This is a genomic window from Lutibaculum baratangense AMV1, assembly GCF_000496075.1.
In the GTDB taxonomy this organism is placed as follows: Bacteria; Pseudomonadota; Alphaproteobacteria; order Rhizobiales; family Tepidamorphaceae; genus Lutibaculum; species Lutibaculum baratangense.
This window is the reverse complement of record NZ_AWXZ01000035.1, coordinates 110,695-164,560: the sequence shown is the minus strand read 5'-3', so window position 1 is coordinate 164,560 and position 53,866 is coordinate 110,695. Positions and strand designations below refer to the sequence as shown.

The 53,866-nt window shown below is 69.3% G+C and carries 60 protein-coding genes, 1 tRNA gene and 2 pseudogenes (1 of these 63 cut by a window edge); 35 read left to right on the top strand and 28 right to left on the bottom strand.

Going from position 1 to position 53,866, the window contains the following annotated elements; all coding sequences use genetic code 11:
- Nucleotides 1–93 precede the first annotated feature (93 nt).
- Together N177_RS12760 and ilvC are read right to left on the bottom strand one after the other, a co-directional pair.
- Nucleotides 94–609: a GNAT family N-acetyltransferase gene (locus tag N177_RS12760; RefSeq protein ID WP_051402365.1), complete on the bottom strand. Its 516-nt coding sequence runs from the start codon at nt 607–609 to the stop codon at nt 94–96.
- Nucleotides 610–805: 196 nt separating this feature from the next.
- Nucleotides 806–1,825, bottom strand: coding sequence for a ketol-acid reductoisomerase (gene ilvC, locus N177_RS12755; RefSeq protein WP_023432766.1), 1,020 nt, complete (start codon nt 1,823–1,825; stop codon nt 806–808).
- A 141-nt stretch (nt 1,826–1,966) separates the two neighbouring features.
- On the opposite strand from ilvC, the gene folP reads away from it, so the two are divergent.
- The 3 genes from folP to folK are packed head-to-tail and all read left to right on the top strand — an operon-like array spanning nt 1,967 to nt 3,649.
- Nucleotides 1,967–2,776 (top strand): dihydropteroate synthase, encoded by an 810-nt coding sequence (folP, locus tag N177_RS12750; protein WP_023432765.1) that lies wholly within the window; start codon nt 1,967–1,969, stop codon nt 2,774–2,776.
- The gene (gene folB / locus N177_RS12745; RefSeq protein WP_023432764.1) at nt 2,769–3,155 is read left to right on the top strand and encodes a dihydroneopterin aldolase; all 387 of its coding nucleotides are present in this window, start codon (nt 2,769–2,771) and stop codon (nt 3,153–3,155) included. Before folP ends, folB begins: the two co-directional genes overlap by 8 nt.
- Nucleotides 3,152–3,649, top strand: a complete 498-nt coding sequence (gene folK, locus N177_RS12740; RefSeq protein ID WP_023432763.1) for a 2-amino-4-hydroxy-6-hydroxymethyldihydropteridine diphosphokinase — start codon at nt 3,152–3,154, stop codon at nt 3,647–3,649. Before folB ends, folK begins: the two co-directional genes overlap by 4 nt.
- Nucleotides 3,650–3,653: 4 nt before the next feature.
- Here the strand turns inward: folK and N177_RS12735 are convergent, their stop codons facing one another.
- The 3 genes from N177_RS12735 to N177_RS12725 all read right to left on the bottom strand — a co-directional run bounded on the left by N177_RS12735 (nt 3,654) and on the right by N177_RS12725 (nt 5,555).
- Complete coding sequence (locus N177_RS12735; RefSeq protein ID WP_040485713.1) at nt 3,654–4,130, bottom strand: CYTH domain-containing protein; 477 nt, start codon at nt 4,128–4,130, stop codon at nt 3,654–3,656.
- 43 nt (nt 4,131–4,173) lie between these two features.
- Nucleotides 4,174–4,725: a hypothetical protein gene (locus N177_RS12730; protein ID WP_023432761.1), complete on the bottom strand. Its 552-nt coding sequence runs from the start codon at nt 4,723–4,725 to the stop codon at nt 4,174–4,176.
- 83 nt (nt 4,726–4,808) lie between these two features.
- On the bottom strand, nt 4,809–5,555 hold the full coding sequence (locus N177_RS12725) for an SDR family oxidoreductase (RefSeq protein WP_023432760.1): 747 nt from the start codon (nt 5,553–5,555) through the stop codon (nt 4,809–4,811).
- Between the two features lie 216 nt (nt 5,556–5,771).
- Between N177_RS12725 and N177_RS12720 the strand changes: the two genes are divergently transcribed.
- Nucleotides 5,772–6,323, top strand: coding sequence for an NADPH-dependent FMN reductase (locus N177_RS12720; protein ID WP_023432759.1), 552 nt, complete (start codon nt 5,772–5,774; stop codon nt 6,321–6,323).
- Nucleotides 6,324–6,342: 19 nt separating this feature from the next.
- On the opposite strand, the gene argH is transcribed toward N177_RS12720, so the two are convergent.
- Nucleotides 6,343–7,722 (bottom strand): argininosuccinate lyase, encoded by a 1,380-nt coding sequence (argH, locus tag N177_RS12715; RefSeq protein ID WP_023432758.1) that lies wholly within the window; start codon nt 7,720–7,722, stop codon nt 6,343–6,345.
- A gap of 39 nt (nt 7,723–7,761) precedes the next feature.
- Between argH and tlpA the strand changes: the two genes are divergently transcribed.
- A complete protein-coding gene (gene tlpA, locus N177_RS12710) occupies nt 7,762–8,442 on the top strand; it encodes a thiol:disulfide interchange protein TlpA (protein WP_023432757.1) in 681 nt (226 codons plus the stop codon).
- Between the two features lie 9 nt (nt 8,443–8,451).
- Here tlpA and N177_RS12705 read toward each other — a convergent pair whose 3' ends face one another.
- From N177_RS12705 to N177_RS12655, 11 genes are all read right to left on the bottom strand, one after another.
- Nucleotides 8,452–8,739, bottom strand: a complete 288-nt coding sequence (locus N177_RS12705; protein WP_023432756.1) for a hypothetical protein — start codon at nt 8,737–8,739, stop codon at nt 8,452–8,454.
- A gap of 97 nt (nt 8,740–8,836) precedes the next feature.
- Nucleotides 8,837–9,673 carry a 3-hydroxybutyryl-CoA dehydrogenase gene (locus N177_RS12700; protein ID WP_051402380.1) on the bottom strand — a complete coding sequence of 279 codons (837 nt, stop codon included), beginning with the start codon at nt 9,671–9,673 and terminating at the stop codon, nt 8,837–8,839.
- A 135-nt stretch (nt 9,674–9,808) separates the two neighbouring features.
- A complete protein-coding gene (locus tag N177_RS12695; protein ID WP_023432754.1) occupies nt 9,809–10,759 on the bottom strand; it encodes an electron transfer flavoprotein subunit alpha/FixB family protein in 951 nt (316 codons plus the stop codon).
- Entirely contained in the window at nt 10,760–11,512 is a 753-nt protein-coding gene (locus N177_RS12690; RefSeq protein WP_023432753.1) for an electron transfer flavoprotein subunit beta/FixA family protein, read from the bottom strand.
- Between the two features lie 171 nt (nt 11,513–11,683).
- A complete protein-coding gene (locus N177_RS12685) occupies nt 11,684–12,397 on the bottom strand; it encodes a rhomboid family intramembrane serine protease (RefSeq protein ID WP_023432752.1) in 714 nt (237 codons plus the stop codon).
- Nucleotides 12,398–12,498: 101 nt separating this feature from the next.
- Nucleotides 12,499–12,831, bottom strand: a complete 333-nt coding sequence (locus N177_RS12680) for a type II toxin-antitoxin system HicB family antitoxin (RefSeq protein ID WP_040485712.1) — start codon at nt 12,829–12,831, stop codon at nt 12,499–12,501.
- Entirely contained in the window at nt 12,828–13,088 is a 261-nt protein-coding gene (locus N177_RS12675; protein ID WP_023432750.1) for a type II toxin-antitoxin system HicA family toxin, read from the bottom strand. Before N177_RS12675 ends, N177_RS12680 begins: the two co-directional genes overlap by 4 nt.
- An 87-nt stretch (nt 13,089–13,175) precedes the next feature.
- Nucleotides 13,176–13,763, bottom strand: coding sequence for a cob(I)yrinic acid a,c-diamide adenosyltransferase (locus N177_RS12670; RefSeq protein ID WP_023432749.1), 588 nt, complete (start codon nt 13,761–13,763; stop codon nt 13,176–13,178).
- Nucleotides 13,764–13,780: 17 nt separating this feature from the next.
- Nucleotides 13,781–13,978: a twin transmembrane helix small protein gene (locus N177_RS12665; RefSeq protein WP_023432748.1), complete on the bottom strand. Its 198-nt coding sequence runs from the start codon at nt 13,976–13,978 to the stop codon at nt 13,781–13,783.
- A 17-nt stretch (nt 13,979–13,995) separates the two neighbouring features.
- A complete protein-coding gene (locus N177_RS12660; protein WP_040485711.1) occupies nt 13,996–14,508 on the bottom strand; it encodes a TspO/MBR family protein in 513 nt (170 codons plus the stop codon).
- Nucleotides 14,509–14,624: 116 nt separating this feature from the next.
- On the bottom strand, nt 14,625–15,074 hold the full coding sequence (locus tag N177_RS12655) for a host attachment family protein (RefSeq protein ID WP_023432746.1): 450 nt from the start codon (nt 15,072–15,074) through the stop codon (nt 14,625–14,627).
- 209 nt (nt 15,075–15,283) lie between these two features.
- On the opposite strand from N177_RS12655, the gene N177_RS12650 reads away from it, so the two are divergent.
- The 4 genes from N177_RS12650 (at nt 15,284) to N177_RS12635 (ending at nt 18,603) form a co-directional block, all read left to right on the top strand.
- Nucleotides 15,284–16,324 (top strand): YihY/virulence factor BrkB family protein, encoded by a 1,041-nt coding sequence (locus N177_RS12650; RefSeq protein WP_023432744.1) that lies wholly within the window; start codon nt 15,284–15,286, stop codon nt 16,322–16,324.
- Between the two features lie 165 nt (nt 16,325–16,489).
- Nucleotides 16,490–17,101, top strand: coding sequence for a sensor histidine kinase (locus N177_RS12645; RefSeq protein WP_023432743.1), 612 nt, complete (start codon nt 16,490–16,492; stop codon nt 17,099–17,101).
- Between the two features lie 32 nt (nt 17,102–17,133).
- A complete protein-coding gene (locus N177_RS12640; protein WP_040485760.1) occupies nt 17,134–17,859 on the top strand; it encodes a Crp/Fnr family transcriptional regulator in 726 nt (241 codons plus the stop codon).
- Between the two features lie 27 nt (nt 17,860–17,886).
- On the top strand, nt 17,887–18,603 hold the full coding sequence (locus N177_RS12635) for a Crp/Fnr family transcriptional regulator (RefSeq protein ID WP_023432741.1): 717 nt from the start codon (nt 17,887–17,889) through the stop codon (nt 18,601–18,603).
- Nucleotides 18,604–18,607: 4 nt separating this feature from the next.
- On the opposite strand, the gene N177_RS12630 is transcribed toward N177_RS12635, so the two are convergent.
- Nucleotides 18,608–18,952, bottom strand: coding sequence for a response regulator (locus N177_RS12630; RefSeq protein ID WP_023432740.1), 345 nt, complete (start codon nt 18,950–18,952; stop codon nt 18,608–18,610).
- 323 nt (nt 18,953–19,275) lie between these two features.
- On the opposite strand from N177_RS12630, the gene N177_RS12625 reads away from it, so the two are divergent.
- Complete coding sequence (locus N177_RS12625) at nt 19,276–20,241, top strand: AEC family transporter (RefSeq protein WP_023432739.1); 966 nt, start codon at nt 19,276–19,278, stop codon at nt 20,239–20,241.
- Here the strand turns inward: N177_RS12625 and gluQRS are convergent.
- Entirely contained in the window at nt 20,231–21,124 is an 894-nt protein-coding gene (gene gluQRS, locus N177_RS12620; protein WP_023432738.1) for a tRNA glutamyl-Q(34) synthetase GluQRS, read from the bottom strand. The genes N177_RS12625 and gluQRS overlap by 11 nt on opposite strands.
- Nucleotides 21,125–21,198: 74 nt before the next feature.
- Between gluQRS and N177_RS12615 the strand changes: the two genes are divergently transcribed.
- Both N177_RS12615 and N177_RS12610 read left to right on the top strand, forming a co-directional pair.
- Nucleotides 21,199–21,843 (top strand): DNA-3-methyladenine glycosylase family protein, encoded by a 645-nt coding sequence (locus N177_RS12615; protein ID WP_040485758.1) that lies wholly within the window; start codon nt 21,199–21,201, stop codon nt 21,841–21,843.
- Nucleotides 21,844–21,967: 124 nt separating this feature from the next.
- On the top strand, nt 21,968–22,525 hold the full coding sequence (locus N177_RS12610; protein WP_040485710.1) for an HNH endonuclease: 558 nt from the start codon (nt 21,968–21,970) through the stop codon (nt 22,523–22,525).
- Between the two features lie 19 nt (nt 22,526–22,544).
- Here the strand turns inward: N177_RS12610 and N177_RS12605 are convergent, their stop codons facing one another.
- Nucleotides 22,545–23,027, bottom strand: a complete 483-nt coding sequence (locus N177_RS12605; RefSeq protein ID WP_023432735.1) for a disulfide bond formation protein B — start codon at nt 23,025–23,027, stop codon at nt 22,545–22,547.
- Nucleotides 23,028–23,062: 35 nt separating this feature from the next.
- Nucleotides 23,063–23,641: a YqaA family protein gene (locus tag N177_RS12600; protein WP_023432734.1), complete on the bottom strand. Its 579-nt coding sequence runs from the start codon at nt 23,639–23,641 to the stop codon at nt 23,063–23,065.
- Between the two features lie 107 nt (nt 23,642–23,748).
- On the opposite strand from N177_RS12600, the gene N177_RS12595 reads away from it, so the two are divergent.
- The 6 genes from N177_RS12595 (at nt 23,749) to N177_RS12570 (ending at nt 29,803) form a co-directional block, all read left to right on the top strand.
- Nucleotides 23,749–23,834 (top strand) — tRNA-Leu (locus N177_RS12595).
- Nucleotides 23,835–24,086: 252 nt separating this feature from the next.
- A complete protein-coding gene (locus N177_RS12590) occupies nt 24,087–25,682 on the top strand; it encodes an ABC transporter substrate-binding protein (protein WP_023432733.1) in 1,596 nt (531 codons plus the stop codon).
- Between the two features lie 54 nt (nt 25,683–25,736).
- Nucleotides 25,737–26,747: an ABC transporter permease subunit gene (locus N177_RS12585; RefSeq protein WP_023432732.1), complete on the top strand. Its 1,011-nt coding sequence runs from the start codon at nt 25,737–25,739 to the stop codon at nt 26,745–26,747.
- Between the two features lie 13 nt (nt 26,748–26,760).
- Complete coding sequence (locus tag N177_RS12580) at nt 26,761–27,672, top strand: ABC transporter permease subunit (RefSeq protein ID WP_023432731.1); 912 nt, start codon at nt 26,761–26,763, stop codon at nt 27,670–27,672.
- 128 nt (nt 27,673–27,800) lie between these two features.
- Nucleotides 27,801–28,802: an ABC transporter ATP-binding protein gene (locus N177_RS12575; RefSeq protein WP_040485757.1), complete on the top strand. Its 1,002-nt coding sequence runs from the start codon at nt 27,801–27,803 to the stop codon at nt 28,800–28,802.
- Nucleotides 28,799–29,803 (top strand): dipeptide ABC transporter ATP-binding protein, encoded by a 1,005-nt coding sequence (locus N177_RS12570; RefSeq protein ID WP_023432729.1) that lies wholly within the window; start codon nt 28,799–28,801, stop codon nt 29,801–29,803. Before N177_RS12575 ends, N177_RS12570 begins: the two co-directional genes overlap by 4 nt.
- A gap of 26 nt (nt 29,804–29,829) precedes the next feature.
- Here the strand turns inward: N177_RS12570 and gntR are convergent, their stop codons facing one another.
- The gene (gene gntR / locus N177_RS12565) at nt 29,830–30,852 is read right to left on the bottom strand and encodes an HTH-type transcriptional regulator GntR (RefSeq protein ID WP_023432728.1); all 1,023 of its coding nucleotides are present in this window, start codon (nt 30,850–30,852) and stop codon (nt 29,830–29,832) included.
- Between the two features lie 264 nt (nt 30,853–31,116).
- Between gntR and N177_RS12560 the strand changes: the two genes are divergently transcribed.
- From N177_RS12560 to N177_RS21395, 9 genes and pseudogenes are all read left to right on the top strand, one after another.
- Nucleotides 31,117–32,136, top strand: coding sequence for a TRAP transporter substrate-binding protein (locus tag N177_RS12560; protein ID WP_023432726.1), 1,020 nt, complete (start codon nt 31,117–31,119; stop codon nt 32,134–32,136).
- Nucleotides 32,137–32,194: 58 nt separating this feature from the next.
- A complete protein-coding gene (locus tag N177_RS12555; RefSeq protein ID WP_023432725.1) occupies nt 32,195–32,749 on the top strand; it encodes a TRAP transporter small permease subunit in 555 nt (184 codons plus the stop codon).
- Between the two features lies 1 nt (nt 32,750).
- On the top strand, nt 32,751–34,067 hold the full coding sequence (locus N177_RS12550) for a TRAP transporter large permease (protein ID WP_023432724.1): 1,317 nt from the start codon (nt 32,751–32,753) through the stop codon (nt 34,065–34,067).
- A 15-nt stretch (nt 34,068–34,082) separates the two neighbouring features.
- Nucleotides 34,083–35,870 carry an IlvD/Edd family dehydratase gene (locus N177_RS12545; protein ID WP_023432723.1) on the top strand — a complete coding sequence of 596 codons (1,788 nt, stop codon included), beginning with the start codon at nt 34,083–34,085 and terminating at the stop codon, nt 35,868–35,870.
- A 12-nt stretch (nt 35,871–35,882) separates the two neighbouring features.
- Complete coding sequence (locus N177_RS12540; RefSeq protein ID WP_023432722.1) at nt 35,883–36,791, top strand: 2-dehydro-3-deoxygalactonokinase; 909 nt, start codon at nt 35,883–35,885, stop codon at nt 36,789–36,791.
- Nucleotides 36,788–37,426, top strand: a complete 639-nt coding sequence (locus tag N177_RS12535; RefSeq protein ID WP_023432721.1) for a 2-dehydro-3-deoxy-6-phosphogalactonate aldolase — start codon at nt 36,788–36,790, stop codon at nt 37,424–37,426. The genes N177_RS12540 and N177_RS12535 overlap by 4 nt, the downstream gene beginning before the upstream one ends.
- A pseudogene (locus N177_RS21090) lies at nt 37,423–38,295 on the top strand (sugar kinase); the annotation flags it as partial. The gene N177_RS12535 and the pseudogene N177_RS21090, both read left to right, overlap by 4 nt.
- A 99-nt stretch (nt 38,296–38,394) precedes the next feature.
- Nucleotides 38,395–38,787 (top strand): methylglyoxal synthase, encoded by a 393-nt coding sequence (locus N177_RS21890; protein WP_280113387.1) that lies wholly within the window; start codon nt 38,395–38,397, stop codon nt 38,785–38,787.
- Between the two features lie 116 nt (nt 38,788–38,903).
- The gene (locus N177_RS21395; RefSeq protein WP_152527914.1) at nt 38,904–39,170 is read left to right on the top strand and encodes a hypothetical protein; all 267 of its coding nucleotides are present in this window, start codon (nt 38,904–38,906) and stop codon (nt 39,168–39,170) included.
- Here N177_RS21395 and N177_RS12525 read toward each other — a convergent pair.
- From N177_RS12525 to N177_RS20650, 3 genes and pseudogenes are all read right to left on the bottom strand, one after another.
- Nucleotides 39,136–39,994: pseudogene (locus N177_RS12525) on the bottom strand (TrmH family RNA methyltransferase). The gene N177_RS21395 and the pseudogene N177_RS12525 overlap by 35 nt on opposite strands.
- A gap of 37 nt (nt 39,995–40,031) precedes the next feature.
- Complete coding sequence (locus N177_RS21690) at nt 40,032–40,172, bottom strand: hypothetical protein (RefSeq protein WP_023432715.1); 141 nt, start codon at nt 40,170–40,172, stop codon at nt 40,032–40,034.
- A 113-nt stretch (nt 40,173–40,285) separates the two neighbouring features.
- Nucleotides 40,286–41,020, bottom strand: coding sequence for an EF-hand domain-containing protein (locus N177_RS20650; protein ID WP_023432714.1), 735 nt, complete (start codon nt 41,018–41,020; stop codon nt 40,286–40,288).
- A 172-nt stretch (nt 41,021–41,192) separates the two neighbouring features.
- Between N177_RS20650 and N177_RS12515 the strand changes: the two genes are divergently transcribed.
- From N177_RS12515 to N177_RS12500, 4 genes are all read left to right on the top strand, one after another.
- Nucleotides 41,193–41,912: a response regulator gene (locus tag N177_RS12515; RefSeq protein WP_023432713.1), complete on the top strand. Its 720-nt coding sequence runs from the start codon at nt 41,193–41,195 to the stop codon at nt 41,910–41,912.
- The gene (locus N177_RS12510) at nt 41,909–43,339 is read left to right on the top strand and encodes an ATP-binding protein (RefSeq protein ID WP_023432712.1); all 1,431 of its coding nucleotides are present in this window, start codon (nt 41,909–41,911) and stop codon (nt 43,337–43,339) included. The genes N177_RS12515 and N177_RS12510 overlap by 4 nt, the downstream gene beginning before the upstream one ends.
- A gap of 164 nt (nt 43,340–43,503) precedes the next feature.
- Entirely contained in the window at nt 43,504–45,039 is a 1,536-nt protein-coding gene (locus N177_RS12505; protein WP_023432711.1) for a hypothetical protein, read from the top strand.
- Nucleotides 45,040–45,088: 49 nt separating this feature from the next.
- Nucleotides 45,089–46,294 carry a D-alanyl-D-alanine carboxypeptidase family protein gene (locus tag N177_RS12500; protein WP_023432710.1) on the top strand — a complete coding sequence of 402 codons (1,206 nt, stop codon included), beginning with the start codon at nt 45,089–45,091 and terminating at the stop codon, nt 46,292–46,294.
- 11 nt (nt 46,295–46,305) lie between these two features.
- On the opposite strand, the gene N177_RS12495 is transcribed toward N177_RS12500, so the two are convergent.
- Nucleotides 46,306–46,533 (bottom strand): sulfurtransferase TusA family protein, encoded by a 228-nt coding sequence (locus N177_RS12495; protein WP_040485708.1) that lies wholly within the window; start codon nt 46,531–46,533, stop codon nt 46,306–46,308.
- Nucleotides 46,534–46,702: 169 nt separating this feature from the next.
- Between N177_RS12495 and N177_RS12490 the strand changes: the two genes are divergently transcribed.
- From N177_RS12490 to N177_RS12475, 4 genes are all read left to right on the top strand, one after another.
- A complete protein-coding gene (locus N177_RS12490; protein WP_023432708.1) occupies nt 46,703–48,502 on the top strand; it encodes a long-chain-acyl-CoA synthetase in 1,800 nt (599 codons plus the stop codon).
- 2 nt (nt 48,503–48,504) lie between these two features.
- Nucleotides 48,505–49,059 carry a DUF924 family protein gene (locus N177_RS12485; protein ID WP_040485752.1) on the top strand — a complete coding sequence of 185 codons (555 nt, stop codon included), beginning with the start codon at nt 48,505–48,507 and terminating at the stop codon, nt 49,057–49,059.
- A 106-nt stretch (nt 49,060–49,165) separates the two neighbouring features.
- Entirely contained in the window at nt 49,166–50,581 is a 1,416-nt protein-coding gene (locus tag N177_RS12480) for an oligosaccharide flippase family protein (protein ID WP_023432706.1), read from the top strand.
- 4 nt (nt 50,582–50,585) lie between these two features.
- Complete coding sequence (locus N177_RS12475; RefSeq protein ID WP_023432705.1) at nt 50,586–51,791, top strand: GNAT family N-acetyltransferase; 1,206 nt, start codon at nt 50,586–50,588, stop codon at nt 51,789–51,791.
- Here the strand turns inward: N177_RS12475 and N177_RS12470 are convergent.
- On the bottom strand, nt 51,757–53,388 hold the full coding sequence (locus N177_RS12470) for an AMP-binding protein (protein ID WP_023432704.1): 1,632 nt from the start codon (nt 53,386–53,388) through the stop codon (nt 51,757–51,759). The genes N177_RS12475 and N177_RS12470 overlap by 35 nt on opposite strands.
- Before the next feature lie 81 nt (nt 53,389–53,469).
- On the bottom strand, nt 53,470–53,866 hold the final stretch of the coding sequence (locus tag N177_RS12465; RefSeq protein WP_023432703.1) for a DUF3772 domain-containing protein. Its footprint extends 2,153 nt past the window's final position; the window shows 397 of its 2,550 coding nt (coding positions 2,154–2,550); its start codon lies beyond the right edge, outside the window; it ends in the stop codon at nt 53,470–53,472.

Genomic DNA, 53,866 nt, shown 5'->3' with positions numbered 1-53,866 from the left:
GATCGGCGCAACCCGCGCGCCGCCCCCTTGATATGGTGCGGCTTTTTCCGGGTCCAACGGCTGAAGCCGGCGGATCGTCGAGGGCAGCGGGATTCAGCTCAGCCGCTTCACCATCCGCGGCAGCCACCGGCCCGGGACGGAGCCCGAAGGCGCCTCGCCGTGCTCCACCATGCCCATCCGGCGATAGAAGCCGACGGCGTATGGGTCGGAATCGAGGCCGATCCCGGCACAGCCGAGCGCGCGGGCCCGTCTTTCGACGATCTGCCAGAGATCGGTGCCGTACCCCTTGCCGATATGCTCCGGGGCGATGAACAGCGCGAGCACCTCGAAGACGCCGTCGGCGCAGACACAATGGGCGAAGCCGCCGAGCCCGCCCTCCGGCGTCTGCACCACCCAGACGTCGTCATGGGCGATGTCGTCCTCGGAGATCCGGAGCTCGGGCCGGCAGGCGCTCATGAAGTCCCTGCCGTAGCCCCAGAACGCCTTGGAGCGCAGCGCGATGTCGGAGAGGCTTCCGGCCTCGCCCGCCACCGCCGGGCGGATGGCCCTCCGCCCGATGCGGGCTGCCCGCTCCCTGGCCTCGATCCGCGGCGTCAAGTGATCGATCATGATGATACCGCCCCCGCAGCAGTCGCCGGCCCTCCCCGAAGTCATCAGCGACTGCGGATGCGGCCGCCACGTCCAGCCCCCACTAGACCTCTTCGAAAAACACCCTTCCCGGCCTGAAATCAACCCCGTTTCCCGGCCATCGGACGCATGCTCGACGGTTTTGTACGGCATGCGCCCGATACTGGAAGATGTTTGCTCAGTTTTTCGCCTTGTCGACGAGGGCATTCGCCTTGATCCAAGGCATCATGCCGCGCAGGCGCTCGCCCACCTCTTCGATCGGATGCTGGTCGTTCATGCGCCGCGTGGCCTTGAACTTTGCCTGACCTGCGCGGCACTCGCGCATCCACTCCGTCGTGAAGGCGCCGGACTGGATGTCGTAGAGCACCCGGCGCATCTCTTCGCGCGTCTCCTCGGTGATGATGCGCGGGCCGGTCACGTACTCGCCGAATTCGGCGGTGTTCGAGATCGAGTAGTTCATGTTCGCGATGCCGCCCTCGTAGATGAGGTCGACGATCAGCTTCACCTCGTGCAGGCACTCGAAATAGGCCATCTCGGGCGCGTAGCCCGCCTCGACCAGGGTCTCGAAGCCGGCGCGGATCAGCTCGACAAGGCCGCCGCAGAGCACGACCTGCTCGCCGAAGAGGTCGGTCTCGCACTCTTCCTGGAAGGTCGTCTCGATGATGCCCGAGCGCCCGCCGCCGACGGCGGAGGCGTAGGACAGGCACAGATCGTGCGCGTTGCCGGAGGCGTCCTGGTGGATCGCCATGAGGCAGGGCACGCCGCCGCCCTTCTGGTACTCGCCGCGCACCGTGTGGCCAGGGCCCTTCGGCGCGATCATGATCACGTCGATCGTCGACTTCGGCTCGATCAGCGAGAAGTGGACGTTGAGGCCGTGCGCGAAGGCGATCGCCGCACCGTCGCGGATGTTCGGCGCGATGTGGTCGTTGTAGGTGTCGGCCTGGAGCTCGTCGGGGATGCACATCATGATGAGGTCGGCCCAGCCCGCAGCCTCCGCCACGCCCATGACCTTGAGGCCGGCGTCCTCGGCCTTCTTCGCGGAGGACGAGCCGGGCCGCAGGCCGACCGCCACCTCGGTCACGCCGGAATCGCGCAGGTTGAGGGCATGGGCGTGACCCTGGCTGCCGTAGCCGATCACGGCCACCTTCTTGCCCTTGATGAGATTGAGGTCGGCGTCGCGATCGTAATAGACGCGCATGGGTTTGCCTCTCCTTTTGGTGTTATGGCTGACGGATGCGACGGGCCTGGCGGCGCCGAAGGGATGGGCGGCTGTTTACCGCTCAACGGGCGGGCTTGAAAAGGCGCAACGTTGCGTCCGGGCCGGAATGAGGGAAAGAAAATGACCGACGAAGACCACCCGCGGACAGGCAGGGGCGCAGCGCGGGTGATGGGCATCCTCAACGTGACCCCGAACTCCTTCTCCGACGGCGGCCGTTTCGACGATTTCGACCGGGCGCTCGCCCAGGCGCGGCAGATGGTCGAGGAGGGCGCCGACATCATCGACATCGGCGGGGAATCGACCCGCCCGGGCACGCCGAAGACGGACGCGGAGACCGAGATCGCCCGCGTCAGGCCGGTGCTCGAGGCGGTCGTCGCGCAGCTCGACGTGCCGGTCTCGATCGACACGATGAAGGCACGCGTCGCGGAGATGGCGATCGAGGCCGGCGCGCGGATCGTCAACGACGTGTGGGCGCTGCGCCACGATCCCGACATGGCGGCCGTCGTCGCGCATCACGAGGTCGACCTCGTCATGATGCACAACCGCGACGGCTTCGACCCGGCCCTCGACGTGCTCGACGACCTCCGGCGCTATTTCGAGCACTCGCTGGGGCTTGCCCGGAAGGCCGGCATAGCGGACGACCGCATCTGGCTCGACCCCGGCATCGGCTTCGGCAAGACGCCGGCCCAGAGCCTCCTCCTCGTGAAGCGCCTCGACGCGCTGCGGGACTTCGGCTTCCCGATCCTGCTCGGCGTGTCGCGCAAGTCGTCGATCGGCCACGTGACGGGCCGGGCTGTCGACGACCGGCTGGCCGGCACGATCGCGATGAATGTGTGGGGATTGATCGACGGCGTGGACATCATCCGCGTCCACGACGTCAAGGAGCACGTCGACGCCGTCAAGATCGTGGAGGCCATCCGGAATGCGTGACACAGACACACTTCTCCTGCGCGGCATCGTCGTCTTCGCGCGCCACGGCGTCTATCGCGAGGAGGAGAGCCTCGGCCAGCGCTTCGAGATCGACCTCGAAGCCCGGCTCGACACGAGGCCCTTCGCCACCGCCGACGAGCCGACGGGCACGGCCGACTATGCCGCGCTCTACGAGACCGTCGTCGAGACGGCGACGGCCAGGCGCTTCAAGCTGATGGAGGCGCTCGGCGACCAGATCGCCCGGGCCGTGCTCGCCAGGTTCGAGGGCGTCACGGCGGCCCGGGTCGAGATCCGCAAGCCCTCGGTGCCGATCCCCGGCGTCCTGAGCCATGCGGGCTGCGTCATCTGCCGCGACCGCCGGGACGTGCCGGGCCCATGATCGAGGTCGGCTTCGGGCTCGGCAGCAATGTCGGCGACAAGCAGGGCAACATCTCCCGGGCGCTCGGCGTGCTCTTCGGCGCGGGCGCCATCGGATTTCTCGCGGCCTCGTCGTTCTACCGCACCCCGCCCTGGGGCTACGAGGACCAGGACTGGTTCGTGAACGCCTGCGCCGTGGGGAGGACCGCGCTCCTCCCGGATGCCCTCCTCGCCCGCGCCAAGCAGGTGGAGGAGGCTCTGGGCCGCGAGAAAACCTTCCGCTGGGGCCCGCGGCTGATCGACGTCGACATCCTCTATTACGGCGACCGGGAGGTCGCGGAGCCCGAGCTCGCGATCCCGCACCGCGAGCTCTTCAACCGCGCCTTCGTGCTGAAGCCGCTCGCCGAGATCAGGCCGGAGCTCGTGCTGTCGGGCCGGTCCGTGGCGGCGGAGGCCGACCGGAAGGACGAAGCCCTCGAGATCGTCGCGCCGCCATGGCGGCCGGCCGCGGGCTGAGCGGTCACCTCGCCGGCGTCATCGCTCCCGGCCAGCGGGCGAGGAGGTTCGCCTTCCGGTATTCGGGCTCGCCCGTGACCTCCCGGCCAACCCAGTCGGGAAGCTCGATTTCCTGGTCCTCGCGCTCGAGCTCGACCTCGGCCAGCACGAGCCCGCCGAGCAGGCCGGCATAGACGTCGACCTGCCAGGTCGTCCCCGAATACCGGACCACGTGCCGCGTCTTCTCGAGGACCGGCACGATGGAGAGGCTCAGAAGCTCCTCCGCGTCGGAGACGGGAATGCGGTACTCGTATTCGGCACGTCGAAGGCCGTCCCGCGGCCCCTTCACCGTCAGGGTCGCCTCCTCGCCGCAGACGCGCACCCTGACCTTCCCTTCACCGAAGCGGCCGATCAGGCCGTCGCGCAGGGTGCGACTCTCCGTCACCATGCCGCGCCAACCCTCGCTCGAAACGAGGAACTTCCGCTCGATCTCGATACCCATCACCACACCACCCGATCGAGCCCGCCCGGAGACGACGCACAGGTCAGCGATCCGCCTGTCCGTCGTCGCCGCGGCGCTCGTCGTCTTCCTCGCTTCGGGGAGCTTCGCCCGGATCCTCCTCGCCGCCATCGTCCCGACGCGCGTCGCCCGGCCGCTCGGCGCCTTCCTCCGCCCGGGAAGACTCCTGTTGCCGGGCCTCCTCCCCGCTGCGCTCGGAAGAACGGTCACGGGTCGTCCCGTCGGTCTCCCGGCCTTCGCGGAGAGTGTCGAGGAAGTGCTGTACCGCTTCGCCGAGCGCATGGTTGAGGCTCGCCGCGCCGGCCGCCACGAGATCCCTCAGCCAGTCCGAGGAGCCGAGCCCGCGGATCGTGGCTGCGGGATGGAGCGCCGCCTCGCGGGCCGCGGCGCTCGCCCGCTTCGGATCCCTGGCGAAGGAGGCGGCGGCCCGGAAGAGCAAGCCTGCGATGATCTCCTGTCCGGCGGGCGAGAGGAGGAAGTCGGCGAACGGGCCGCGCCGAAGCGGCTTCGGCACCTTCACGCCCAATATCTTCTTGGGAAGCTTGCGCTTGCGCTTGCTCTTGCCCTTCTTCGCCATCGGCGCCTTCCGTTCGCGACAGGTTGATGACAACGCTAGCCCCGAGGCGCCGTTCCGCGGGGCGCCCGGGGCGCCGCTTGCTCCTAGCGGCCGCCGCCGACGTCGACGAACGCGCCCGTCACGTAGGACGCGCGGTCCGACGCCAGCCAGAGGATCGTCTCCGCCACCTCCTCCGCCTTGCCGCCGCGCTGCATCGGCACGAAGCCCTTCAGGCGCTCGACCCTGTCCGGCTGCCCGCCGGAGGCATGGATGTCGGTCTCGATCAGCCCGGGGCGCACCGCGTTCACGCGGATGCCCTCGGCCGCCACCTCCTGCGACAGGCCCGTCGTGAGCGTGTCGATCGCGCCCTTCGAGGCGGCATAGTCGACATACTGCTTCGCGCCGCCGAGGCGGGCGGCGATCGACGAGACGTTGACGATCGCCCCGCCCCGTCCCCCGCGCTCCGTGGACATGCGCCTGACGGCCTCGCGGGCGCAGACGAACGCGCCCACGACGTTCACGCGCATCATCCGCTCGAGACGTTCGAGCCCCATATCCACGACCGGCATCGCCGGCGCGACGATGCCCGCGTTGTTGACGAGCACGTCGAGCCGGCCGAGCTCGCGGTCGACCTTCTGAAAGAGCGAGAGGATCTCCGCCTCCTCCGCCATGTCGGCCTTCACGATGATCGCGCGGCTGCCCGCGGCCCGCACGGCGTCCGCCACCTCCTCGGCCGCGTCCACCCGCGTGGCGTAGTTGATCGCCACGTCGTAGCCCGCCTCGGCCGCCAGCCGCGCGGTCGCCGCCCCGATGCCGCGGCTTCCCCCGGTGACGAGCATGATCCTGGGCATCGCTTTCTCTCCTCCCCAACCGTTCCCTGACCGGCATCGTGCCGCATCGGGCGACCGGGAACATCCCGCGGACGACGCAAGGCTCGCCGGACGAGAGGGCATGGCTGGTGCCATGCGAACGAAGCGTCGGAGAGGGACGAGCGCCTTGTTCCGAAGCCTGGCCAGGCTGCATGATCGGAAGCGCGTCAGTCTGACGCCCGACAGGAAGGAAGCCCCATGACCACGATACTCGGCATTTCCGGCAGCCTGCGGAAGGGCTCGCTGAACACCGCGCTCCTGCGGGCGGCGGAGCAGCTCATGCCGGAGGGCTCGACGCTTGACGCGGCGGGCGTCGAGGGCGTCCCGCTCTACAATGCCGACGACGAGGCGGCGGACGGTGTTCCGCCCGCCGTGGAGGAGCTGAAGCGCCGGCTGCGGGCCGCCGACGGCCTCATCCTCGTGACGCCCGAGTACAACAACTCGATCCCCGGCGTCTTCAAGAACGCGATCGACTGGATGAGCCGGCCCTCGAGCGAGATCGCGCAGCATTTCGGCGGCAAGCCGGTCGCGCTGATCGGCGCCTCGCCCGGCGGCTTCGGCACGATCCTGTCGCAGGAGGCCTGGCTGCCGGTGCTGCGCACGCTCCGCACGAGGCCCTGGTTCGGCGGCCGGCTCCTGGTCTCGCGCGCGAACACCCTCACCGAGGACGGCGAGATCACCGACGAGGCGACCCGCCAGAAGCTGGCGGAGTTCCTCGCGGGCTTCGTCGCCTTCGCGAAGGCCGGCTGAGGCCTGACAGGGGGTCTTCCTACCCCAGCCGCTCGCGCCATGCCCTCACTGCCGCGCGCACGTTCTCCGGCGAGGTGCCGCCCTCGCTCGTGCGGCTCTTCACGGAGTTCTCGACGCTCAGCACGCCGAAGACGGCCTCGGTGATGCGCGGCTCGATGCCCTGCATCTCCTGAAGCGACAGCTCCGCCAGCTCGCAGCCCTTGCCGTCGGCGAGGCCGACGATGCGGCCCGTCACGTGGTGCGCCTCGCGGAACGGCATCTTCAATTCGCGCACCAGCCAGTCGGCGAGGTCCGTCGCGGTGGAGAAGCCGGCGCCGGCCGCTGCGGCCAGCCGCTCGCGGACGGGCTCCATGTCCTTCACCATGCCGGTCATCGCGGCGACGGCGAGCTCGGCGGCGTCGATCGCGTCGAAGGCCGGCTCCTTGTCCTCCTGCATGTCCTTCGAATAGGCGAGCGGCAGGCCCTTCAGCACGATCGTCAGGCTCGTGAGCGCGCCCATGATGCGGCCGGTCTTCGCGCGGATCAGCTCGGCGGCGTCCGGGTTCCTCTTCTGCGGCATGATCGAGGAGCCGGTCGTCCAGGCGTCCGAGAGCTTCACGAAGCGGAACTGCGCCGACGACCAGATGACGATCTCCTCGGCGAAGCGCGAGAGATGGACGGCGAGGATCGAGAAGGCGGACAGCGTCTCCAGCACGAAGTCGCGGTCGGACACCGCGTCGAGCGAATTGGCCATCGGCCCGTCGAAGCCGAGCGCCTCCGCCGTCATCCGCCGGTCGATCGGGAACGAGGTCCCGGCGAGCGCGGCGGCACCGAGCGGGCTCTCGTTCATCCGCTTCCGCGCGTCCTGCACGCGGCCCCGGTCGCGGCCGATCATCTCGACATAGGCCATCAGATGGTGCCCGAACGTGACGGGCTGCGCCGACTGGAGATGCGTGAAGCCCGGCATCACGGCGTCGGCATGGGCCTCCGCCTTGTCGAGAAGCGCCAACTGCAGCCCCTTCAGGGCCTCGTCCATCCGGTCGAGCGTGTCGCGGACGTAGAGACGGAAGTCCGTCGCCACCTGGTCGTTGCGCGAGCGCGCCGTGTGGAGCCGGCCCGCGGCGGGGCCGATCATCTCCGTCAGGCGCGATTCCACGTTCATGTGGATGTCCTCGAGCGCCGTCGAAAACGTGAACGTCCCGGCCTCGATCTCGCCCCGGATCGCCTGTAGACCTTCCACGATCCGGTCGACGTCGTCGGGCGGCAGGATGCCGGTCGCCGCCAGCATGCGCGCATGCGCCTGCGAGGCGGTGATGTCCTGGGCATAGAGCCGCTTGTCGAAGTCGATCGAGGCGTTGATCGCCTCCATCACCTGATCGGGTGCGCTCTGGAAGCGCCCGCCCCACATCTTGTTGCTCATGACGGTCCTTGACGACGGGAAGGTAAGAGGTTTCGCGCGATGAGTTCGGACGGCACCCCCACCGAGACGAAGGCGGCGCCGCGCCGGCGCACGACGATGCTCGCCGGAGGCGCGCTCGCCGTCGTGCTGGGTGCTGCTGCGGTATACGGGATCGGCTTCGCCACTGGCAACGGCGAGGCTGCGGCCTGCGCCGCCGATCCGGCGACGCTGGCTGCGCTCGGCGAGAGGGCACGCGGCGAGGTGGCGGCCGTGATCGTGCCCGACGCGCCCGACCCGTTGCCCGAGATGCGCTTCTCCGACGAAGACGGTTCCGAGCGCGCCCTGTCGGAATGGAAGGGCAAGGTCGTGCTCCTGAACCTCTGGGCGACGTGGTGCGTGCCCTGCCGCGAGGAGATGCCGGCGCTCGACACGCTGCAGGCGGAGCTGGGGGGGCAGGATTTCGAGGTCGTCGCCGTGAACCTCGACCGCGGCGACGCGGAGAAGCCGCGCAAATTCCTCGCCGAGACCGGCATCGAGCACCTCGCCCTCTACCGCGACCCCGGGAACGAGATCTTCAGCACGCTGAAGAGCCGCGGCCGCGCCTTCGGGCTGCCGACGACGCTGCTGGTCGACGCGGAAGGCTGCGAGATCGGCCACCTTCCGGGCCCGGCCGACTGGGCTTCCGGAGACGCGCTGGACCTCGTGCGGGCAGCGCTTGGGCGCCCGGATCAGGGCGGCTGACGCGGGGCCTCAGGCCAGGAGGTCGATCTCGTTGCCGAGGCCGGTCTCGGTGAGGCGCTTGTTGATCTCCTCGGCCTTCGCCTTGTACTGCTCCTGCATCCGCTCGGCCGCCATCTGGAAGCTGAGCTGGACCTGGAGGGCGCCGGAGTTGACCTTCGTCGCGAAGAGCTTGTTGCCGAGCGCGGCCACGGTGGCCTCGCGCTGCTTGACGAAGTTCTTCCGCATCTGCTGGCCGTAGCCGTAGCGCTGCACCTTGGCGGCCTGGGCCTTCTTCCACATCGCTCCGCCGACCGCCATGCCGCGCTCCCCCTGTCCGTGCCCATGGTGCGGGCAGCTCGCGAGCGTAGGTTCGGCAGGCTTAAGGAGGTGTTAAGCGCTCGCGGCGCGCGCGGGATCAGCGGGTCGGAACCGGCTTCTCGCCGCGATAGTCGTAGAAGCCCCGCTGCGCCTTGCGGCCGAGCCAGCCCGCCTCGACATACTTCACGAGAAGCGGGCACGGCCGGTATTTCGAATCCGCAAGCCCCTCGTACAGCATCTGCATGATGGACAGGCAGGTGTCGAGGCCGATGAAATCCGCGAGCTCGAGCGGCCCCATCGGGTGGCGGGCACCGAGCCGCATGGCGGTGTCGATCGCCTCCACCGTGCCGACGCCCTCGTAGAGCGTGTAGATCGCCTCGTTGATCATCGGCAGGAGGATGCGGTTGACCATGAAGGCCGGGAAGTCCTCCGACACCGCGATCGTCTTGCCGAGCGAGGTGACGAAGGCCCGCGCCGTCTCGAAGGTCACGTCCTCCGTCGCGATGCCTCGGACGAGCTCGACGAGCTCCATCACCGGCACCGGGTTCATGAAGTGGATGCCGATGAAGCGCTCCGGCCGGTCGGACACCGAGGCGAGGCGCGTGATGGAGATCGACGAGGTGTTCGTCGCGACGATGGCGTCGGGCGACAGGTGAGGACAGAGCTCCCGTAGGATCTTCCGCTTCACCTCCTCGTTCTCGATGGCCGACTCGATCACGAGATCGACGTCGGACATCTCCTCGAGGCTGGCGGCGGCGGAGATCAGCCGCAGCGCGCTCTGGCGCGCCTCCTCGCCGATCTTGCCCGAGGAGACCTGGCGGGCGAGGTTGCCGTTGATCGTGGCGAGCCCCGCCTCGCAGCGCTCCACGCTCACGTCGTTGAGCTTCACCTCGTAGCCGGCCAGGGCGCAGACATGGGCGATGCCGCTGCCCATCTGTCCCGCGCCGATGACGCCCACGCGCCGGATCCGGTCTCCGCCCTCTGCGCTCACGCCGTCATACTCCGTGGCTTCCGTACGATCTCGGCTATCATGACAAGGCTGCGGCGTGAAGCCGTTTCGCACGGAACATCAATCTCCGAAGCCGGCCTTCTTCAGCTCCTCGTCGAGCGCGGGCAGCGCCTCGAAGAGGTCCGCGACGAGCGCGTAGTCGGCGACCTGGAAGATCGGAGCTTCCTCGTCCTTGTTGATCGCTGCGATCACCTTGGAGTCCTTCATACCGGCCAGATGCTGAATGGCACCTGAAATTCCGATCGCCAGGTAGAGCTCCGGCGCGACGACCTTGCCGGTCTGTCCCACCTGGTAGTCGTTCGGCATGTAGCCCGCGTCGACGGCCGCGCGGCTCGCCCCGATCGCCGCGCCGAGCCGGTCGGCGATCGGCGCGATGTACTTCTCGAAGTTCTCGCCCGACTGCATGCCGCGACCGCCGGACACGACGATCTTCGCGGAGGTCAGCTCCGGCCGCGCCGAGCGCGTCAGCTCCTCGCCCTCGAAGCTCGAGATCGACGGAAGCTCGGGCGCGGAGACGCTCTCCACCGCCGCCGAGCCCGAGAGCTCCGCCGGCGGGAAGGCGGTCGTGCGGACGGTCACGACCTTCTTGGGGTCCTCCGACGTCACGGTCTGGATCGCGTTGCCGGCGTAGATCGTCCGCACGAAGGTGTCGCTGCCCTCGATGCCGATGACGTCGGAGACCTGCATCACGTCGAGGAGCGCCGCCACGCGCGGCATCATGTTCTTGCCGTCGGTCGAAGCCGGCGCGACGATCGCGTCGTAGTCGCCGGCGAGCGAGACGATCAGCGCCGCCATCGGCTCGGCGAGGTGATGCTCGAGCGCGTCCGCCTCGACGAGCAGCACCTTGCGCGCTCCGTCGATCTTCGCCGCCGCCTCCGCGGCGGCGCCGCATCCCTTGCCGGCGATCAGCACGTCGAGATCGCCACCCAGCGCCTTAGCGGCGCTCGCGGCCTTCAGGCTGCCGTCGTTGATCGTGGTGTTGTCGTGCTCTGCGATCAGGAGGACGGCCATCTAGAGGACTCCCGCTTCGTTCTTCAGCTTCTCGACGAGTTCCGCGACGCTGCCGACCCTGACGCCGGCCTGGCGGCCCGCTGGCTCCGCGACCTTCGTCACCTTCAGCCTCGGCGTCACGTCGACGCCGAAATCGTCGGGCGTCTTCTCGTCGATCGGCTTCTTCTTCGCCTTCATGATGTTCGGCAGCGACGCATAGCGCGGCTCGTTGAGGCGCAGGTCGGTCGTCACGATCGCCGGCATCGCGAGCTTGACCTTCTGCAGGCCGCCGTCGACCTCGCGGGTGACCATGAGACTGCCGTCCGCCGGCTCGAGCCTCGAGGCGAAGGTGCCCTGGGGCCAGCCGAGCAGCGCCGCGAGCATCTGGCCGGTCTGGTTGCAGTCGTCGTCGATCGCCTGCTTGCCGAGAATGACGAGGTCCGGGCTCTCGGCCTCGACGACGCCCTTCAGGATCTTCGCCACCGCGAGGGGCTCGAGACCCGGCTGGTCGGTCTTCACGAGGATCCCGCGATCCGCGCCCATGGCGAGCGCGGTGCGGATCGTCTCCTGGCACTGCTGCGGCCCGGCGGACACGGCGACGATCTCGGTCGCGACCCCCTTCTCCTTCAGGCGAATCGCCTCTTCCACGGCGATCTCGTCGAACGGGTTCATCGACATCTTGACGTTGGCCAGTTCAACGCCTGAGCCATCGGCTTTCACGCGGATCTTGACGTTGTAGTCGACGACCCGCTTGACGGCCACGAGCACCTTCATGAGCGGCGACACTCCTCGATGACGGAAACGCATCCGGTCCCGGATGGAGCGGGAACGCTTCCGACCGGCCGGCAGGTTGGCGCCGGCTCCGGAAAGCCCGTTGCTTTCGAAGTCGGCTGAGGTGCGGCGGACGGTAATGACCGGGTCTGGGCAAGTCAACGCCGACCGGCGTCACCGCACATCGGGCGGCTGGGTGGCGACGAGACCGCGGTCGAACAGGGGCACGCCGCGCCTGCGAAAGAAGGGAACGAGCGCCGCTCCCGTCAGCATCCCGCCGACATGCGCCCACCAGGCGACACCCTCGTCCACCGCGCCGGCCGCCATGACGAGCTGCCACGCCACCCAGAAGCCCAGCACGTACATGGCGCTGAGCCGCAGCGGCACGCGCCAGAGGACGAGGATCCAGACCTTCACCCGCGGATGCAGCATGAGGTAGGCGGCGATAACTCCCGCCGCCGCGCCGCTCGCGCCGATCAGCGGCGCCACCGAGTCCGGGAAGAGCACGGCGTGGGCGAGGCCCGCCCCGATGCCGCAGAGGAGGTAGAACGCGAGGAAGCGCAGGTGCCCCATCGCGTCCTCGACATTGTCGCCGAACACCCAGAGGAAGAGCATGTTGCCGAGGAGATGCAACCAGTCTCCGTGAAAGAACTGGTATGTCAGGAGCGTCAGGTTCTCCGGCACGACGACGTACTCGGCCGGCAGCATCTGATAGTCGTTGAAGACGGCCGGGATCACTCCGAACGACACGGCAGCCACCTCCACCGAGCCGGGCGCGCCCAGCGCCACGAAGGCGTGGATCGCCGTCATCACCGCGATCAGCGACACCGTCACGTACTGGAACGGCAGGTGGCGCAGCGGATTGTCGTCGCTGATCGGAATGAACATGGGCCTTGGCCGCCTCCGAACGGAACACGCTGCCTGTTTACAGCAGGGCCGGATCGAGGAATAGCGGGCCCTCCGGGGCAGCTCCACTGCGGCGAGAGGCCCTAATTCGCCAAAGAACGCTCGAGCACGGTCGTTACGAACTTGTTGAGGCTCATGCCGGCCCGTCTGGCCGCAGTTGACAGGGCCCGATGAAGCCGGGGCTCGGCTCGCACGACGAATTGGCCCGAGAAGGGCTTCTCCGGCTCCTCGCCCCGCTCCTTACAAAATGTCAGATAGTCCTCCACGGACTCCGCCAGAGCCTCCTTCAGCTCACCCACCGAACGTCCCTGGAAGGTGATCACGTCGCGCAGGTTGATAACCTCCCCGTGGAAGATCTCAGCCTCCTCGTCGAACTCGACCACCGCCTCGTAGCCGTTGTAGTGCATCATGCTCATCGCGTTACGCCCGCCTCCACCAGGAACCGCCGGACCGACTTCACAGCTCCCTTGTCGGTCTCCTTGCGCGGGTGCGGCCTGTGAAACACCGCCCGGACACCGTTGAGTGCCACTCGCACACGCGAACCTTGCCCTTCGCTGAGGTCTGCACCGAGCGCCTCGAACAGCGCTTCGATGTCCCGCCAAGCGATGGCGCCGGAGACCGGATCGGCGAAGACCGACTTCAGCGTCTCCCGATGCTTCGTGCCGAGCTTCATGAAGTATCACTTCATAGTATCATTTCAAGAGGGGACGCGGCTGCGCCTGCCTGCACGATGGCGCCGATCAAGAGGTGACACCCCCTCCTACCGGTTCTGCCCGGCCACCCAGAGCACGTCGCCGCTTCCCTTGCCGTTCGCGTAGCGGGCGGCCACGAAGAGCAGGTCGGAAAGCCGGTTCACGTAGCGCAGCGCCATCTCGCTGACGATCTCGCCCTCGCGCCGCGACAGCTCGACCATCTCGCGCTCGGCCCGGCGCACCACGGTCCGGGCGAGGTGCAGGTGGGCAGAGGCCGGCGTCCCACCCGGCAGCACGAAGGACATGAGCGGCTGAAGCTCCGCGTTCAGCCGGTCGATCTCGGCCTCGAGGCGCGCGACCTGCGACTCCACGACGCGGAGCGGCTCGAAGCCCGACGCCTCCCCCGTCTCGGGCGTGCAGAGGTCGGCCCCGAGATCGAAGAGATCGTTCTGCACGCGCATCAGCATCGCGTCGAGCTCGGCGAGAGCCGGCTCGGCCGAGATGTGCAGCCGCGCCATGCCGATCGTCGCGTTCGCCTCGTCCACCGTGCCGTAGGAGGCCACCCGCAGGTCGAACTTCGCCCGGCGCGGGCCGGTCGCGAGGCCGGTCGAGCCGTCGTCGCCGGTGCGGGTGTAGATCTTGTTCAGCCTGACCACGGGTTCTCCTGCTCCTGTCAGCCGCCGCGCGCGACGAGCACGAAGAGGACGATCAGCACGACCGCCCCGAACTGCAGGATCACGCGCCACCGCATCAGCGTCTGCGACCGGTTCGGGCTGCCGCCGCGCATCATGTTCACGAGGCCGAGGATAAGGACGACGGCGACCGCGACCAGCGCCAGCTGGACGCCGTAGAATGTGAGGATTTCGGCCATGGGCGGAGCCTTCGGCTTCAGTTCAGCGCGAGGATCGCGCCGTTCAGCGCGCAAGCATAGAGCACCCAGGCGAGGTAGGGCACCATCAGCGCCGTCGCGAGCGGCGAGAGGAGCCAGAACAGCCGCATCGTCCAGACGATGGCCGCGATGAGCGCCAGGATGACGATCAGGCCGAGGAGCGGGCTGTGCAGCCCGAAGAAGGCCCACGACCAGGCCGCGTTGAGGACGAGCTGGACGAAGAAGGCGGTGAGTGCCGCGCGCACCTCGGGCGCCCCCGGATCGGCGCGCCAGACGAGCCAGGCCGCGACCGCCATGGCGATGTAGAGTGCCGTCCAGACCGGCGTGAACACCCAGTTCGGCGGCGTGAAGCCCGGCTTCGCCAGCCCCTCGTACCACGTCCCGACATTCGGGATCGTCGCCCAGGAGCCGAGCGCGCCGGCTGCGAGGCACGCCAGGAGCAGCCCCGCCAGCACGGCGGCGCTCTTGACGGGCTGCGGCTTCATCAGTTCGCGATCGCGCACCAGGGACATTCGGCCTCGGACCCCTCTTTCCAGATGTCGGCCCCGACTTCTAGAGGAAACGGCGCCGCAACGCGACGCCGTTTCCACGGAATGCGGACCTCTCGGGGCCCTACGGCGGCCGCGCCTCAGTGGTTCAGGAGAACGTCCTCGATCTTGTCGACGGGATGGCCGGTGAGATCCTTGTTGACCTCCTCGACGATCCGGTCGGCGACCTCCTTGTGGTACTCCTTGCGCAGCACGCCGAGCGTCCTGGGCGGTGCGACGACCACGAGCTTGTCGAACCGTCCCTTGTGGGCGGCCTTGTAAAGCGCCTGCGCGATCTCACCGGCGAAGCGGTCCTCCTCGATCTGGTGCCAGTCGGTGTAGCCGACCCCGCTCTTGTGGCCCGGCCCCGCGTCGTAGAGGCGGCCCGGCCGGTCGGTGCTCTGCTCGCGGGTGGAGGGGTTCTCGTGCTCGAGAACGTTCTCGACCTCGAGGTTGGGCGCATCCGCGGTGCCCTTGTTCCTGAGGAAGATCGCCTTCCTGCCGTCGCCGACGAAGACCAGTGCGTCAGCCGGGATCTTGGTGGCCGTCATCGGGCCTCTCCTTCTGTTGTGACCGTCTCGGACCTTGCCGTGAACGCGCCCGGCCGGCCCCAGGTTCGGGGGCCCCGGAGGCGTCGCGGGCGGCGTGCGCCTGCCGGACCTCGCGAGCGGGATCTTTCCGCGACAGGTGACTGTGGTGCAACGGGCATCGTAAGTGGAGCGTTGCAGTATCGATTCCCGCGACCCAGCTCGAGACAGGCATGAACGCCACGAGCCCTTCGGACGGAGACGATGGCGAGGCGGACAAGCGGCTGAGGCGCCAAGCCACGAAGACGCGCGACCGCACGACGGCGCCACGCCTGCGCAAGGCGCTGCGCACCCGCGCGGCGAAGGGCGCGTGGTGGTTCAGCAAGGCCGTCTACAAGGCGGGCGAGCGCTTCATCTACGACGACGGGCTCTACATGGCGAGCGCCCTCGCCTTCTCGATCATCCTGGCGATCTTCCCCTTCATCATCTTCATGACCGCCACCGTCGGCTTCCTCGGCGGCGAGGCGCTGGCGCAGCTCCTGACGGTCCACGTGTTCGACGTGTTCCCCGAGGAGGTCGCCTCGACGCTCGAGCCCGAGATCGACAACGTGCTGCGCGACGCGACCACCGGCCTCGTCACCTTCGGCCTCGCGGTGATGCTCGTCTCCGTCTCGAGCGCCATCGAGACGGTGCGTGGCGGCCTCAACCGCGCCTACGGGATCCTCGAAGACCGCTCCGTCGTCCGGACGCGGCTCGAATCGCTGCTGTTCATCTTCGTCACGACCTTCGCCCTGATGCTCGTCGCGCTCGCCGCCGTCGTCGTGCCGATCGTCTACAACATCGCCCTGCCGATCCTGCCGACCCACCTCGCCTACAGCGACGCGGTGGGGCGGATGCGCCTCGCCGTGACCGCGGCCGTTCTGACGCTGCTCCTGTGGGCGCTGCACCGCTATCTGCCGGACTGGAAGGGCCCGCGCCCCTCGGTCTGGCCGGGCATCCTCGCCACGCTCGTCCTCTGGTACCTCGCGGCGAAGGGCTTCTCCCTCTACCTGCGCTTCTTCGGCGGGTACACGCGGACCTATGCCGGGCTCGCCGGCATCGTGGCGGCCATGATCTTCTTCTACGTGGCCTCCGTGATCCTGCTCTTCGCGGGCTCGCTCAACAGGGCGTTCGCCGAGGCCTGGGCGAAGCGGCGGGCGGAGCTCGCGATGCGGCGCTTCGAGGAGGGGCACGCCCGTCGGCCGCCGCAGGGCGACGCCTCCGACAGCGGCTGACGCCCGCGCGCCAAGTACGTCTCCGCTCCTTCTACAACCGCTTTCGCGACTGTCGGGTATCCAACAGACCTTTTCTGCTCCTCCCACTAATAGATCGACAACCGATAGGTGCAGCGCGAGGCCGCGCTGGTCGTTTCCGGATTTGGGGTGGGGAGGACAGGTCTGGTGGAGAACCGCTCGCACGAGCTGGCGCTGCGCGAGATCCGCCACCGCCTGTCGAACAGCTTCCAGCTGATCAACAGCTACATACAGCTTCGGGCGCGGCGTGTGGCGGGCGAGGAGACGCGGCGGGAGCTCATGGAGCTCGCGAACCTCGTCCAGTCGATCGGCACGCTGCAGGAGCAGCTGGCGGCGCCGGGAGGCGACTTCGCAGGCTTTCTCGACCAGGCCGCGCAGAACTGGAGGCGCCTCGGCGCCAGCGACGGCCACGATGCGCTCCGTGTCGAGGTCGAGGCCGAGCCGATCGCGCTGCCCGACCAGACGGTGTGCACACTGGCCCTGATCGCGCACGAGCTCGTCACGAACGCGATCGAGCATGGCTTTCCGGCTGGGAGCTCGCGCCGTCTGCGGATCCTCTTTCGCCGGGACGGGCAGGAGGTCGAGCTCGCCGTCGTCGACAACGGCCGCGGCGCCGCCGAGGACGCTGCCGACGGCCAGGGATCGATGGGCCTGCATCTCGTGGAGATCCTGTCGAGGCAGCTCGGCGGCCGCTTCGAACTCAGCTCCGGCCAGGGGACGGTGGCCTCGGTCCGCCTGCCCTCCGCCGAACGAAGGTGATCGCATGTCCCGCCAACAACAAAAAGGTCACGATGCGGCAGCCGTCCTCTAGCCTTGGGCCCAGCACCAACACGCTCCTCTCAGCGCTGCCGAACGCCGAATTCGCCCTGATAGAGCCTCACCTCCAGGTCGTGGAGCTCGAGCGCGGTCGCCAGCTCTTCGGCGACGGCGACGGCATGGCGCATGCCTATTTCCCCCATGACTGCGTCGTCTCCCTCGTCTCGGTCATGCATGACGGGCGCAGCGTCGAGATGAACGGCATCGGCCGCGAGGGCTTCATCGACCCGGCCCTCGCGCTCAGGGCGGTGCAGCCGCTCGGCCGCTACCTCGTCCAGCTTCCGGGCACGGCCTGGCGCATCGAGGTGGAGCGGCTGAACGAGACGATGGCGATCAGCCCCGCGCTCCGCGCCCACCTGATGTGCTACACGGAGGTCTTCCTGCGGCAGTCGCTGCAGCTCGTGGCCTGCAGCGCGCTCCATCCGGTCGAGGCGCGGATCTGCCGCTGGATCCTGACGACGCGGGACAGGCTCGCGCGGCCCGAATGCCCGGTGACGCAGGACGTCATCGGCGAAGTGCTGGGCGTCCAGCGCTCGACTGTCTCGCTGGCGGTGCGGAACCTTCAGGCGGCCGGGCTGATCGGCACGCGCCGCGGGGCGATCGAGATCCTCGAGCCCGACGGACTTTTCGATAGCGCCTGCGAATGCTATTCGATCATCCGCCGGCATTTCGAGGAACGGCTGCCCGGAACCTACGGATAGAAGAGAACACGTGACTGCGCGAGGCCGATGAACGACACGTCACAGCACTTGCGCAACCGTCTCCTGGCGGCGATGCGGCCGGAAGACCTCGAACGCCTGGTGCCGCATCTTCAGCCCATGGAGATGACCGCCGGCGTCATTCTTTACGAACCCGAGGACCTGCTCGACACGGCGTACTTCCCGTACGACGCGGTGATCTCGATCGTCTCGGTGATGCGCGACGGCGGCGTCGCCGAGATGGCCACCGTGGGCCGCGAAGGGGTCGCGGGCTTCGCGTGGCCCACGAGCAGCGGCCGCGCGCCGGGCCGCCACCTCGTGCAGCTCCCCGGCAGCGGCGCGAGGATGCCCCTGCAACGGCTGCATGCCGTCGCCGCGGAGAGCGTCGATCTCCAGCACCTCCTGCTGCGCTACATGGAGGTGTTCCTGCGCGAGACGATGCAGCTTGCCGCGTGCAATGCCCTGCACCCGGTCGAGGCGCGCTGCGCCAGATGGATCCTGATGACGCAGGACCGCGTCGGTTCGCCGGAGCTGCGCCTCACCCAGGAATTCCTGAGCGAGATGCTCGGCGTCCAGCGCACGACCGTCTCGCTCGTCACCCGCACGCTCGAGCGGCAGGGCCTCATCCGCAACCGCCGCGGCCTGATCGAGGTGATCGACCGGAGCGGGCTCGAGGGCGCGAGCTGCGAGTGCTACCGCGTGATCGAGGACAATCTGGGCCGCCTCCTGCCCCTCGCCCCCGAGTGATCAATCAGTGAAGCGTCGCGCCGGCCCGCGCGGGCGACATCGCCGCGTAGAGGGCGTTCGCGATCTGGGTGCCGTCGCGGGGGGTCTCGAGGACCGCGGAAAAGCCTGCGTGCTGGAGGACCCGGTTCAGTTCGCCCGTGCCGAGCGCGATGATCGGCAGCACGGGCGCGCAGCGGTCACGGATCGCCCGCGCCGTCGCGAGCCCCGCCGTGCCGTCCATCGCCACGTCGATCATCACGCAATCGAAGTGCTCGCGGCAGAAGCGCAGCAGCGCCTCCTCGGCACAACCGACGGCGACCATCTGCAGCCCCGTCCGCTCGATCAGTGATCCGACGAGCAGACGCGTCACGGGGTCCGGGACGGCCAGCAGAACCCGTGCGGGCGACCTCGAGTCTCGCGCGCCATCTTGGTCTGCGGATACGGTCATCAACTGGTCCTTCTGTGGCTGAAGCCCTCCGCCGGCTCGCCGTTCGGCTCACCGGCGAAGGGCCACGCCTCCCTGTTGTTGCGACGACGCTAGCCCCCCGGGGCTTAATCAACCCTCAAGCGGAATGCTTGATGTCGATTAACCTAAACGCGGCCTGTCCGCGCAGCCCGGCCATGCATCCCCGCGGGTGGCGCGAATGGATTGCGGCGTCTAACCTCGCCTCTCCCGCCGCCGGCCCAGCCTCAATGCTCGACTCCATCGTCGCCATCGCCGCCATCGTCATTCCGGTCTTCGGCCTCATCGGGATCGGCTTCGCCTCGGTGAAGACGAAGCTCCTCAAGATGTCCGTCGGCGACGGTCTGGCCGATTTCGTCTTCATCGTCGCGCTGCCGGTCCTCTTGTTCAAGACGCTCGCGACGGCCGAGCTCGGCGACGTCTCCCCCTGGCCTTTCCTGATCAGCTACTTCGCGGGCGTCGCGGTGGTCTGGACCGCGAGCGACTTCACGGTGCGCCGCATCTTCGGCCGCGACGCGCGCTCGGGCGTCACCGCCGGCGTGTCCGGCGGATTCTCGAACATCGCCCTCGTCGGCCTGCCCTTCTCCATCTCGGCCTTCGGCGAGGCCGGCTCCGTCCCGGCCGCCACCCTCCTCGCGGTCCACCTGCCGATCATGATGACGGTGAGCACGCTCCTCGTGCAGCGCGCGGAGCGGATCGACGGCACCTCGGAGGCCGGCGTGTCGCTCGGCCAGACCCTCCTGCGGGTCGGCGGCAACCTGATCCGGAACCCGCTGATCGTCGGCATTCTCGCGGGCGTGGCTTGGTGGCTCACCGGCCTGCCGATCACCGGCATTCCGCGCCGGCTGATCGACATGCTGACGGCGCCCGCCGTGCCCTGCGCGCTCTTCGCCCTCGGCATCAGCCTCGCGCGCTACGGCATCAGCGGCAACATCCGGCCCGCGCTCGTCATCGCCGGCCTGAAGCTCGTCCTGCTGCCGGCCTGCGTCTATCTCCTCGTCTCGAACCTGACCGACCTGCCGCAGATCTGGATCAACGTCGCGACGATGGCCGCCGCCTGCCCCACCGGAGTCAACGCCTGGCTGATCGCGAGCCGCTTCGGCACCGGCCTCGCGCTGTCGGCGAACGTCATCACCATGTCGACCGCCATGGCCGTGGTCTCGATGACGGTCTGGCTCGCGATCCTCACCCACTGATCCCCGAGCTTCCCAAGCCGATCATCTGCCGGATCTCTCCCGGCGAGCGGCCCGCCTCGCGGAGCGCGCGCAGCGCCGTGTCCTGCCGGCTCTTGGAGAGCTTGCGCCCGTCGTCGCCGAGGATCAGCCGGTGGTGGCGGTAGAGCGGCTCCGGCAGCCCGAGGAGACGCTGCAGCAGGCGGTGGACCGAGGTCGCCTGGAAGAGGTCGCGGCCGCGCGTCACGTGCGTCACGCCCTGCAGCGCGTCGTCCAGCGTCACCGCCAGGTGATAGCTCGCCGGCACGTCCTTCCTGAGGATCACGACGTCGCCCCAGGCGAGCGGATCCGCCCGCACCTCCGAGACGGACCCGTCCTCGTCGAGTTCGCGCCAGGAAAGCCCCTCGCCGGCCACGGCGACCGCCCGGCCCATGTCGAGCCGCCAGGCCGGGCGAAGGCCCTCCGCCTCGAGCCGGTCCCGCTCATCCCCGCCGGGGCCGCGATGGACGCCGGGATAGACCGGCGCCCCGTCCGGATCCCGCGGCCAGGGCCGCCCGCTCTCCGCCTCCCGCGCCGCCACCGCGTCCGCGATCTCCCGCCGGCTCGCGTAGCAGGGATAGAGGAGACCCGCGTCCTTCAGGCGTTCCGCCGCTGCCTCGTAGGCCGGAAAATGCTGCGACTGCCGGCGCACGGGCGCCTCCCAGGAGAGGCCGAGCCAGGCGAGATCTTCGTAGATCGCGCTCTCGAACTCCGGCCGGCAGCGCACGACGTCGATGTCCTCGATTCGCAACAGGAACCGGCCACCGAGCGCTCTCGCGGTGTCGTGGGTGACGAGGGCCGAGAAGGCGTGGCCCAGATGGAGGAACCCGTTCGGGCTCGGCGCGAAGCGGAGGACGGGCTGGCTCAATGTCGCGGATCCGGTCGGTCTGTGCGGTTTCGGGTATCACAGGCGGTCGTCCGGCGCCTATGGTCGCGGCCATCATGAGCGAGAGACTGAACACTCAGGAAGACCTCGCGCGGGCGCTTTCCGCCCTCGGGAGACGCGACGCGCGGCTCACGAGCCTCGTCGAGCGGGAAGCGGGGACGCCTGTGCGGCGGCGGACGCCGGGCCTGGAGGGGCTCGTCCACTGCATCATGGGGCAGCAGGTCTCGGTCGCGAGCGCCGCCGCCATCTGGGGGCGCCTCAAGGCAGCCACCCATCCCTTCGATGCCGAGACGCTCGCCTCCCATTCCGACGAGACGCTCCGCTCGGCCGGCCTCTCCGGCGCGAAGGTCCGCACGGTGCGGGCGCTGGCCGCCGCGGTGCTGGACGGGCGCCTCGACCTCGACGCGCTCTTTCGCATGCCCGACGACGAGGCGAGGGCCGCCCTCGTGGCGCTTCCCGGCATCGGGCCGTGGACGGCAGAGCTCTACCTCCTCTTCTGCGAGGGCCGGGGCGACATTTGGCCGGCGGGCGACCTCGCGCTCCAGGTCGCGCTGATGGACGCGCTCGAACTCCCCGAGCGTCCGAATGCCTTGTCCGCACAGGAGATCGCGGCCGACTGGCGCCCCCACCGCGGCGCCGCCGCCCATCTCTTCTGGGCGCATTACCGCCGGATCAAGGGCAGGTCGGGCGTGCCGCTCTGACGCGTTCCGCGAGGGCATCGTGTCAGCATGTTGTGGCGCTTCACATGCCTGACACAACGGCTATACTATACCTCGTCCCAGTCGCCGTCCCGCGGCGGCCGGTGATTCCGGTGAGGAGCGGTCCTTGACGATTCACGTCTCACCCCAGGCCTGCCCGGCCCTGGTGTTGAATGCGGACTTTCGTCCACTGAGTTACTTCCCGCTGTCCCTGTGGTCGTGGCAGGACGCGGTGAAGGCGGTCTTTCTCGACCGGGTGAACATCGTCTCCGAATACGAGAACGCGGTCCGAAGTCCGAGCTTCGAGATGAGGCTGCCAAGCGTCGTCTCGCTCAAGGAATATGTCAGACCCTCCCGACACCCCGCCTTCACCCGCTTCAACGTCTTTCTCCGCGACCGCTTCTCCTGCCAGTACTGCGGCTCCCGCGAAGACCTCACCTTCGACCACGTCATTCCCCGCTCCCGCGGCGGGCAGACCACCTGGGACAACGTCGTCGCGGCCTGCTCGCCGTGCAATCTCAGGAAGGGCAACAAGATGCCCAAGGATGCCGACATGCATCCCTTCCAGCGCCCCTTCGCTCCGTCGGTGAACGACCTGCAGCGCAACGGCCGGGCCTTCCCGCCGAACTACCTGCACGAGAGCTGGATGGACTATCTCTACTGGGACACCGAGCTCGAGCCCTGATCGGGCTGCGTCGGGCGCCTCACGCCCTCGCCTTCGACGCGGCGCCAAGCGCCGCGAGCCCGAGGCCGGCGGAGATCAGCGCGTTGTAGCCCGCGAGCGACAGGCCGAAGAGCCGCCATGCGGCGGCGTCGCAGCGGATGACCTGGGCCTTGCCGAGCTGGCCGAGGAGGCTCGAGGCGTCCTTTACGTCGGCGACGGCGCCGGAGCAGTCGGTCGGCCCCGTCCACCAGCCCCACTCGATGCCCGCGTGGTAGGCCGCGATGCCGGCCGTGACGAACATCGCGAGCCCGAACAGGCCGAGGAGCAAGCGCGCCGGCAGCGGCGCCCGCGCGGCGAGGAGCCCCGCCAGCACGGCCAGCGGCACGCCGACATAGTAGGGCACGCGCTGCTCCAGGCATAAGGGGCACGGCGGCAGCCCCCCGATCAGCTCGAAGCCCCAGGCGCCGAGGATCGTGGCGGCGGCGACGGCGGCGAGGAGGAACGCCCAGCGGCTGAGAGTCATGGCAAGAGGCTCCGGGGCGGAGGCACGAGTGCCGTTCAAAGGAACTTCACGAGCGCGAAGCCACCGAACAGGAGGACGACGAACAGCGTGAACACGAAGCCGAGCCGCCTCTCGATGAAGTCGCGGATCGGCGGGCCGACGAAATAGAGGAGCGCCGCCACCACGAAGAAGCGCAGGCCCCGCGCGAGCACGCTCGCCACGATGAAGACCGGAAGCGGCAATCCCGTGGCGCCCGAGGCGATCGTGATCACCTTGTAGGGGAACGGCGTGACACCCGCGAAGAAGACGATCCAGGCGCCCCACTCGTTGTAGCGCAGGGCGAACTCCGCGAACTTCTCGCCATAGCCGTAGAAGCCGAGGATCGGCTCGGCCAGCGCCTGGAACAGGAACGCGCCGATCGCCCAGCCCGCGAGCCCGCCGATCACCGAGGCGACCGTGCACAGCGTGGCGTAGGCCCAGGCCTTCGCCCGCTCCGCCAGCACCATCGGGATGAGCAGGAGATCGGGCGGGATCGGGAAGATCGAGCTTTCCAGGAACGACACGACGCCCAGCGCCCAGGGGGCGCCGCGATGGGCGGCGATCGACATGGTCCAGTCGTAGAGGCGGCGCAGCATGGCATGGCGTTAGCCGCTTCTCGCGGCCAAGTCCATCGCTCAGATCGCCGCTGCCGGCCCACATTGACGCGCTGCCGCGCGCCGCTATGATCCCGCCCGCTGGGGAAGCCCCTGTGGCGGAATGGTAGACGCGGCAGACTCAAAATCTGCTTTCCGCAAGGAAGTGCTGGTTCGAGTCCGGCCAGGGGCACCAACTCTCACCGCAACATCGCCGGGGCGCCGAACTCTCGGGGGCCAAGTGTCCGCCGGGGATCTTCAACTATCACCCTGCGATCTCCTTGCGCCGGGGAAGGTCACGGGCGCCCCGGAATCCCCGACCACTGCCGCGGGGGAAGCCTCTATTTGCCGCTTTTCTCCCACCACGCGTGATGATAGGCCGAAGGTCAGGCGCCTGCCGCGAACGTCACATGACGGCGGGCGAGTCACGCGGAGGAGTTCGATCTTCATGAAACCGCTCAAGACACTGCTGACGACGACCGCGATCCTCGGCTGCCTGGCCGGCGCGGCGCAGGCGAAGACGCTCGTCTACTGCTCGGAGGGCAGCCCGGAGGGCTTCGACCCGGCGCTCTACACGGCCGGCACGACCTTCGACGCGTCGTCGCGGCCGGTCTACAACCGCCTCGTCGAGTTCGAGAAGAGCTCGACCGAGACCCTGCCCGGCCTCGCGGAGAGCTGGGACGTCTCCGAGGACGGCACGGAATACACCTTCCACCTGCGCGAGGGCGTCAAGTTCCAGACGACCGACTTCTTCACGCCGACCCGCGACTTCAACGCCGACGACGTGATCTTCTCCTTCGAGCGCCAGCTCGACGAGCAGAACCCGTGGCACCAGTATGTCAGCGGGGCCGCGTGGGAGTACTTCAACTCCATGTCGATGCCCGACCTCATCCAGTCGATCGAGAAGGTCGACGACATGACGGTCAAGTTCGTGCTGACCCGGCCCGAGGCGCCGATGATCGCGAACCTCGCGATGGACTTCGCCTCGATCATGTCGAAGGAGTACGCCGACCAGCTCGAGGCGGAAGGCCGGATGGAGCAGCTGAACCAGCGGCCCGTCGGCACCGGTCCCTTCAAGTTCGTGGCCTACCAGCCCGACGCCGTCATCCGCTATCAGGCGCATGCCGACTACTGGGACGGCAAGCAGCCGATCGACGACCTCGTCTTCGCGATCACGACCGACGCGTCGGTACGGGCCCAGAAGCTGCAGGCGGGCGAGTGCCACGTCATGCCCTACCCGAATCCGGCCGACGTGCAGGCGATGCAGAATGACGACCGCCTGACCGTCCAGGAGCAGGAGGGCCTGAACGTCGGCTACCTCGCCTACAACACGACGCAGGAGCCCTTCGACAACCCGAAGGTCCGCAAGGCGCTGAACATGGCGATCAACAAGGACGCCATCATCGAGGCCGTCTTCCAGGGCGCGGGCGCCAAGGCGAAGAACCCGATCCCGCCGACGATGTGGTCCTATAACGACGAGATCGAGGACGATCCCTACGATCCCGAGGCGGCGCGGCAGATGCTCGAGGAAGAGGGCGTCTCGAACCTGTCGATGAAGGTGTGGGCGATGCCAGTGCAGCGTCCCTACAACCCGAACGCCCGCCGCATGGCCGAGCTCATCCAGTCGGACTTCGCCGAGGTCGGCGTCGAGGTCGAGATCGTGTCCTACGAGTGGGCGGAGTATCTCGAGCGCTCCAAGGCCGAGGACCGCGACGGCGCGGTGCTGCTCGGCTGGACCGGCGACAACGGCGACCCCGACAACTTCCTCGCCGTGCTGCTCGGCTGCGATGCCGTCGGCAACGCCAACCGCGCCCAGTGGTGCAACGAAGACTTCGAGAAGCTGATCCAGGAAGCGAAGGTCGAGAGCGACCAGGAGAAGCGGACCGAGCTCTACGAGCAGGCGCAGGTGATCTTCAAGGATCAGGCGCCGTGGGCGACGATCGCCCACTCGGTCGTGCACATGCCGATGCGCAAGGAGGTCCAGGGCTACGAGATGAGCCCGCTCGGCGCGCACCGCTTCGACGGCGTCGACATCGCCGAATAAGCCCGAAGATCCTGCCGGGGCGGCTTCCCGCCCCGGCAGCGTGTAGCGATTGCCATGCTCAGCTTCTTCCTCCGACGGCTTCTCCTGCTGATCCCGACCTTCATCGGGGTCTCGATCGTCTCGTTCGCCTTCATCCGCCTCCTGCCGGGCGATCCCATCATGCTGATGGCCGGCGAGCGCGGCATGTCGGCGGAGCGCTACCTCGAGCTCCAGCACCAGTTCGGCTACGACCGCCCCCTCGTCGTGCAGTATCTCGACTATCTCTGGGGGGTCTTGCAGGGCGATCTCGGCCAGTCGATCGTCACCAAGCGCCCGGTGCTGCAGGAGTTCTTCACGCTCTTCCCGGCGACGCTCGAGCTGTCGCTCTGCGCCATCACCATCGCCGTGGCGATCGGCGTGCCGGCGGGCGTGCTCGCCGCGGTCAAGCGCGGCTCGTTCCTCGACCAGGCGATCATGGGCACCGCGCTCGTCGGCTATTCGATGCCGATCTTCTGGTGGGGTCTGCTGCTCATCATCCTGTTCTCCGGCGTGCTCGGCTGGACGCCCGTGTCGGGCCGCATCTCGCTCATGTTCTTCTTCCCGCCGGTCACCGGCTTCATGCTGATCGACTCCCTCCTGTCGGGCCAGGCGGGCGCCTTCCGCTCGGCGCTGAGCCACCTCGTCCTGCCCTCGATCGTGCTCGCCACGATCCCGCTCGCGGTGATCGCGAGGCAGACGCGCTCGGCGATGCTCGAGGTCCTGAGCGAGGACTACGTGCGCACCGCCCGCGCCAAGGGCCTGCCCTCCCGCCGCGTCGTCGGTCTCCACGCGCTCAGGAACGCGCTCATCCCGGTCATCACGACGATCGGCCTCCAGGTCGGCGTGCTGCTGGCCGGCGCGATCCTCACGGAGACGATCTTCTCCTGGCCGGGCATCGGGAAGTGGATGGTCGACAGCGTGTTCCGCCGCGACTACCCCGTCATCCAGGGCGGCCTCCTGATCATCGCCGGCATCATCATGCTCGTGAACCTGCTGGTCGACGTGCTCTACGGCCTCGTCAACCCGCGCATACGTCACGCCCGCTAGGAGCCGGATACCCATGTCCGAAGCCATCGAACCGGTCGGCGACAAGGCCAGGCTCGACACGCCGCCCTCCGTGCTGCGCGAGTTCTGGCACTATTTCAGCGAGAATCGCGGCGCGGTGATCGGCCTGACGATCTTCCTGCTGCTCGTCGCCGCCGCCATCGCCGCGCCGCTCCTCGCCCCCTATTCGCCGACCGGCCAGTTCCGCGACGCGCTCCTCAAGCCGCCGATCTGGCAGGAGGGCGCCGACCCGCGCTTCCTGCTCGGCACGGACGCGGTCGGCCGCGACATCCTCTCGCGCCTCATCTACGGGGCCCGCTTCTCGCTCTTCATCGGCACGGTGGTCGTCATCCTCGCCCTCGTCACGGGCGTGATCCTCGGCCTCGTCGCCGGCTATTTCGGCGGCTGGCTCGACACCGGCATCATGCGCGTCATGGACGTGATCCTCGCCTTCCCGAGCCTGCTCCTCGCGCTCGTGCTGGTGGCGATCCTCGGGCCCGGACTGATGAACGCGATGATCGCGATCGCGCTCGTGCTGCAGCCGCATTTCGTCAGGCTCACACGCGCGGCCGTCATGTCGGAGCGCGGCCGCGACTACGTGACCGCCGCCCGGGTGGCCGGCGCGGGCCGGCTGAGGCTCATGTTCGTGACGATCCTGCCGAACTGCCTCGCGCCGCTCATCGTGCAGGCGACGCTGTCCTTCTCGACCGCGATTCTCGATGCCGCCGCGCTCGGATTCCTCGGCATGGGCGCGCAGCCGCCGACGCCCGAATGGGGCACGATGCTGGCGGAGGCCCGGGAGTTCATCCTGCGCGCCTGGTGGGTCGTGACCTTCCCCGGCCTCATGATCCTGATCACCGTGCTCGCCATCAACCTGACGGGCGACGGCCTGCGCGACGCGCTCGACCCGAAGCTGAAGCGGAGCTGAAAGATGCGCGCCCGCCCCCGTACCGGGACGATGTTCCGCGACGCGCGGAGGGATGCCGGTCTTCTCTGCGGAGCCCCGCGCCACCATCTGCACGCGATCTCCCCCAATCCCGAATACCGATGCCGGCCATGTCCCTCCTAGACATCCGCAACCTGACGGTCGAGTTCAGGACCGCGCAAGGCCCCTTCCGCGCCGTCGATGGGGTCGACCTCGTCGTCGACCAGGGCGAGATCCTGTCGATCGTCGGGGAATCGGGCTCGGGCAAGTCCGTCGCGATGCTCGCGACGATGGGCCTCCTGCCGTGGACCGCGACCGTCACGGCAGACCGCATGGCCTTCGACGGCCACGACCTCCTGACGATGTCGCGCCGGGAGCGCCGGCGAATCGTCGGCCGCGACATGGCGATGATCTTCCAGGAGCCGATGACGAGCCTCAACCCGTGCTTCACGGTCGGCTTCCAGATCAAGGAGACGCTGCGCTACCATCTCGGGCTCGACCGGAAGGCGGCGCACGAGCGGGCCGTCGAGCTGATGCGCCAGGTCGGCATTCCGGAGCCCGAGCGCCGGCTCTCGGCCTTCCCGCACCAGATGTCGGGCGGCATGTCGCAGCGCTGCATGATCGCGATGGCGCTCGCCTGCAAGCCGAAGCTCCTCATCGCCGACGAGCCGACGACCGCGCTCGACGTGACGATCCAGGCGCAGATCCTCGATCTCCTCGTCGGGCTGCAGCGCGACAGCGGCATGGGCCTCGTCCTCATCACGCACGACATGGGCGTCGTTGCCGAGACGGCCGAGCGCGTGGTCGTGCAGTATGCGGGGCAGCAGGTCGAGCAGCAGGACGTGAAGGCGCTGTTCGAAGACCCGCATCACCCCTACACGGCGGCGCTGCTCGCGGCTCTTCCCGAGCGGGCGACGTCGAAGGAGTTGCCGTCGATTCCCGGCGTCGTGCCGGGACAGGGCGACCGGCCGACCGGCTGCCTGTTCAACCCGCGCTGCCGGTTCGCGACCGACCACTGCCGGAAGGTCGTGCCGCCGCACGCCTCGTCGGAGATGGGCCGCGCCCTCTGCCACTATCCTCTGCGCCACGGCGTGCCCACGGGGCACCCCGCACACATGGAGGCCGCATCGTGAGCGAAGCCCTGATCGCGGAGCCGAAGCAGGCCGCGGGCGAGGTCGTGCTCGAGGCGAGGGATCTCGAGCGGCACTACGAGATCGGCCGCAGCGGCCTGTTCGCTCAGGCGGCGACGGTGAAGGCGCTGCGCGGCGCCTCGTTCAGCCTGCGCGCCGGCGAGACGCTGGCCGTCGTCGGTGAATCGGGCTGCGGCAAGTCGACCCTCGCCCGGCTCGTGACGATGATCGAGGAGCCGACGGCGGGCTCGCTGAAGATCGACGGGATCGACGTCGCCACCGCCACTGCGGCGGAGCGCCGGCAGTTGCGGCGCGCGGTGCAGATCGTCTTCCAGGACCCGTACGGCTCGCTCAACCCGCGCCAGAAGGTCGGGACGATGCTCGAGGAGCCGCTGAAGATCAACACGAGCGACGACGCCGCGACCCGCCGCCGCAAGGCGATGGAAATGCTCGAACGCGTCGGCCTGCGGCGGGAGCACTACGAGCGCTACCCGCATATGTTCTCGGGCGGCCAGCGCCAGCGCATCGCGATCGCCCGGGCCCTGATGCTGCGGCCGCGCATTCTCGTCCTCGACGAGCCCGTCTCCGCGCTCGACGTGTCGATCCAGGCGCAGGTCCTGAACATCCTCGCGAAGCTGCAGGAGGAGTTCGGCCTCGCCTATCTCTTCATCTCGCACGACCTGTCGGTCGTGAAGCACGTCGCCGACCAGGTGATGGTCATGTATCTCGGCCGCCCGGTCGAGGAGGGACCGCGCGAGGAGATCTTCGAGAACCCTCGCCACCCCTATACGAGAGCCCTCCTGTCGGCGACGCCGGTGGCCGACCCGAACCGCCGGCGCGAACGCATCCAGCTCAAGGGCGAACTGCCCTCGCCGATCAGCCCGCCGTCCGGCTGCTCCTTCCACCCGCGCTGCCCGCTGTGCTTCGAGCCCTGCCCCGTCGACCGGCCCGAGCTCCTGCCGCACGGGCGCGCGCGGGTCGCCTGCCACGCCGTCACCGACTGAACCGGCGCGACGCCGCGGCCGGGGCCTCAGCCGCGGCGCGAGCTCTCGCGGACGATGAGCTGGAAGCCCAGGTCGACGCCTCTTTCGGGCACCTCGCGTTCCTCGATCCGGTCGATCAGCATGTCGATCGCCATCTTGCCCATCCGGTAGCGATGGGTCTGGACGCTCGTGATGGCCGGCACCGCGGCCGCCATCATCTCGAGGTCGTTGAAGCCGACGATCGCGACGTCTTCGGGAACCCGGCGGCCCCGCGCCATGCACTCGAAGAGCGCGCCGAGGGCGAGGTCGTCATTGGCGCAGAACAGGGCGTCGGTGTCCGACGCGGCGTCGAACAGGCGCCCCGAGAGCGCGCGCCCCTGCGAGACGCTCGACGGCGCCGACGTCATCGCCTCGCGCGCCGGATCGTAGAGGCCGTGCTCGCGCAGCTGCGCGCGGTAGCCCTCGCGACGGCGCAGCATCCGGGGATCCATGCGCGCGCCGAGGAAGCCGATCCGGCGACTGCCTTCCTCCATGAGATGGCGCACCGCGACCCTCGCCGCCTCGACATGCGAGAAGCCGATCAGCATGTCGATCGGGTCCGGCGCGTGCTCCATGATCTGCACGACCGGGAAATCGGCCTTCGCGAGATAGGCGCGGGTCGCATCCGACTGGTCGATGCCGGTGATCAGCATGGCGGCCGGCCGCTGGCCCGCGAAGAGCTGCAGGAGGCGGTCCTCCTCGTCCTCCGAGTAGCGCGTGTTCGCGATCTGGATCTGGAAGCCCGATCCCTCGATACGGTCGTAGATGCCCTGCATGACGTCGGCATACACGTTGTTCGTCAGGCTCGGCAGGATCACGCCGATCACGTTCGAGCGGCCCGACGCGAGCACCTGCGCCTGCGGGTCCGGCACGTAGTTCAGCTCCCGGATGGCGAGGTCGATGCGCTCGCGCAGCTCGCGCGAGACCTGCTCCGGCCGCCGGATGGCGCGGGATACGGTGATGGCCCCGACGCCTGCGGCACGGGCGACGTCGGCGATGGTGGGGCGTCCGGAGCCCCTGCGCTGGCTCATGCTCGAGGAAACTCGGGCAATTCTCTGCGGATCATCATGCCTCCGCGGATCATCATACCCCTGAGGATCGGCACGTCTTTGAGGATCATCGTGTCCCTGAGGATCATCATGTTCCTACCCTCTTCCCGGCTCCCGCTGAAGCACCGATTGACTCCATGGTAGCGCTGCCATAGCGTGATGGTAGCGCTACCAGACGCCAAGGGCTAGCGCATTCAGATCTAAATGGATTGGCTGGAAGGCGTTCCGGCCGGGAGGAAACCCATCATGAACTGGCTCAAGGCCACCCTCGCGGCAGGCGCCGTCGCGCTTGCCGCCACCTCTGCTGCCAATGCGCAGGAGCACACGTTCAGGTTCCAGTCGAGCGATCCGTCGGGGAACCCGAACTTCGAACTTCAGAAGACCTGGGCCGACAGCGTCTCGGAGAAGTCCGACGGCCGGATCCAGGTCGAGCTCCTGCCGGTGGAATCGATCGTCGCCCACAACGAGACGCAGGACGCGATCGCGGCGGGCATTCTCGACGGCCACATCACCGACACGTCCTATTTCGCGGGCAAGGACCCGGCCTTCGGCCTGATCGCCAACCCGGTGGGGGCGTGGTCGAACCCGCAGGAGATGTTCGACTTCATGGAGAATGGCGGCGGCAAGGAGCTCATGAACGAGCTCGTCGAGCCATACGGCCTCCACTTCATCGGCGCCACGACGCCGGGCCTCGAGGCCTTCGTCTCGGCCGTGCCGCTCGATGGGGTGGACGACCTCAAGGGGGTGAAGCTGCGTGCCCCGGAGGGCCTCGTGCAGCAGGTCTTCGCCGCGGCCGGCGCCTCTCCGGTCAACCTGCCGGGCTCCGAGGTCTTCACCTCGCTCGACAAGGGCGTCATCGAGGCGGCCGACTACTCGGTGTTCTCGACGAACCACGCGCAGGGGCTGCACGACGTCGCGCCGCACCCCGTCTATCCCGGCTTCCACTCGATGCCGCTCGTCGAGATCTCGATGAACAAGCAGAAGTGGGACGAACTGCCGGACGACCTGAAGCAGGTGCTGGAGGAATCGGTCCGCGAGTTCGCGCAGCGCCAGGTGGCGGCGCTCGACGAGAACGACCAGAAGGCGGTCGAGGAGGCGAAGGCCTCGGGCAACATCACGATCCACGACTGGTCCGACGAGGAGCGGGCTAAGTTCCGGACGATCGCGACCGGCGAGTGGGAGAAGGTGGCCCAGCGCTCGGAGAACGCGCAGAAGGTCTACGAGACCCTGACCGGCTATCTCCAGGAACAGGGCCTGATGCAGTGAGGCCCGCCGGAGGGGCGGATACCCGCCCCTCCGCGCCAGCGGAAGGTCACCGTATCCGATGGACGAGAACATTCCCGCGGCCGAGGCGCCGCGCGAGCACGGCGAATCGGTTCCAGAAGCCGGACGCCTCGGCAGGTGGCTCGACCGCGGCGGGATCGTGTTCGCCGCGGGCATCGTCCTCGCGATGCTCATCCTCATGCAGGAGGTGATCCTGCGCTACGTCTTCAACGCCCCGACGATCTGGGCGCACGAGACGACCGTTTTCCTCTGCGGCATCGCCTTCATCTATGGCGGCCTCTACTGCACCGCCCGCGACAGGCACATCCGGGTCGTGCTGATCTACGACGCGCTCGGTCCCCGCCTGCGGCGCGCATTCGACGTCGCGATCTCGATCGTCTGCGCCGCCGCTTCGGCGATGTTCGCCTGGGCCGCCTGGCTGATGGTCGAGCGCGCGGCCTTCCGGCCGGACGGCTCGTTCCGCCTCGAGCGCTCCGGCAGCGCCTGGGACCCGGTCTATCCCGGGCTCGTGAAGGTCTTCCTCATGGTCGTGCTGGCGGTGATGGCGATCCAGTTCGTCGTGCTCGCCTGGAACTACGCGAAGGGACGCCGCTAGGATGGAGATCTTCGGCTCCCTGAAGGGGCTCGGCGTCGAGGGCGGCACGCTCCTGATGTTCGCGATGCTGCTCGGGCTCCTCGTGACCGGCATCCCGCTCGCCTTCGTCACGCTGCTCGTCGCGCTCGTCTTCGCGCTCGGCTGGTTCGGCCCGATGGCGGTGCCGCTGATCACGAGCCGCGTCTACACCTTCGTCTCGTCCTTCGTCTTCGTCTCCGTCCCGATGTTCGTGCTGATGGCGGCGATCCTCGACCGCTCCGGCATCGCCCGCGATCTCTTCGACGCGATGCGGCTCATGGGCGGGCGGCTGCGCGGCGGCGTCGCGATCCAGACCATCGTCGTCGCGGTCATCCTCGCCGCGATGTCGGGCATCATCGGCGGCGAGGTGGTGCTGCTCGGCCTCATCGCGCTGCCGCAGATGCTGCGCCTAGGCTACGACAAGAAGCTCGCGATCGGCGTCGTCTGCGCCGGCGGCTCGCTCGGGACGATGGTGCCGCCCTCGATCGTGCTCATCATCTACGGGCTGACGGCGAACGTCTCGATCGGCGGGCTCTTCACCGCGGCCTTCATCCCCGGGCTGATGCTCGCGAGCTTCTACGTCATCTACGTGCTGGTCCGGGCCTATCTGAACCCGGCCGTGGCGCCGATCGTCGAGAACGCCGGCGTTCCGCGCGCCGAGAAGATCAGGCTGCTCAAGGGACTGATCCTGCCGCTCCTCGTCGTCGCGGGCGTTCTCGGCTCGATCTATGGCGGCATCGCCTCGGTGACGGAGGCCTCCGCCGTCGGCGTGATGGGCGTGCTGCTGTCGACCGTCGTGCGCGGCGAGTTCACCTTCGCCCTGCTCAAAGGAGCGGCGCTTCAGACCCTCCAGACCGTCGGCATGATCGTCTGGATCGGCATCGGCGCCTCGGCGCTGGTCGGCGTGTTCAACCTGATGGGCGGGATCAACTTCGTCTCGAGCCTGATCACGGGCATTTCCGACAACCCGACGATCATCCTGCTCTTCATGATGCTGATCCTGTTCGTGCTCGGCATGTTCCTCGACTGGGTCGGCATCGCGCTCCTGACGATGCCGATCTTCGTCCCGATCGTGAAGAGCCTCGGCTACGATCCGATCTGGTTCGGCGTCCTGTTCTGCATGAACATGCAGGTTTCGTTCCTGTCCCCGCCCTTCGGGCCAGCCGCCTTCTACCTGAAGTCGGTGGCGCCGCCGGACATCACCCTCTCCGACATCTTCAAGTCGCTCCTGCCCTTCATCTGCCTGCAGATCCTGGCAGTGGCCCTCCTGATCGCCTTCCCCGTCCTCGCGGGCGGCTGAGTGACGAGTATCGACATGACAAAGACGACGAAGCTTCGCTCGCAGGCCTGGTTCGACAACCCCGACAACCCCGGGATGACGGCGCTCTACCTCGAGCGCTACCTGAATTACGGACTGACGCGCGAGGAGCTGCAGTCCGGCAAGCCGATCATCGGCATCGCACAGACGGGGTCGGATCTCTCGCCCTGCAACCGGCCGCTCGTCGAGCTCGCCAAGCGGACGCGCGAGGGTATCCGCGACGCCGGCGGCATCGCGATCGAGTTCCCCGTCCACCCGATCCAGGAGACGGGCAAGCGGCCGACGGCGGCGGTCGACCGCAACCTCGCCTATCTCGGCCTCGTCGAGATCCTCTACGGCTACCCGATCGACGGCGTCGTGCTGACGACGGGCTGCGACAAGACGACCCCGGCATGCCTGATGGCGGCCGCCACCGTCGACCTGCCGGCGATCGTCCTGACCGGCGGCCCGATGATCAACGGCTGGTACGAGGGCAAGCGCGCGGGCTCGGGCACGGTCATCTGGAAGGCGCGCGAGCTCCTCGCCGAGGGCAGGATCGACTACGCGGAATTCATGGCCATGGCGGCGGCCTCGGCACCCTCGCCGGGCTTCTGCAACACGATGGGCACGGCGACGACCATGAACTCGCTCGCCGAGGCGCTCGGCATGTCGCTACCCGGCTGCGCGGCGATCCCCGCGCCGCACCGGGAGCGGGCGCAGATTGCCTACGAGACCGGCAAGCGCGCCGTCGAGCTCGTCCGCGAGGACCTGAAGCCCTCCGACATCCTGACGCGCGAGGCCTTCGAGAACGCCATCGCCGTGTGCTCGGCGATCGGCGGCTCGACGAACGCGCCGGTCCATCTCGCGGCGATCTCGCGCCATGTCGGCGTCGAGCTCGACATCCGCGACTGGCAGCGGATCGGCGAGGAGATCCCGCTCATCGTCAACCTGCAGCCGGCGGGCGAGTATCTCGCCGAGGACTACCACCGCGCCGGCGGCGTGCCGGCCGTCGTCGCGCGGCTCATCGAGAGGGGCCTCCTCCACGAGGACGCGATGACGGTGTCGGGCCGCACGATCGGCGAGAACTGCCGCGGCGCGAAGGTCGAGGACACCGACGTCATCCGCACCTTCGAGGACCCGATCCAGGAGGCGGCGGGCTTCCGCGTGATGGCGGGCAACCTCTTCGACAGCGCGATCATGAAGACCTCCACGATCACCGACGAGTTCCGCCGGCGCTACCTGTCGAACCCGGAGGATCCCGAAGCCTTCGAGGGTCGGGCGATCGTCTTCGACGGCCCGGAGGACTACCACCACCGCATCGACGATCCCGCGCTCTCGATCGACGAGCACTGCATCCTCTTCATGCGCGGCACGGGACCGATCGGCTATCCCGGCGGCGCCGAGGTCGTGAACATGCGCGCGCCGGACTACCTCCTGAAACGCGGCATCCACGAGCTTCCATGCATCGGCGACGGACGCCAGTCCGGCACGTCGGGCTCGCCGTCCATCCTGAACGCCTCGCCGGAAGCCGCCGCGGGCGGGCCGCTCGCGCTCCTGCAGACGGGCGACCGGGTGCGTGTCGACCTGCGCGCGAACCGGGTCGACGCGCTCCTGCCCGAAGGGGAGTGGCAGAGCCGCCGGGCGGCCCTCGAAGCCGCCGGCGGCTACCCCTACCCGGCCTCGCAGACCCCGTGGCAGGAGATCCAGAGGGGTTGCGTCGACCAGCTCGAGGCCGGGATGGTGCTCAAGTCCGCCGTGAAGTACCAGCGGATCGCGGCGAAGGGCCTGCCGCGCGACAACCACTAGGTGGGGGGCGCGATGGCGCCGGCCCTCATCGGCCTCGACTGGGGCACGAGCGCGCTCCGCGCCTATCTCGTCGGCCGCGACGGGTCGATCCTGGAGCGACGGGAGAGCGGCCACGGCATCCGCGCGCTGCCCGAAGGCGGCCTCCCTGCCGCCTTCGCCGCCGCGAGCGCCGGCTGGCCCGGCGACGTGCCGGTCCTCATGTCGGGCATGGTCGGCAGCCGGTCGGGCTGGGTCGAGGCACCCTATCTCGACGTCGCCGGTCGCGGCGTCGGCCTGGCCGAGGTCGCGGAGGCGCTGCTCGACGTGTCCGAGGCGGTCGGACGGACGGCCTTCCTCGTGCCCGGCCTGAAGAGCCACGATCCGGCGGACGTCATGCGCGGCGAGGAGACGCAGGTCATGGGCCTCGGCCTTCGCGACGGCACGGCGCTCCTGCCCGGCACACACTCGAAATGGGTGAGAATCGCGGGCGGCCGCATCGTCTCCTTCCGGACGGCGATGACGGGCGAGGTGTTCGCGGCCCTCTCCCGCCACACGATCCTCGCGGACACGATCGCCGAACCCGGCGACGAGGCCGAGGCGCAGGCCGGGTTCGACGCCGGCCTCGAGGCGGCCCGTGCTCTCGACCGGCCGGGCGCGCTCCTGAACCGCCTCTTCGCGATCCGCGCGTCGGTCCTCCTCGGCGACATGCCGGCCGGCCGGTCCCCCGAATACCTCTCGGGCCTCCTGGTCGGCGCGGAGGTCGCGGCGGAGGGCACCGATGCCCCCGTCACCGTCGTCGCCTCCCCCGCCCTGACCTCGCGCTACACGCGCGCCCTAGACGCCTTCGGCGTGCCCCACGAAGCCGCGCCACCCGATATTGCCGCGAGGGGGCTTCATGCCATAGGGGTTGCGGCGCGCCTCATCACCGGACACACGACATGATCACGCTCGACCAAGCCCTCGCCCGCCTGCCGCTTCTCGCGGTCCTCCGCGGCATCACGCCCGAGGAGGCCGAGCCCGTCGGCGAGGCGCTCGCCGAAGCCGGCATCCCGATCCTCGAGGTGCCGCTGAACTCGCCCGACCCGTACCGCTCGATCGAGATCCTCGCGAGGCGCTTCGGCGACGACTTCGTCGTCGGCGCCGGCACCGTGCTGCGGCCCGAGGAGGTCGCGCGGGTGGCGGATGCCGGCGGCACGATCGTCGTCTCGCCCAACTTCAACGCCGAGGTGGTGCGGGCGACCAAGCGGGCCGGGCTGATCTCGGTGCCCGGCATCTTCACGCCGACCGAAGCCTTCGACGCGCTCGACGCGGGAGCGAGCGCACTCAAGCTCTTCCCGGGCGACGCGATCTCCCCGAAGGTCGTGGGCGCACTGCGCGCCGTCCTGCCGAAGGGCACGGTCGTCATGGTGACGGGCGGCGTCGGCGCGGAGAACCTCGCCGAGTTCATGGCGGCGGGCGCCGACGGCGCGGGCATCGGTTCGGCGCTCTACAAGCCCGGCCGTCCGGCGGCGGAGGTGCGCGAGATCGCGCTGCGCCTGGTCGAGGCGGCGAAGGCCGCGCGGGGGCGCGCCGCGTGACGAGCCAGCTCGACATTCTCTGCCTCGGCGAGCCGCTCGTCGAGTTCAACGAGACGGGTCCGCGCCGCTGGCTCGAAGGCTTCGGCGGCGACGTGTCGAACGTCGCGATCGCCGCGCGGCGTCTCGGCGCGCGGAGCGGGATCGCGACGCGGCTCGGCGCCGACGGGTTCGGCGACCAACTGATGGCCCTCTGGGCGGCCGAAGGCGTTGATGCGGGTGCCGTGACGCGCGACACGGAGGCGCCGACCGGCCTCTACTTCGTCCGCCATGGCGAGGACGGGCACAGCTTCGAGTACCGGCGAGCCGGCTCCGCCGCGAGCCTCATGTCGCCCGGCAACCTGCCGCGCGAGGCGATCCGCGGCGCCCGCTGCCTGCATCTCTCCGGCATCACCCAGGCGATCAGCGACAGCGCGGCGGAGGCCGGTCTCGCCGCGATCGAAGTGGCGAGGGAGGCCGGAGTCGCCGTCTCCTACGACCCCAATCTGCGGCTGCGACTGTGGCCGCTCGAACGGGCGCGCGAGGTCATCCACGCCTCGATGCGGCTCGCCGACGTCGCGCTGCCGGGGCTCGAGGATGCACGCCTGCTGACGGGGCTTCAGGATCCGGGCGACATCGCCCGCTTCTACCTCGACCTCGGCTGCCGGGTCGTCGCGCTGACGCTCGGGCCGGACGGAGCGCTGGTGGCGACGCATGACGGCGTGGAGCAGGTGCCGCCGCGCCCCGCGCGGCTCGTCGACGCGACGGGTGCCGGCGACTGCTTCGACGGCGCCTTCCTGACCCGGTGGCTCGCGACCGGCGATGCCGTGGCCGCCGCCCGCTACGCGGTGGTCGCCGCCTCGCTGTCGGTCGAGGGCTACGGCGCGGTCGCCCCGCTGCCGACGGCGGAGGATGTCGAGGGGATCATCGCCGGCGGACGGGCCGCTCCCGCCTCGCCCGCCCCCGCGGCCGCTTCTCTCGCGCGGAAGGCGATCGCGCTCGTCGCGCATGACGCCAAGAAGGACGAGATGGTCGAGTGGGTCCGCCGTCACCGGCGCGAGCTGAAGGAGGTACCGCTCTTCGCGACCGGCACGACGGGGGCGCGGGTGATGGAGGCGGTGCCGGAGCTCGACGTGACGCGGCTGAAGAGCGGCCCGCTCGGCGGCGACCAGCAGGTCGGCGCGCTGATCGCGGAGGGCGCCCTCGAAGCGGTGATCTTCTTCATCGATCCGCTCTCGGCCCTGCCGCACGACGTCGACGTGAAGGCGCTGACGCGGCTCGCGACCGTCTACGACCTGCCCTTCGCGTGCAGCCCGTCGACGGCGACGCTCATCATCGAGCGGCTTTCGCCGATCGAGGACCGGACAGAGAACCTCGACCGCTGAAGCGCATCGCGCATTCGCAGTTCCGCCGCAATCGGGGATGAAGCTGCTGCTGCCGCTGCTGCTGCTCGCGGTGCGACGGGCGCCGCCATGCGCTGCCTCACAGGTTCCTTCGCAGAATGTCTCTCTCCACGCCGATCGCTACCCCCGCCCGCCGGTTCTCGCCGCTCGTGTGGTGGAACACCGTCTTCTTCACGCTGCTCTGCGCCTCGGAGATCGGCTTCATGGCCGCCGCGCTCGACTGGGCCCTGGCCGGGCTGTTGGGTCTCCCGATGCCGGTCGTGGTCGCGATGTCCGTCGCCCTCACCGGCCTCGTCGTCTGGGCGAGCTATCTGGCGTTCCGGCTCGCCCTCACGGCCGAGCGGTCGCTCCTCGAGGACGCGTGAGCGCGTAGAGCGCGATCCCCGAGCTCGTCGCGACGTTGAGCGAATCGAAGTCGGCCGCCATGCCGATCCGCACGCCCGTCGCCCGCGACATCACCTCGTCCGGCAGGCCCGGGCCCTCCGCCCCGAAGATGAGGGCCCTGCCGCCGGGATGCTCCGGCACCGCCTCGAGATCGAACCTGCCGCGCGGCGACAGCGCGAGCGGCAGGAAGCCGTGCGTCTCCAGGAGGCCCACGAGATCCTCGCCGGCCGCAAGCCTGGCGAACGGCACCTTCAGCGTCCCGCCCACTGAAACGCGGATCGCCTTGCGATTAGAGCGGGTCGCAGCTTGCGTGGTCGAGGAGCACGGCGTCCGCGCCGAAGGCTGCGGCGTTGCGGAAGATGCCGCCGACATTGTCGTGGTTCGAAACCCCCACCAGCGCGACGACGAGACGCTTCCTCGGCAGCGAGGCGAGAAGGCTGCCCGCGCAGGGCTCGGGCAGCCGGCGCCCCACCGCCAGCACGCCGCGATGGATGTGGAAACCGACGAGCCGGTCCATCACCGCCTGCCCCGCCACGAGGACCGGCACGTCCGCCGGAGCCGTCGCCAGCAGAGGCCCGAGACCGTGGAGGCGGCGCTCGGACACGAGGATCGAGTCGGCCCGGAACCGGGAGGTCGAGAGGAGGACCCGCAGCACCACCTCGCCTTCCGCGATGAAACGGTCGCCATGGCCCCGCAGATCGCGTTCGCGGATGGCGGCGTAGGGCTCGAGGCGCGGGTCGGCCGCGTCGTCCACGGCGTAGACGGACCGGCCGGGGGATGCGACGGCGGAGGTGATCTCGCTCATCGCCGCAAGGTGCAGCGGGACAGTGCGCCGCGCAACTCTACCACCAGTCTTGAAGGTCGAACCAGGAGAGGATGCGGCTGTCGAGGGTCACCTCGGCGCGCGGCTGGACGGCGGCCGACAGAGCCACGACGAGCACGACCGCGGCAAGCGCGACGGCAAGGGTCGTCGACGTTCTCATGCCTGTCTCCCTGCTTTCGCCGGCCCGACACGTCGAAGGCCCGGCGGAGGCCGCCGGGCCGAAGCCGCTCCCGCGCCAGAAGGCGGGAGCGGGAAGCGCCTTTCGCGGTCGCCTTATTGCGCGGCCGCGTCCTCGTCGTCGGCCTGGGGCGAAACCTCGGCGGGCGTGTCCTGGGTCGCCGGCGCCTGGGTGCGCTGGCCGTCGCCGCGCCGGCTGCGCCAGCCTTCGCGTCCGCCCCGACGGTCCTGCAGCGTCAGGGCGCCGTCCCCGTCACGGTCCATCTTCTCGACGATGCCGTCGAGGCGCGCGCCGAACTCCTCGCGCGTCAGCGAAGCGTCGCCGTCGGGATCGAGCGCCTGGAAGCTGCGCACCGCCATCGGTTCGACGAGCTCGGCGAAGAACGCCTTGTACTCGTCGAGCTGAAGCTCGCCGTCGCCATTCGCGTCGTACTGCTCCATGCGGTCCTGCAGGAAGGCGTCGAAGTCCTCCTGTGTCACACGGCCGTCTCCGTCCGTGTCGGCGAGCTGGAAGACGCGCATGAACATCATCTTGCCGGCGGGGCCACCCATGCCGCCCATACCCATCATGCCGTGGCCGCCCATGCCCATCATGCCATGGTGCCCGCCGCGATAGCCGCCGCCGTGATGGCCTCCGCCATGGTGACGCTCGTGGCGGCCTTCGCGCTGCCAGCGCGGGCCGTCGCCGCGGCGCTCGTACTGCCGCTCGTGGCGGGGGCCGTCGCGCCAGCCGCGTTCGCTTCCACTGTCCTGGGCAACCGCGCCGCCGACCATGGCGGCCGTGGCGACCATCGCGCTGCCGAGGGCCAGGAACTTGATCGAGGTCTTCATCGGAGATCTCCTTTTCTGGTCCGTCCGATGGGGTGAACTATGGAGTCCGCCTGTCGCAGGACTATCCCCCCGCCGCGCAATTGTGTGTCAGCGCACGAAGCTTCGCCGCAGCCGATACATCTCGTTACACATCGGCCGCGACAGGTCGCCGGTTCCGTCGTAGTGACGGATCATGGACGAGACGCCTCACATCCTCGTGGTCGACGACCACCGCGACATCCGCGACCTCCTCGCGCGCTACCTGCAGAAGAACGCCATGCGCGTGACGACGGCAGAGAGCGCCGCCGCGGCGCGCCGCGCCCTGAAGGCCTCGGCGACCGACCTCGTCGTGCTCGACATCATGATGCCGGGCGAGGACGGCCTGACCCTCTGCCGCCACCTGCGCGAGACGAACCAGATCCCCGTCATCCTGCTGACCGCCATGGCGGAGGAGACCGACCGGGTCGTCGGCCTCGAGATCGGCGCCGACGACTACGTGACGAAGCCCTTCAACCCGCGCGAACTCCTCGCCCGCATCAAGGCGGTGCTCAGGCGGACCCAGGCCCTGCCGCCCTCGCGCGAGCCCGCGACCGGCGAGCGCTACCGGTTCGACCGCTGGACCCTCGACACCGCGCGCCGCGAGCTCGTGGGCGAGGACGGCGTGGCGGTGCCGCTGTCGACGGGAGAGTTCCGCCTGCTCGTCGCCCTGCTCGAGCGGGCCGGCATGGTTCTCTCACGCGACCAGCTTCTCGACATCACGCGAGGGCGTAACGCCGGTCCCTTCGACCGGGCGATCGACAACCAGGTCAGCCGCCTGCGCCGGAAGATCGAGGTCGACCCGAAGCAGCCGGCCCTCATCAAGACCGTCTGGGGCGGCGGTTACTCCTTCGCAGGCGAGGTGACGAAGGAATGAGGCTCGTCCCGAAGAGCTTCGCGGGGCAGCTCGCGCTCCTCCTCCTGATCGCGCTCCTCGTCGCGCAGACCGCCGCCTTCGTGCTGTTCGCGATGGAGCGCACACAGGATGCGCGCGAGCGCTTCAAGGATCTTGTGATCAGCCGGACCACGACGCTCGTGCGCCTGCTTCCCGACCTCCCGCCGAGCGAGCGGCCGGAGCTTCTGGAAACTGCCAGCTCCCGCTATCTGCGCTTCTGGATCTCCGACCAGCCGCCCGAGGGCGCCGATCCCGGCCGCTTCGAGCGGTTCGGCCCGGATCTCGCCCGATATCTCGACATGCCGCCGACCTCCGTGAGCGTGGTCCTGCTCGATGAAGACCCCCTGCCGAGGCACCGCGCCGAGCACCACCACCGGCGCGATCCGATCGAGGCATGGGGGGAAGACGGCGGCAACGCGGCTATCGAGCGCCCTCGCCGCGAAAACCACCCGCACACGCCGCGCGAGCGGGCGTTCTGGCTCGCGCTGTCGGTGGAGCTGGGCGACGGCAACTGGCTGAACGCCGTCACGGGGCCGCCCCCGCCGGCGCGCCCGTTCGGCCGGGCCTTTCTCTGGAGCCTCGGCCTCTCGGCGCTGGCCGTCGGGCTCGTCGCGGCCGTCGTCGGCCGGCGCATGGTGCGGCCGATGCGCAAGCTCGCCGACGCGGCGCAGCGCTACGGCCGGGGCGAGCGCTTTCCGCCACTCGTCGAGACCGGCCCCGACGAGGCCCGGCGCAGCACGAGGGCCTTCAACGAGATGCGCGAGCGGCTCGATTCCTTCGTCGCCGACAGGACCCGGATGCTCGCGGCGATCTCGCACGACCTGCGCACCCCGATCACCAGCCTGAGGCTGCGCGCGGAGCTCGTCGACGACGAGGAGACCCGCGAGAAGCTCGTCGAGACCCTCGAGGAGATGCAGCACATGACCGAGGCGGCGCTCGCCTTCGCCCGGGCCGACCAGGCGGAGGAGGAGACACGCTCCGTCGACATCACGGCGCTGGTCGACAGCCTCGTGGAGGACCTGGCCGAGCTCGGCATGGACGTCACCGCGAATGGAGGCGAGCCCGCGGTCGCGCGATGCCGCCCGATGGCGCTCAGGCGCGCCGTGCGCAACGTGCTGGAGAACGCCGTTCGCTACGGCGAGCGGGCCCAGGTCGGCGTCTCCCGCTCCGGCCCAGACATCCGCATCGAAGTCCGCGACGACGGGCCGGGTATCCCGGACGGGGACGTGGAGCGCATGTTCGAGCCCTTCGTGCGCGCGGAAAGCTCGCGCAGCCGCGAGACGGGGGGCATCGGGCTCGGCCTCGCCATCGCCCGCACCATCATGCGCGCCCATGGCGGCGACATCGCCCTCGCCAACCGCGCGGGCGGCGGCCTCGAAGCCACGCTGACGCTTCCCGCCGTCACCTGAACGCCGCTCGGGGCCGGCCTCGGGTCATGCCTCGTCGACACCCTTCGCATCTTGCGAAAATTGCGAGCTTTTGCCTTTACCCAAGGGAAAACCGGCTGCGCTAGGTTCGAAAACGAGCCGGTCCTCGAGGGGGCCGGCCTCTCCAACGACCGGCGGGGGCTACCATGACGATCAATCCGACCATGCGGCTTGCGGCGCTCGTCACGGTGACGGTGGTGGGCTCCATGTCGCTCGGAGGCCTCTACCTCCTCGACGAGGCGAAGCGCAACGAGACGGCGAAGCTCGAGAGCAGCGTTCGCGGGGCGTGGACGATCGGCAGGGCGAGCGCGGGCGGCAGCTCCCTCGACGACCTCGTGGCCAACGGCCGCCGGCTGACCGAGATGACGAACGTGACCGGCGGCGTGATCCTCGAGCTCGGCAAGGAGGTCGCCCGCTTCGGGCTGACGTCGGGCGACACGCCACAGGAGATCACGCTCCGGCAGCGGCTCTTCGGCGAGCCCACCCATGCCGTCCACATCAGGGATTCCGCACACGACGTGACGCTCGTCGCGAACGCCGCCGACCGGACTGCGACGCTGCGCCGTGCGGCCGCGAGCGTCTTCGGCTTGACCCTCCTCATCGCGAGCCTGCTCGGCGGTCTCGTCGCCTGGCTGGGCGATCGCTGGATCGGCAGGCCGCAGCGGGCGCTGACGGACATGCTCCTCCACCCCTCCGAGGACGCGCCGCAGAAAGTCCAGGCGATGGGCCGGCACGGCCAGTCCTTCGACCGGCTGGCGGCAGCGGCCGGCAAGTCCGCGAGGCGCGTCGCGATTCTCTCGGCGCCGGCCCTGCAGCGTGCGCAGGTTCTCGTCGAGCACTTCCCTCACCCGGTTCTCGTCTTCGGCGGCGACGGACAGCTCCTCGCCGGCAACCGCGCCACGATGCAGATGTTCGGAGCGGCCGACCTCGAGACGCTGCGCGAGGCACAGCCGATCTCGGCGCTGCGGCTGTCGGACGGCACCCCCCTCGCCGACACCATCTCGGGCGACGCGAGGATCGCGCAGGCCACCGCCACGGTCGGGGATGTCGAGCATCGCGGCCTCCTCGCCTTCGATCGCCTGCCCGATCCCGAGGAGGGGGTCGACCGGTTCGTCGCGACATTCGTCGACCTTGCCGGCGTCGAGGCAGACGAAAGCCGCGCGGCTCCTGATCCGCGCATGAGGCGGATGACCGCGACGCTGGAGACGTGCCTGATCCTCATCGAGGCCATGGCGGCCGGCGAGTCCGCCGACCGGGTCGCACCGGTCGCTCTCGGCAGCCTCGTCGCCGACTGGCGCGACCAGAGCCGCGAGCGCGACCTGATCGGCGAGTTCATCGTCGGCAGCCTGCCGATCGTGGAGGGAGACCCGACGACCCTCCAGAACATCCTGGCGAGCGCCCTTCACGTGGTGCGCGGCCGCAGCAGCGCCGAGAGGCCCCACCTGATGGTCGACAGCGAGGCGAGCACCGAGGGCGTCGTCGTGACGATCAGCGAGGCGGGCATGGCGGAGATCGGCGAGGAGGACAGCGTCGCCGTTGCGCTAGCCGCCCTGATGAAGCTCCTCGCGCGCGCAGGCGGAACCCTTGTCTCCGCCGGCGGCGGCGCGGAGGGCAACAGCCTCGCGTTCCGGCTGGGGAGTAGCGCGGGCGACACGCAGGTCCCGATGTCGCAGGCAGCCTGACGGATTCCCTTTACGGCAGCGGGCGGCACGGATAACAACTGGAGGGATGGTGCATCGCCTTCACATCCTGCTGTCCCGCCTCTGCCGGCCGGCCCTCGTTGCCACCGCAATACTTGCGGTGGCGCTGCCGCTTCTGACCGCGGGTGCCGCGAAGGCTGGGCCGACACTGCTCTTCGATGCGCGAACCGGCGAGGTCCTGCACGCCTACAAGCCGTTCGATCGCTGGTATCCCGCCTCGCTCACGAAGCTGATGACGGTCTATGTCGCGCTCGATGCGGTGGAGCACAGGCTCATAAGCCTCAACTCGCCGGTCACGATCTCGGCCGCCGCGGCGGCGCAGCCGCCGAGCAAGATGGACTACAAGGTCGGGACGCAGATCACCGTCGACGACGCCATCCGCATCCTCATGGTGAAATCCGCGAACGACGTGGCCGTCGCCCTCGCGGAAGCGGTCGGCGGCTCCGAGGACCGCTTCGTCGCCGGCATGAACAGGGCGGCGGCGCGACTCGGCATGACGGACACGAACTTCGTGAACCCGCACGGCCTGCCCGACAGCCGGCAGGTCAGCTCGGCGCGGGACCTCGCGCTCCTGTCCCGCGCGATCATCATGAAGTTCCCGCAGCACCAGCACTACTTCTCCCTGCCGTCGATCCAGATCGGCGGACAGCTCATGAAGAACCACAACAAGCTGATCGGCCAGTTTCGGGGCGCCGACGGCATGAAGACGGGCTTCATCTGCTCCGGCGGCTTCAACGTCGTCTCGAGCGCGACCCGCAATGGCCGACGTCTGGTGGTGGTGGTTCTCGGCGCCCTCAATTCGAGACGCCGCGAGGAGGTCGCCGCGGCGCTGCTCGAGGCCGGATTCGCCCAGGGCAGCGGGTTCGATCTCTTCTCGCGCTCACGCACGAAGCTGACCGACTTGCGGCGTCCCTCGAACCTCCTCACACCCGTCGACATGCGCCCCTATGTCTGCCAGGGCAACACGGCTCCGGCGGATCTCGTCTCGTTCGGCTTCGACGACGCACCAGCCACCGGCGCGGGCGAGGCGGCGGCGGCACTCGCCATGGCCCCGGACTCGATCCTCAGGAAGCCGCAGCGGCCGACGGAGGTCGCCGTCCCGCTCGACCCGCCGGCCCCGGCCGCGCGTCCGTTCGAGCAGCAGGGCGAGCCGGCCGCCCCCGTGCGCGCCAGCATGAGCGGAATCCCGTTGCCCGTCCCGAACCCGCTGCGCCTGCCGGCCGGCGGGCTCTATTAGCGACGCCGACCTCACTTCCGCCTGATGCGGAACACGTAGACGCCGTCCGTCTCGTCCTGCGAGACGAGTTCGTGGCCCGACTCGTTGCAGAAATGCGGGACGTCGATCACCGCGGCAGGGTCGGTCGCCTCCACGGCGAGGACGGCGCCGGATGGCAGGGCCGAGAGCGCCTTGCGCGCCTTCAGCACCGGCAGAGGGCACAGAAGCCCCTTCACGTCGAGTTGCGTCTCTTCGGCCATTTCCATTTTTCGCCCAACATGATGCGGCTTTCCCCAGCTTGCATGCCGCCGGGCCGCGGGCCATGTCAATGATTGACACCCCGGTCCGTCCGGGCCTTGCTTGAACAAAACGAGCCGTGAGCCGGATCGGCGGGGACGCGGCCATAGGGAACGCCTTGAGGGAGGAACAATGGCGCTACTCGAGCGCGCGCGAAGCGAGCTTGCCTATCTCGGTGCGGCCTACCGGATCCTCGGTCGGCTGAAGCCGGTGGCGAAGAACAAGTCACGGACCTTTCCCGACGTTCTGAACGATCTCGCCGACAAGCATGGCAACCGTGTCGCTCTGATCAGCAGCCAGCAGTCCCTCACCTATCGTCAGCTCCTGGAGCGGTCGAACCAGTACGCGCACTGGGCGATCGGCCAGGGCATCGGCAAGGGCGACACGGTGGCTGTCATGCTGACGGCGAGCCCGGAATATCTCGCCGTGTGGATGGGCATCATCCGGGTCGGCGCCGTCGCCGCATTGCTCAACACGAACCAGACGGGCCAGGCGCTCGCCTACTCGATCAACATCGTGAACGCCAGGCTGGTCGTGACCGACGAGGCGATGCTGCCGGCGATCGAGGAGGCGATGCCGCTCGTCGACGCACAGACGCCGGTCTGGGCCATGGGCGGCGGCAACGGCACCCACCAGGCCCTCGATCCCGCCGTGGATGCGATGCCGACCTCGGCACTGACCGCGGACAGGCTGCCCGACCTCACGATCGAGGATCCGGCGCTCTACATCTACACGAGCGGCACGACGGGCATGCCGAAGGCCGCCATCATCAACCACTACCGCATCCAGGCGATCATGGGCGGCTTCTCCGCCGTCTGCAACGCGAAGGAGACGGACCGGATCTACGTCGCCCAGCCGCTCTACCACACGGCCGGCGGCGTCCTCGCGCCGGGCATCGCGCTCATGGCCGGCGGCTCGTGCTTCATCCGCGACCGCTTCTCGGCGCGCCAGTTCTGGGACGACATCGTCGAGTACGAGTGCACGATGTTCCAGTATATCGGCGAGCTCTGCCGCTACCTCCTCAACGCGCCGCCGAACCCCAACGAGACCCGCCACAAGATCAGGCTCTGCAACGGAAACGGCCTCAGGCCCGACATCTGGGAGGCCTTCAAGACCCGCTTCCAGATCCCGCAGATCCTCGAGTGGTACGCGGCGACGGAAGGCAACGTGACGCTCTTCAACGTCGACGGCCGTCCCGGCTCCGTCGGGCGCATCCCGAAATGGCTCGAGCACCGCTTCATGACGAAGATCGTGCGCTTCGACATGGGCAGCGAGACCCCGGTGCGGAACGCCGACGGCTTCTGCGTCGAGTGCGAGCCGGGCGAGATCGGCGAGGCGATCGGCAAGATCCTGATCGACCCGAACGCCCCCGCCCAGCGCTTCGACGGCTATGCCGACCGCCAGGCGACGGAGCGCAAGATCCTGCGCGACGTCTTCGAGAAGGGCGACGCCTGGTTCCGCACCGGCGACCTCCTGAAGAAGGACCGGCTCGGCTACTTCTTCTTCATCGACCGGATCGGCGACACCTTCCGCTGGAAGGGGGAGAACGTGGCGACCTCGCAGGTGAGCGAGGCGGTCGCGGTGTTCCCGGGGATCCACGACGCGAATGTCTACGGCGTCGAGGTGCCGGGTCACGACGGCCGCGCGGGGATGGCGGCGCTGACGGTCGAGGGCGAGATCGACCTCGACAGGTTCCACGCGCACGTGGAGAAGCAGCTTCCCGCCTACGCCCGCCCGCTCTTCCTGCGCCTGAGGCGGGAGGCCGACATGACGACGACGTTCAAGCAGCGCAAGGTCGATCTGCGCCGGGAGGGCTTCGATCCCGATCAGGTGCAGGACGCGCTCTTCTTCAACGACCAGAAGGCGGGGCGCTTCAGGCCGATCGACAAGGCGCTTCACGACGACATCGTGGCGGGAGAGGTGAGACTGTGAACGTGCACGAGACAGGACAGGCTGACGCGCTCGGGCTTCTCGACTTCTGGTGGACGGCCGGGCCGGCGCGCTGGTTCGCCCGCGACGATGCGTTCGACGCCGCGTGCCGGGAGCGGTTCGGCAGCCTGCACGAAGAGGCGCTTCGTGGCGGCCTCGGCGACTGGCGCGACACGCCGCACGGCTGTCTCGCCCTCATCCTCCTGCTCGACCAGATCCCCCGCAACCTCCACCGCGACAGCGCCCGCGCCTATGCGGGGGACGCGGCGGCGCTCGAACTGGCCGAGCACGCGATCGCCTGCCGGTTCCCGGCCGCTTTCCCTCCGGCCGTCCGGATCTTCTACTACATGCCCTTCATGCACTCCGAGGACCTCGATGTGCAGCGGCGCGGGGTGGACCTCTTCCGCGTGCTCGGCGAGCACGATTCCTACCATTACGCCCTCATCCATCTCGACGTGATCGCCCGGTTCGGCCGCTTCCCGCACCGCAATCAGGTGCTCGGACGCGAGACCACGCCGGAGGAGCGCACCTATCTCGAGAGCGGCGGCTTCGCCGGCTGAGAGCCGGACGGGGCTCGCGAGTCTCCTATTTCCGGAAGGGAATCTTAAAAGCCGCAGGCTTAGTCTCCGCGCCGGTTCATCCCAAAAGGCGAGGTCCGGAGGCGGCATGTCGTCCATCGAAGAGGGCAGCGAGTGGCCGCAGGCCGCCGCCCCGCAGGGGCTCGCCCGCATCCGGACAGCGCTCGCCGAGATCGTCAACGGCAAGAGCGACAAGGCGGTCGCGCAGCGCACCGCGTTCTGGGCGTTCGCCATCAGGGTGTCGAGCGCCGGCCTCGCCTTCGTCGCGCAGATCCTCCTCGCCCGCTGGCTCGGCCAGCACGAATACGGCATCTTCGCCTTCGTCTGGGTCTTCCTCGTCATGGTCGGCGCGCTCACGCCGCTGGGCTTCTCCACGATGGCGCAGCGCTTCGTGCCGCAGTACCGCACGTCGGGCGATCTCGATCTCGCGCGCGGCTTCCTGACGGGCAGCCGCGTCTTCGTCTTCGCCGTGGCGAGCGGCCTCGCGCTCCTCGGCTGTGCCCTGGTCGCGCTCCTGTCGCCCTGGGTCGGACAGGACTACGTCCTGCCGCTCTATATCGCTCTCGCGTGCCTGCCGATCTACGCCGTCATGGACGTGCAGGACGGCATCTCCCGTAACTTCAACTGGGTCGGCATCGGCCTCGGCCTGCCCTACCTCGTGCGGCCGTTCCTGATCATCGCGATCGTCGCGGCGATCATGCTCGTCTACGGCGAGGTGCACGCGGTCTCGGCCACCTACGCCATGGCGCTCGCCGTATGGGCGAGCGGCCTCGCCCAGCTCCTGATGCTGAACCGCAGCCTCAGGCGCAAGATCGAGCCGGGCGGCCGGCGCTACGCGTGGCGGGCGTGGATCACCGCCTCCGTGCCGGTCCTGCTCGTCGACGGCTTCTACGTCATCCTGACGAATGTCGACATCATGATCCTCACCGCCATGGCGGGGCCCTCCGACGTCGCGATCTACTACGCGGCGGTGAAGGTCCTGGCGCTCGTCTCGTTCATTCCCTTCGCCGTCACCGCGGCGACCGCGCACAAGTATTCCGAGTACCACGCCGCGGGACAGCGTGCGGAGCTCGAGAGCTTCGTCCGGGATTCCGTCCGCTGGACCTTCTGGCCGGCCCTCACGGCCACCGGTGGCCTGCTGATCGTCGGCAAGCCGCTGCTCTGGCTCTTCGGCGAAGGGTTCGGCGACGCCTATCCGCTGCTCTTCATCTTCGCCCTCGGCCTCCTCGCCCGGGCGTCGGTCGGGCCGGTCGACCGCATCCTCAACATGATGGGGCAGCAGAACCGCTGCGCGGTCGTCTACGGCACGTCGCTGGCGCTGAACATCGCGCTGAACATCGCTCTCATCCCCTTCTTCGGGCTCTACGGCGCCGCGATCGCGACGGCGGCGACGCTGCTCGTCGAGTCCTTCCTCCTGGCCCTCGTCGCGTGGCGGCAGCTGGGGCTCCACGTCTTCATCGTCGATCTGCGCTCCGGTCGTCCGGGCGCCTCCGCGAAAGGGTGACGTCATGACGGTCACTGCAGAACTCACCGGAGCCCCGGCGGGGCGCCGCTCCCGCTCCTCCCTCGCCGTCGGCGTCGTGTCGATGCGCGACCTCGACCGGGCCAGGTGGCGGGATCTCGAGGCGTCCGCGAGCGAGCCGAACGTCTTCTACGGCCCGCTCGTGATGCCGAGCTTCGTCGAGACCCTGGGCCACGGGCGGGAGGTGCAGGCGCTGCGCGTCGATGGCGAGGCGGGCGCGATCGACGCTCTCTTCCCCTTCCGGCGCAGCCTGCGCTGGGGCGGTCCGTTCCCGGTCGCCGAAATCGTCGATCACCCCTTCTCCTGCAGCTCCGTGCCGCTCGTGCGGCAGGGCCGCGAGGACGAGGTCGCCAGGCGCTTCCTCTCGGCACTTTCGTCGGGCGAGGCGCCGGCGCGGGCCTGGCTCCTGACGCGGATGCCGACCGACGGCGCCGTCTGCGAGGCGCTCGAACGTCACGCCGAAGCCGAGGGCGTCGCCGCGATCTGGTTCGATCGCCATGTGAGGGCCATGCTCTGGCCCGGCCGAGGTGCGCGGGAGGACTTCCCGGTCTCCGGCGGCAGCAAGCTCAAGAAGTACCGCCAGCTCGGCCGCAGGCTCGAGGAGCAGGGCGAGGTCTCCTTCGAGACGCTCCACTCGCGCGAGGAGGTTGCAGCCGGCGTCGAGACGTTCCTCGAGCTCGAGGCGGCCGGCTGGAAAGGCCGCCTCGGGACCGCCGCCCTCCAGCATCCCGAGCAGGCGGCCTTCTTCCGGGGCGCCGTTCCCGCTCTCGCCGGCAACGGACAGGCCCATATCGACGCGCTGCGTCTCGACGGCAGCGTGATCGCGATCGGCATCACCCTGTCCTGCGGCTGGCGGAGCTGGCTCTGGAAGATCGCCTTCGACGAGGCGCATGCGAAGCACTCGCCCTACGTCCAGCTCCTGATGCACCAGACCTCGCAAGCGCTGCAGGCGGGGGAGCCGGTGGAATACGATTCCTGCTCAAAGCCCGATTCGAGCCTCGTCGACCGGATCTGGCACCAGCGCCGCGGCTTCGGCGACCTTCTGCTCGTTCCGCACCGCGGCCTGCCGGGCCCGGCAATGGCGAAGTTCCTCGAGACGAAGCGGCGCGAGGCCCGCGAGCAGGCGGTCAAGCTGCGCGACGCCGTGCGCAACCGGCTCAGGCCGGCGAAGAAGACGAGCCCGGCTCCCTGAGGAGCCGGCGGATCACCTTCCCCGTCGCCGTCAGCGGCATCTCCTCGATGAAGGCGATCTCGCGGGGGTACTCGTGCGCGGAGAGGCGACCGCGCACGAAGGCCTGGATCTCCCGCGCCAGCGTCTCGTCGGGCGCGAAGCCCTCGCGCAGCACGACGAAGGCCTTCACGATCTCGGTGCGCAGAGGGTCCGGCTGGCCGACCACCGCCGCCAGCGCCACGGCCGGATGGGCGACGAGGCAATCTTCCACCTCACCCGGACCGATACGGTAGCCGGCAGAGGTGATGACGTCGTCGTCGCGGCCGACGAAGCCGACATAGCCCTCCTCGTCCATCGTGCCCTGGTCGCCCGTCAGCATCCACGATCCCAGGAACTTCGCCGCCGTCGCCTCGGGCTTCTCCCAATAGCTCAGGAACATCACGGGGTCCGGCGCCCGGACGGCGATCTGCCCGATCTCGCCGGGCCGGACGGCCCTGCCCTCGCCGTCGATCACGGCGACCTCGTGGCCCGGCACCACGCGCCCGATCCGGCCCGCGCGGCTCACGCCGAGCGCCGAGCACGAGCCGAGCACGAGATTGCACTCCGTCTGCCCGTACGCCTCGTCGACCGTCAGCCCCATGGCCTCGCGAGACCATTCGTAGACCTCGCGGCCGAGGGGCTCGCCGGCGCTCATCACCGAGCGCAGGCCGATCTCGCGCCAGGGAATGTCGCCCGCGCCGCGCATCATCCTGAGGGCCGTCGGAGGAATGAACGCGTTCCTGACGCCGTTCGCGCGCATCAGCTCGAACGCGGCCCCCGCCTCGAAGCGCCGGAAGGGCTGCGCGAGCACCGGCACGCCGTGGTGGAGCGCCGGCAGCATCGCGTTGAGGAGGCCGCCCGCCCAGGCCCAGTCGGCCGGCGTCCACATGAAGTCGCCGGGCTGAGGATACGGGTAATGGGGCAGCTCCGCCCCCGGCAGGTGGCCGAGCAGCACGCGGTGCCCGTGCAGCGCCCCCTTGGCCGGCCCCGTCGTGCCGGAGGTGTAGATCATCAGGGCCGGATCGTCGGGCGACGTGGCGGCCGTCTCGAAGCGCGGCGGCTGGGCGGCGCATATCGCCTCGAGCCCCAGCGCATCGCCATCCGCCCCGTCGATGGAGACGACCGTCTCGAGCGCGGGCAGCTCGTGCCGGATCTCGGCGAGCTTCGCCACGCCGAGCGCATCGACGACCGCGACCCTCGCGCCGCTGTCCCTCAACCGGTGGCGCAGCGCGTCAGGCCCGAACAGGAGCGCGAGCGGCACCGCCGCCGCCCCGGTCTTGTAGGCGGCGAAATGCGCGACCGCGACCTCCGCGCATTGCGGCAGCAGGAGCGCGACCCGGTCGCCCTTTCCCAGCCCGAGGCCCTTCAGGGCGTGCGCCAGCCGGTCGGCGCGCTCGCGCAGCTTCCCGAAGCTCGTGTCGACGACGCTCCCGTCGCCAAGCACGTGACGGATCGCGAGCCGCCCAGGCTCCGCGTCCGCCCAGCGGTCGCAGGCGGTGTCGGCGATATTGTAGCGGCCCGGCACCTGCCAGCGAAAGCTGGAGGCGAGGGAATCGAAGGTTTCCGCCGGGGGCAGCATCGGCAGCCGTCTCTCGTTTTTCACGGGTGCGTGATGCTGCGCCGCAAGATGCCGCGGCGCAACCCCCCGGCTGCCGTACGCTCAGGTCGCCCCGTCCTCCGAGGCGCTTCCCGTCGCCTCCGGCCGCGCCTGCCGTCCCGCCAGCGCAGCCTCGATGCGGTCGATGCCCCTGATCGTGAGGTCGCGCCGCGGCAGCGGGATGACGATCCCCTCCTCGCGGAACCGACGCTCGATCTCGAAGCGCAGGTCGCTCGCCACCGTGAACACGTTGTTGATGTCGCCGATGAAGGCCCAGAGGCGGAAGGTCATCCCGCGCTCCGCGAAATCCATCAGCAGGACGGCGGGCTCGGGATAGGAGAGGATGCTCGCGTGCTCGCGCGTCACGTCCAGGATCGCCTCCCGCACCTTCTCCGTCGGCGTGTCGTAGGCGACCGTGACGGACACGTCGACGCGGCCGATCATGCTCGAATGCGTCCAG

What these genes read in the sequence shown, in the direction of transcription:
- N177_RS12470 (WP_023432704.1), bottom strand. Translation starts at nt 53,388, where the DNA reads ATGCTGCCCCCGGCGGAAACCTTCGATTCCCTCGCCTCCAGCTTTCGC.
- N177_RS12760 (WP_051402365.1), bottom strand. Translation starts at nt 609, where the DNA reads ATGATCGATCACTTGACGCCGCGGATCGAGGCCAGGGAGCGGGCAGCC.
- argH (WP_023432758.1), bottom strand. Translation starts at nt 7,722, where the DNA reads ATGAGCAACAAGATGTGGGGCGGGCGCTTCCAGAGCGCACCCGATCAG.
- N177_RS12650 (WP_023432744.1), top strand. Translation starts at nt 15,284, where the DNA reads ATGAACGCCACGAGCCCTTCGGACGGAGACGATGGCGAGGCGGACAAG.
- gntR (WP_023432728.1), bottom strand. Translation starts at nt 30,852, where the DNA reads ATGAGCCAGCGCAGGGGCTCCGGACGCCCCACCATCGCCGACGTCGCC.
- folK (WP_023432763.1), top strand. Translation starts at nt 3,152, where the DNA reads ATGATCGAGGTCGGCTTCGGGCTCGGCAGCAATGTCGGCGACAAGCAG.
- N177_RS12700 (WP_051402380.1), bottom strand. Translation starts at nt 9,673, where the DNA reads ATGGGCAGCGGCATCGCCCATGTCTGCGCCCTGGCCGGCTACGAGGTG.
- N177_RS20650 (WP_023432714.1), bottom strand. Translation starts at nt 41,020, where the DNA reads ATGAAGACCTCGATCAAGTTCCTGGCCCTCGGCAGCGCGATGGTCGCC.
- N177_RS12510 (WP_023432712.1), top strand. Translation starts at nt 41,909, where the DNA reads ATGAGGCTCGTCCCGAAGAGCTTCGCGGGGCAGCTCGCGCTCCTCCTC.
- N177_RS12725 (WP_023432760.1), bottom strand. Translation starts at nt 5,555, where the DNA reads ATGCCCAGGATCATGCTCGTCACCGGGGGAAGCCGCGGCATCGGGGCG.
- folP (WP_023432765.1), top strand. Translation starts at nt 1,967, where the DNA reads ATGACCGACGAAGACCACCCGCGGACAGGCAGGGGCGCAGCGCGGGTG.
- N177_RS12635 (WP_023432741.1), top strand. Translation starts at nt 17,887, where the DNA reads ATGAACGACACGTCACAGCACTTGCGCAACCGTCTCCTGGCGGCGATG.
- N177_RS12580 (WP_023432731.1), top strand. Translation starts at nt 26,761, where the DNA reads ATGTCCGAAGCCATCGAACCGGTCGGCGACAAGGCCAGGCTCGACACG.
- N177_RS12735 (WP_040485713.1), bottom strand. Translation starts at nt 4,130, where the DNA reads ATGGGTATCGAGATCGAGCGGAAGTTCCTCGTTTCGAGCGAGGGTTGG.
- folB (WP_023432764.1), top strand. Translation starts at nt 2,769, where the DNA reads ATGCGTGACACAGACACACTTCTCCTGCGCGGCATCGTCGTCTTCGCG.
- ilvC (WP_023432766.1), bottom strand. Translation starts at nt 1,825, where the DNA reads ATGCGCGTCTATTACGATCGCGACGCCGACCTCAATCTCATCAAGGGC.
- N177_RS12560 (WP_023432726.1), top strand. Translation starts at nt 31,117, where the DNA reads ATGAACTGGCTCAAGGCCACCCTCGCGGCAGGCGCCGTCGCGCTTGCC.
- N177_RS12660 (WP_040485711.1), bottom strand. Translation starts at nt 14,508, where the DNA reads ATGTCCCTGGTGCGCGATCGCGAACTGATGAAGCCGCAGCCCGTCAAG.
- N177_RS12585 (WP_023432732.1), top strand. Translation starts at nt 25,737, where the DNA reads ATGCTCAGCTTCTTCCTCCGACGGCTTCTCCTGCTGATCCCGACCTTC.
- N177_RS12590 (WP_023432733.1), top strand. Translation starts at nt 24,087, where the DNA reads ATGAAACCGCTCAAGACACTGCTGACGACGACCGCGATCCTCGGCTGC.
- N177_RS12480 (WP_023432706.1), top strand. Translation starts at nt 49,166, where the DNA reads ATGTCGTCCATCGAAGAGGGCAGCGAGTGGCCGCAGGCCGCCGCCCCG.
- N177_RS12680 (WP_040485712.1), bottom strand. Translation starts at nt 12,831, where the DNA reads ATGAGCATGATGCACTACAACGGCTACGAGGCGGTGGTCGAGTTCGAC.
- N177_RS12575 (WP_040485757.1), top strand. Translation starts at nt 27,801, where the DNA reads ATGTCCCTCCTAGACATCCGCAACCTGACGGTCGAGTTCAGGACCGCG.
- N177_RS12675 (WP_023432750.1), bottom strand. Translation starts at nt 13,088, where the DNA reads ATGAAGCTCGGCACGAAGCATCGGGAGACGCTGAAGTCGGTCTTCGCC.
- N177_RS12665 (WP_023432748.1), bottom strand. Translation starts at nt 13,978, where the DNA reads ATGGCCGAAATCCTCACATTCTACGGCGTCCAGCTGGCGCTGGTCGCG.
- N177_RS12505 (WP_023432711.1), top strand. Translation starts at nt 43,504, where the DNA reads ATGACGATCAATCCGACCATGCGGCTTGCGGCGCTCGTCACGGTGACG.
- N177_RS12690 (WP_023432753.1), bottom strand. Translation starts at nt 11,512, where the DNA reads ATGAAGGTGCTCGTGGCCGTCAAGCGGGTCGTCGACTACAACGTCAAG.
- N177_RS12605 (WP_023432735.1), bottom strand. Translation starts at nt 23,027, where the DNA reads ATGACTCTCAGCCGCTGGGCGTTCCTCCTCGCCGCCGTCGCCGCCGCC.
- N177_RS12475 (WP_023432705.1), top strand. Translation starts at nt 50,586, where the DNA reads ATGACGGTCACTGCAGAACTCACCGGAGCCCCGGCGGGGCGCCGCTCC.
- N177_RS12705 (WP_023432756.1), bottom strand. Translation starts at nt 8,739, where the DNA reads ATGGCGGTCGGCGGAGCGATGTGGAAGAAGGCCCAGGCCGCCAAGGTG.
- N177_RS12615 (WP_040485758.1), top strand. Translation starts at nt 21,199, where the DNA reads ATGAGCGAGAGACTGAACACTCAGGAAGACCTCGCGCGGGCGCTTTCC.
- N177_RS12730 (WP_023432761.1), bottom strand. Translation starts at nt 4,725, where the DNA reads ATGGCGAAGAAGGGCAAGAGCAAGCGCAAGCGCAAGCTTCCCAAGAAG.
- N177_RS12495 (WP_040485708.1), bottom strand. Translation starts at nt 46,533, where the DNA reads ATGGCCGAAGAGACGCAACTCGACGTGAAGGGGCTTCTGTGCCCTCTG.
- N177_RS12555 (WP_023432725.1), top strand. Translation starts at nt 32,195, where the DNA reads ATGGACGAGAACATTCCCGCGGCCGAGGCGCCGCGCGAGCACGGCGAA.
- N177_RS12550 (WP_023432724.1), top strand. Translation starts at nt 32,751, where the DNA reads ATGGAGATCTTCGGCTCCCTGAAGGGGCTCGGCGTCGAGGGCGGCACG.
- N177_RS12545 (WP_023432723.1), top strand. Translation starts at nt 34,083, where the DNA reads ATGACAAAGACGACGAAGCTTCGCTCGCAGGCCTGGTTCGACAACCCC.
- N177_RS12625 (WP_023432739.1), top strand. Translation starts at nt 19,276, where the DNA reads ATGCTCGACTCCATCGTCGCCATCGCCGCCATCGTCATTCCGGTCTTC.
- N177_RS12685 (WP_023432752.1), bottom strand. Translation starts at nt 12,397, where the DNA reads ATGTTCATTCCGATCAGCGACGACAATCCGCTGCGCCACCTGCCGTTC.
- N177_RS12640 (WP_040485760.1), top strand. Translation starts at nt 17,134, where the DNA reads ATGCGGCAGCCGTCCTCTAGCCTTGGGCCCAGCACCAACACGCTCCTC.
- N177_RS12655 (WP_023432746.1), bottom strand. Translation starts at nt 15,074, where the DNA reads ATGACGGCCACCAAGATCCCGGCTGACGCACTGGTCTTCGTCGGCGAC.
- N177_RS21395 (WP_152527914.1), top strand. Translation starts at nt 38,904, where the DNA reads ATGTCTCTCTCCACGCCGATCGCTACCCCCGCCCGCCGGTTCTCGCCG.
- N177_RS12600 (WP_023432734.1), bottom strand. Translation starts at nt 23,641, where the DNA reads ATGCTGCGCCGCCTCTACGACTGGACCATGTCGATCGCCGCCCATCGC.
- N177_RS12535 (WP_023432721.1), top strand. Translation starts at nt 36,788, where the DNA reads ATGATCACGCTCGACCAAGCCCTCGCCCGCCTGCCGCTTCTCGCGGTC.
- N177_RS12720 (WP_023432759.1), top strand. Translation starts at nt 5,772, where the DNA reads ATGACCACGATACTCGGCATTTCCGGCAGCCTGCGGAAGGGCTCGCTG.
- N177_RS21690 (WP_023432715.1), bottom strand. Translation starts at nt 40,172, where the DNA reads ATGAGAACGTCGACGACCCTTGCCGTCGCGCTTGCCGCGGTCGTGCTC.
- N177_RS12540 (WP_023432722.1), top strand. Translation starts at nt 35,883, where the DNA reads ATGGCGCCGGCCCTCATCGGCCTCGACTGGGGCACGAGCGCGCTCCGC.
- N177_RS12490 (WP_023432708.1), top strand. Translation starts at nt 46,703, where the DNA reads ATGGCGCTACTCGAGCGCGCGCGAAGCGAGCTTGCCTATCTCGGTGCG.
- N177_RS12695 (WP_023432754.1), bottom strand. Translation starts at nt 10,759, where the DNA reads ATGGCCGTCCTCCTGATCGCAGAGCACGACAACACCACGATCAACGAC.
- tlpA (WP_023432757.1), top strand. Translation starts at nt 7,762, where the DNA reads ATGAGTTCGGACGGCACCCCCACCGAGACGAAGGCGGCGCCGCGCCGG.
- N177_RS12515 (WP_023432713.1), top strand. Translation starts at nt 41,193, where the DNA reads ATGGACGAGACGCCTCACATCCTCGTGGTCGACGACCACCGCGACATC.